Below are 57,671 nucleotides of genomic sequence, written 5' to 3'. Positions count from 1 at the left end.
CCATCATCGACAAGGTCGTTGCGGCGGTGACGCCGCCCGAAAGCGAAGAAGCGCGCGTGAAGGCGCGGCAGGATGCCGAGGCGGTCGCTCGTCCCGGCGACTGGCTGTCGCAGATCCTCGACCATCATCGACAGATCGAGGCGCTCTTCGCAGCGGTCAAAGCCGCCGCGACACCGTCGGCGCGGCGCGACGCGCAAAGGCGCCTTGCCCTTGGCCTCATCGGTCATTCCATTGCGGAAGAAGCGGCAATCTACCCGGCGCTCGCTGCCGACAAGCAGGTCGGCCATGCCGAACTGGCCTATCAGGAGCAATCCGCCGCGAAGATGGAAATGGGCCTGCTCGAACGGCTCGATCCGATGAGCCAGGACTATCTCGACAAGCTGGAGCATATTCGCGGCGCGGTTGCCCATCATGTCTATTCCGAGGAAGGCACATGGTTCCTGGAACTGGCGAAGGATGCTTCGCCCGAAGAACAGGCAATGATCACCGAGCGATACCGCGAGGAATTTGATCGATACGCCATGTCGCCGGCCTGACGGCTATAGCATAGCATGATAACCACGGGGCGGCCCAACCATGACGGTGGGCCGCCCCACATTTGGTTCTGAAAAATTGCAGCCCGCCCTGCCCCAAGCCTCCCCGCCGCTTGACCAAGTGAACGTTATCAAATAGGTGAACGTTCACAACAACGCACCAGATGCCGAGTCGCGGCACGGGGAGGGGATATATGCGCATTTCCAAAGCACATCGTGTGTCGGCTTTTGTCTGTGGCGCGTCGGCCATGGCCATGGCGTTCAGCAGCCAGTCGGCGCTGGCGCAGGACGCGGCGATGGACGACCAGCCCGCCGAAATCGTCGTCACCGGCATCCGCGCCAGCCTGTCCGCCGCGCGGGATATCAAACGCGACGCGCAGGGCGTGGTCGATGCAATTTCAGCCGAGGATATCGGCAAATTTCCGGACACCAACCTGGCGGAATCGCTTCAGCGCATTACCGGCGTGTCGATTGACCGCTCCAATGGCGAAGGGTCTACCGTCACCGTTCGCGGCTTCGGCCCGGAATTCAACCTGGTGCTGCTGAACGGCCGCCAGATGCCGACATCCAGCCTGGGCGACGGCGCCAGCGCGCCCGCCAGCCGCTCCTTCGACTTCGCCAATCTGGCGTCGGAAGGCGTCGCGGGCGTCGAAGTCTACAAGTCCGGCCGCGCAACGCTCCCGACCGGCGGCATCGGCTCGACCATCAATATCAAGACCCCCCGTCCGCTCGATCGTCCCGGCCTGCGCGGCAGTTTCGCGGTGAAGGGCGTCTATGACAGCTCGCGCAACAACAGCGACCCGATCACGCCTGAATTGTCCGGCATCATTTCCGATACCTTTGCCGATGGCCTGTTCGGCATCGCCGTCACGGGTTCGTGGCAAAAGCGCAAGGCTAGCGTGAACCAAGCCAATGTCGGCTGGCGCGACGGCTATCTGGGGTCTGAAAATAACTGGGGCTCGCTGCCGATGGAGGGCGATCCGCGCTTCGCCAATATCGAAAATCGTCCCGGCCCCAACGATGTCTATCAGGTCCAGCAAAATGCCAGCTATGACCTCAACGACATCAGCCGCGAGCGCCTGAACGGGCAGGTCGTGCTTCAGGTCCGCCCGGCGGAAAATCTGACCGCGACGATCGACTATACCTATTCGCGCAACACCGTTCAGGTGCGCAATTCCAACGTCGGCATCTGGTTCAACTTCAACGATGTGTCGAGCAGCTGGACCGACGGTCCGGTCGCCGGTCCCAATTTCTACACCGAGCGCTTCGGCGTCAATGAGGGCAAGGACCTGTCCTATTCGGGATCGCTGACCGAAAACCGGTCTGAAAACAAATCGCTGGGCGGCAATATCGCCTGGGACGGCCCCGGCGGCCTGCGCCTGGAACTGGACGCGCATCATTCGACCGCAGAGTCCGGCGCGAACAATCCCTATGGCACCAGCACCTCGGTCGGCACCGCCATTTTCGGCGTCGCCAGCCAGACGGTCGATTATACCAAGGATCTGCCTGTCATTTCCGTCACCATGCATGACGGTATCGACCCGCTGGACGCCAGCAATATCCAGGCGACCGGCAATGCGTTCCGCAACGCCTATTTCAAGGATCGCATCAACGAAGCGCAGCTGCGCGGCAGCTATGATTTCGATAACTCGATCCTCGACAGCCTCGATTTCGGCGTGACCTATATCGAGAACAAGGTGCGTTCGGCCTATGGCTATATCCAGAACGACACCTGGGCCGGTTCCACCACCAAGGAACAGATGCCCGATGACCTTTTCACGCTGACCAGCATCCCCGACAAGTTCAAGGGTGTGTCGGGTGCCGGCGACCCGGCGATGATCCAGCAATTCTACACCTTCAACTTCGAAAAAATGGTGTCGTTCCTCGACGATCTGAACGGCATCTGCGGCGGCGACGGCAATTGCCTCTCCACCTTCACCGTCGACCGCCGCATTCGCGAACGCACCGTCGCCCCCTATATTCAGGGCAATTTCGAATTCGACGTCGCCAATCGCCCGGCCCATTTCCGCGCCGGCCTGCGCTATGAAAAGACCAAGATCAAATCATCGGCGCTGGTGCCGGTGCCGACGGCAACCGAATGGGTTTCGATCAACGAATTCAATCTGGTCTTTGGCGGCGGCAGCGATTTCACCACCTTCCGGGGCGATTACGACAATTGGCTGCCCGCCTTCGACGTCGATTTCGAACCGATCGACAATGTGAAGCTGCGCGCCAGCTACAGCCATACCATCACCCGGCCCGACTATGCCTCGATGCAGGGCGGCCAGACGCTCGACCAGCTGTTCCGCATCGGCGGCGGCACCGGCGCGCGCGGCAATCCGGGCCTGCTGCCCTACAAGTCCAAGAATATCGACCTGTCGGCCGAATGGTATTATGCCCCGGCCAGCTATCTGTCGGTCGGCTTCTTCGACAAGCGGGTCAGCAACTTCATTTCCAGCACGCGGGTCGATACCGACGCCTTCGGCCTCACCAACCCGGCAGACGGTCCGCGCTATCAGGCGGCGGTCGCGGCGCTTGGCGCCGGCGCCAGCACGACGGCGATCCGCAACTATATCTTCGCCAACTATCCCTCGTCGGTGGAAATCCAGAGCTTCGACCCTGTCACCGGCAATTATACCGGCAAGATACTTGGCCTGCCCGAGGATAATCCGGTAAACTTCCAGGTCACGACCCCGATCAATTCGGATCAGACCGCCCATCTCTATGGCTTTGAATTCGCGATCCAGCATAATTTCTGGGACACGGGCTTTGGCACCATCCTCAACTATACCATCGTCCGGGGCGACGCGACCTACGACAACAGCCAGCCGTCCAGCGTCGCACAATTTGCGCTGACCGGTTTGTCCGACAGCGCCAACGCCGTCCTTTTCTATGACAAGAACGGCATTCAGGCGCGTGTCGCCTATAACTGGCGCGACGAGTTCCTGTCGGGCACGGGTCCCAACCCCTATTATGTCGAAGCCTATGGTCAGGTCGACGCCAGTGCGAGCTGGGAATTCAAGAAGGGCTACACCGCCTTTGTCGAGGCGATCAACCTTACCGGGTCCAGCCGCCGCGGCCATCTGCGCAGTGACCAGAATGTCTTCTTCGCCTCGCCGGGCTATGCCCGCTATGGCGCGGGCATTCGCGTCAATTTCTGACGCGGCTTGATCGCCGTCCCGCCTGATGGGACAAGACCGCGCCGGACATTGCGCCCGGCGCGGCCTTGCCATCGGGGCAGGCCCGAGCATTGGAGCGTCCCGTCCGTCATGAGCCAGCATCAGCTTCTCGACTCCCTCAACCATCGCGACCTGCGCGTGCGCACCGACAGCGCGACTGAGCTGGGGGATGCTGTCATGGCCTGCCTGCTGATGCCCGTCGAATTCCGGCAGGCGCAGGCGCATTTCCCCATCCTCTTCCGCCGCGATCAGGCGAGCGGCGCCTTCAGCGCCGTCGCGCTGTTCGGATTTGACAATGGCGAAAACCTCTTCCTTGAGGACGGCCACTGGGACGCGGGCTACAAGCCGCTGGCCCAGGCGGTGCAGCCCTTCCTGATCGGGCGGAGCGCGGATGGCCAGGCGGGCGGTCAGGTCCATGTCGACATGGCCAGTCCGCGCATTCTGCGCGGCGGCGAGGATGGCGAGGCGCTGTTTGACGCCGCCGGCAAGCCCAGCCCCTATCTGGACCTCATCGCCCAACGCCTGGGCGATCTTGACGCGGCCTATCGCGCCAGTGCGGACTTTTTTGCCGCGCTCGCGCGGCATGACCTGCTCGAACCCTTCACCATCGACGTGCCGCTGATCGACGGATCGAACAATAGCCTCGTTGGCTTTCACATCGTCAATGAAGACCGGCTTCAGGCGCTCGACGGCGATGCGCTCGCCGACCTGCATGGCGCGGGGCATCTGATGCCGCTGTTCATGGCGGTGGCGTCCGTCGCGCAGTTCAGCGAACTGGTCGCCCGCAAGAACCGCCGGATCGCCCATGGCTGAACCCGCCCCCGCCACCCTTCCCCCGGTGCGGGAGTTGATGGTGACGGACGCGGCGGCGTTCGACGCGCTGCTCGCCAGCGAAGAAACGCCCTTTATCGTGCGCGGGCTGGTTGCCGACTGGCCGCTGGTGCAGGCGGCGCGGAAGGGCGACCGGGCGGTGCGCGCCTATCTGGCGGACAAGGCCCGCCCGATCGACTTCACGGTGTCGATGGCCGGCCCCGACATTGGCGGGCGTCTGTTTTACGACGATGCGATGGGCGTCAATTTCCGCATGGGCAAGGGCCGCCTGCCCGACATTTTCGCTGGTTTCGACAAGGCTGAGGGGTTGGAGCCCGATCAGGTGCCGACTGTCTATCTGGGCTCGGTCGACGTCCATCAGTTTTTCGACGGCGTCGCGCAGGATAACCCGCTGGACCTTGGCGAACGCGCGCCCCTCCTGTCGCTGTGGATCGGCAATGCGACGCGCATTGCGGCGCATAACGACTTTCCCGACAATCTGGCCTGCGTGGTGGCGGGGCGGCGGCGTTTCACCCTGTTCCCTCCCGACCAGTTCGCCAATCTCTATCTCGGCCCGATTGACATCACCCCGGCCGGGCGGCCCATTTCCATGGTGGATTTCGCCGCGCCCGACTTCACCCGTCATCCCCGTTTTCGCGAGGCGCTCGGCCAGGCGCAGGTCGCCGAGCTGGAGCCTGGCGACGCGCTCTTCATCCCGTCACTCTGGTATCATCATGTCGAAGGGCTGGCGCGGTTCAACATATTGATGAACTATTGGTGGCGCGACACACCCCGCTATCTGGGCCAGCCCAATAATGCGCTGCACCATGCGATCATGACGATCCGCGACCTACCCGATCATGAACGCGCCATCTGGCGCGCCATGTTCGACCATTATGTCTTTTCCGGCGGCGCGGACGCGCGCGACCATGTTCTTGCGCAGGGTCAGGGCGTACTTGCCCCGCTCGACGCGCAGTCCGCCGCCCGCATGCACCAGTTTCTGTTGAGGAGCCTGTCGCAATGAAACAGCCGTCCCTCCCCCGCCGCATCATCGTCGCCGGTGGCGGCACCGCCGGCTGGATGACCGCCGCCGCGCTGGCCCGCACGCTGGGTCCGGTGGCGCAGGTTACGCTCATTGAAAGCGAACAGATCGGCACGATCGGCGTGGGCGAAAGCACCATTCCGCCGCTCGTCGCCTATAATCGCATATTGGGCATCGACGAAGCCGATTTCATGCGCGCGACCCAGGCGACCTTCAAGCTGGGCATCCAGTTCGAAAACTGGCGCGTGCCTGGCGAAAGCTATTTCCACAGCTTCGGCGGCACCGGCAAGGATCACTGGTCGGCGGGCTTCCAGCATTTCTGGATGCATGGCGCGGCGCAGGGCCATGACGCGCCCTATGACGATTATTGTTTGGAATTGAAGGCGGCGATGGCGGGGCGTTTCGCGCACCTGCCCGACGACCGGATGAACTACGCCTATCATCTCGACTCCGGCCTTTATGCCAAATTCCTGCGCGCCATGGCCGAAGGCGACGGCGCGACCCGGATCGAAGGACGCATCGTCGCGGTCGATCTGGATGGCGCAAGCGGCGATATCGCGGCGTTGCGGCTGGACGGCGACCGGCGGATCGAAGGCGACCTGTTCATTGACTGCACCGGATTTCGCGCGCTGCTGATCGAAGGGGCGCTTCATGCCGACTATGACGACTGGACCCATTGGCTGCCCTGCGACGGCGCGGTCGCGGTCCAGACCGCCAGCGTGCGCGCACCCGTACCCTATACCCGCGCGATCGCGCATGACGCGGGCTGGCAATGGCGCATCCCGCTCCAGCATCGCCAGGGCAATGGCATCGTTTATTGCAGCGCCTTCATGGAGCCGCAGGCGGCGCAGGACCAGCTGCTCGCCACGGTCGAGGGCGACCGTCTGGTGCAGCCCAACCCCATCCGCTTCCGCACTGGCGCACGGCGGCGGCAGTGGCATCGCAACTGCGTCGCGGTGGGCCTTTCGGGGGGCTTTATGGAACCGCTTGAATCCACCTCCATCCACCTCATTCAGCGTGCCGTGCTGCGCATCCTGCGCATGCTGCCCGCCGGCGCCATCAGCCCGCGCGACATTGCCGAATTCAACGATCAGCAAATGGCGGACATGGAGCAGATCCGCGACTTCCTGATCCTGCATTACAAGGCGACCGACCGCCGCGACACGCCCTTCTGGCGGCACTGCGCGTCCATGGCCGTGCCCGACAGCCTGACGCACAAGATGGAGCTGTTCCGCGAAACCGGCCGGGTCTTTCGCAAGAATGAGGAATTATTCGCGGAAAACAGCTGGGTGCAGGTGATGATGGGGCAGGGCATCAGGCCGCAAAGCTACCACCCAGTCGCCGCAAAGCTGCGCCCGCAGGAACTGGAGCATCTGCTCACCACGCTGCGCGATCAGGTGTCGCGCACCGTCGCCGCGCTCCCCGACCATGGCGCCTATGTCGCGCGCTATTGCGGCGCGCAGGATGTGGCGGCGGCATGATGAAGTGCGCGCTCTTCCTTCTGGCGGCCCTCGCATCCGCCCCCGCCGCCGCCGAACCGCCAAAGGACCCTGCCGGCTGGTCGCTCGTCTGGTCGGACGAATTTGACGGCGCGTCGCTCGACGCCGCCAAATGGAAACTTGCCGACAATTGTTGGGGCGGCGGCAATGAGGAACGGCAATGCTATACGCCCTCGCCCGCCAATCATCGCGTCGCAGATGGCTTGCTGTCGATCATCGCCCGGCGCGAAACGCATAGCGGCCCCGCCTTTCCGCCCGACCAGCGCACCACGCCGGAGAAACGGCAGGCGACCAACACAAAGCCTTTCACCTCCGCCCGCCTGTCCACCGATGGCAAGGCCGGCTGGCTTTATGGCAAGGTGCAGGTGCGCGCCAAATTGCCACAGGGTCAGGGCACATGGCCCGCCATCTGGATGCTGCCGGAAGGCTGGGACTATGGCGCGTGGGCGGCATCGGGCGAAATCGACATCATGGAGGCGGTCAATCTCGGCACGCCCTGCCCCACCTGTGCGGGCGGGACGGAAAACCGCGTGCTCGGCACCATCCATTTTGGCGGACAACCGCCGCGCAACCGCTATATCGGCGATGAAACCGCCATCCCCGGCGCGCTCGATGATTTTCACGTCTATGAAGTCGAATGGGATGCCGATGGCATGACCTGGCGCGTAGACGGCGTCGATTATGCCCGGCGCGCACCGCATGAATGGCACAGCCTTGGCTCCGATGCGCCCGGCGCGCCCTTTGACCGGCCGTTCCACCTGATCCTCAATCTTGCCATTGGCGGTCACTTGCCCGAAGGACGCAATGACGGGGGCGTCGACAGCGGCGGTTTTCCCAAGATGATGCAGGTCGACTGGGTACGCGTGTGGCAGAAAGACGCGCGCGCCAAGACGCCGGACGGGGGGCGATAGGGCATTATGGCGCGGCGGCGGCTGGCGGTCACCATCAAGCATGTTGCTGCCGACGCCCAGGTGTCGCTGCAGACGGTCAGCCGCGTCATCAACAATGAACCCAACGTCCGCCCCGAAATGCGGGAACGGGTGCAGGCGTCGATCGACCGGCTGGGCTATGTCCCCTCGATCGCCGCCCAGCGGATGAGCGGATCGCGATCCTATCTCATTCTGGCGCTCAACGATCGAGAACGCACCATCGCCGACTGGCGCGCGCGGCAGGGCACCGACTGGGTCGATCAGATGCTGCTGGGCGGCATGCTCGAATGCGCGGAGCATGGCTATCGCCTGATCTTCGAGCTGGTCGACACGCATGAGGATCATCTGGAGCGCGAACTGGGCGCCGCGCTCGCCGCGCTTCAGCCCGACGGCGCGATCCTGACGCCGCCCCATAGTGACAATCAGGAAATATTGCGCATCCTCGCCCGCCACCATGTCCCCTATGCCCGCATCGGCGCACTGGGGGAGGAGGATGGTCCCTGTCCCCCCGGCGTGCGGGTGTCGATGGATGACGAAGGCGCGGCGCGACTGGCGACGCGGCACCTGCTGGCGCTTGGGCATCGCCGCATCGGCTTTATCGCCGGGCCGGCGGAATATCGGCTGGCGGGATGGCGCGTCGATGGCTGGCGCGCGGAAATGACCGCAGCGGACCTCCCCTGCGACGGGCTGCTGGAAGCGGGGGATTTCAGCTATGCCTCGGGCGCGCGCGCGGCGCGCGCACTGCTGGGTCGCGAAGCACCGCCCACCGCCATCATCGCCAGCAATGACCAGATGGCGCTCGCCACCATCGAAGCGGCGCGCGACGCCGGGCTGGACATTCCGTACGACCTGTCGGTCGTCAGTTTCGACAATACCCCGCTCGTCCGCTTCACCACCCCGCCGCTCACCGCCGTGGACCAGCCGATCGCGCAAACCACCGCGACCGCAGTCCGCCTGCTCATCCAGGCCCAGCGCGATGGCGCGCCCCCCCCGCCGCCGGTCCTGCTGCCTATGTCCCTTGTCGAGCGCGGATCGACCGCCGCACCGCGTGACTGATCGCGCCCTGCGCGTCGGCGGCTGGGGCTTTCTGCCGCTTTACGCTCTGGCCTGGGCGGGCGCGGCGATCGCCTATACGCCTTTTCTCACCATCCTTTTGCCCGTCCGCATAGAAATGATCGCCGGCCCCGCCAGCGTCCATTGGCTTGCCGTCACGACATTCATCGGCGCGATTGCCGCCAGCATTGCCAACATCCTGTTCGGCTGGGCCAGCGACCGCAGCGGCACGCGGCGTCCCTGGGTATTGGCCGGGCTCTTGCTGTCGGGCGGGCTGCTGATGCTGGTGCCACATGCCACCACCTTGCCCGTCCTCACCGCGCTCATCATTGGATGGCAGGTGGCGCTCAACATGATGCTGGGGCCACTCGCCGCCTGGGCTGGCGATGTCGTGCCCGACCGGCACAAGGGACTGCTGGGCGGACTGCTCGCCTTTGCGCCGGCGTGCGGCGCGTTGACCGGCGCGCTGGTGACGATCCCCGGCCTTGCCGACCCGTCCGCGCGGCTGGCATGGGTCGCCGCCATCACCGCCGCCTGCATCGCGCCAATCATCCTCTTGGGCGCAGGCCGCGCGCCGGGACAGGAGACGCAAAGCCCGGCCCAGGCAGCGGCGCCCATTCCGATGCTGCGCGCAATGGCCACCCGCATGTGGTTCGCCCGGCTGCTCATCCAGATTTCCGAAGCCGCGCTCTTTGCCTATCTTTATGTCTGGCTGCGCGGCATTGACGCCGGGTTCGGCGACGCTGGCGTCGCCCGGCTGCTCGCGATCGTCCTGCTGCTCGCCGCGCCGGCGGCTCTTGCGGCCGGCTACGCCGCCGACGCCAGGCGCCGTCCGACGTTACCGCTGCAAATCTCCGCGGTGGTGGGCGCGGTCGGGCTGGCGCTGATGGCGCTCGCCACAACAGGCGGCACGGCCGCTGCGGGCTTCTTGATCTTTGGCATATCAAGCAACATCTTCCTCGCCCTGCACAGCGCACAGACACTGCGCGTTCTGCCAGATGCGCGTTATCGCGGGCGCGACCTTGGCCTTTTCAATCTAACCAACACGGTGCCCTCGCTCATCATGCCCTCGCTGACGCTGGGCCTCGTGCCGGTGCTGGGCTTCCCGGCGCTCTTTGCCGTCATGGCGCTGCTGGCGCTCGGCGCAGCCTGGATGCTGCGCGGCGTTTCCATCGGCGCAGCCGATCGGCAGGCTTGATTTTCCCGCGTCAAGGTGACAGGACGAAGTATTGAGAACGTTCACAAGATAAAGTCAGGAAGGATGTCCATGCGCTTCGCCGCCCTGTTCCTCACCAGCGCACTTGCGCTTACCGGCGCGGCATCCGCGCAGCAGGCGCCCGTGGTGGCCGCCGCCGCCCGCGCCAATCCGGCCGCTTGGCCAAAGGCGCACAGCCCCGCAGCCATCACCGACGCGGCCACCGAAAGGGCGATCGATGCGCTTCTCGCCCGCATGACCATCGAACAGAAGGTCGGGCAGGTTGTGCAGGGCGACATCAGTTCCGTCACGCCAGCCGACCTTGCGCGCTACCCGCTCGGCTCCATCCTCGCCGGCGGCAATAGCGGCCCCTATGGCGATGAACGGGCCGACGCCGCCACCTGGGCCAGGATGGTCGGCGACTATCGCGCCGCCTCGCTCAAGGCGGGCGCCGGCATCCCCATCCTCTTTGGCGTTGACGCCGTGCATGGCCACAGCAATGTGCCGGGCGCGACCATCTTTCCGCACAATATCGGCCTTGGCGCGACCCATGATCCCGACCTTATTCACCGCATCGGCCAGGCGACCGCCGCCGAAATCGCCGGGTCCGGGATCGAATGGACCTTCGCGCCCACGCTCGCTGTGCCGCAGGATCTGCGCTGGGGCCGCAGCTATGAAGGCTATGCCGCCGATCCCGCCCTCGTGAAATCCTATGCCACCGCCATGGTCGACGGGCTTCAGGGCAAGCTGATGCCAGGCAAACCGCTCGGGTCCCTGCGCGTCGCCGCCACCGCCAAGCATTTTCTTGCCGATGGCGGGACGAAGAATGGCAAGGATCAGGGCGACGCCCAGATTTCCGAATCCGACCTGATCCGCACCCACGCCCAGGGCTATCCCGCCGCCATCGACGCGGGCGCGCTGACCGTCATGGCCAGTTTCTCCAGCTGGAACGGCGTCAAGAACCATGGCAATCCGACCCTGCTGACCGATGTGCTGAAAGGCCGCATGGGGTTTGAAGGGCTGATCGTGGGCGACTGGAACGGCCATGGCCAGATTCCTGGCTGCACTGTCACCGATTGCGCCGCCGCGCTGAACGCGGGGCTGGACCTCTATATGGCGCCCGACAGCTGGAAGGGCCTGTTCGACAGCCTCGTGCGCGACGTGCGCGCGGGCAAGGTGTCGCAGGCGCGGCTCGACGATGCCGTCCGCCGCAACTTGCGCGTCAAATATAAGCTTGGCCTGATGGGCAAGACGCAGGTCGAACGCGGCGACCCGGCGCAGCTTGGCGCGCCCGACCACCTTGCCATCGCCCGTGAAGCCGTGGCCAAATCGCTGGTGCTGCTCAAGAATGAGGGGTCGGTGCTGCCGATCAAGCCCGGCGCGAAGGTTCTGGTGGCGGGCGCTGGCGCCGACAATATGGCGATGCAGGCGGGCGGCTGGACCATCACTTGGCAGGGGACCGACACCACCGCCGCCGATTTCCCGCGCGGCCAGACGATCGGCCGGGCGATCGTCGACGCCGTCACCGCCACTGGCGGCAGCGCGCACATCGACGCTGCGGGCGATGCGCAGGACAGGCCCGACGTCGCCATCATCGTCTTTGGCGAACAGCCCTATGCCGAATTTCAGGGGGACGCGGAAAATCTGCTGTTCAAAAATGGCGACAAGGAATTGGCCATGCTCAAAGCCATGAGGGCGCGCGGCATCCCGACCGTCGCCGTCTTCCTGTCGGGCCGCCCGTTGTTCATGGGGCCGCAGATCAACGCCGCCGACGCCTTCGTCGCCGCCTGGCTGCCCGGCACGCAGGGCCAGGGTGTCGCCGACGTGCTGGTCGCGGGCAAGGATGGCAAGAGCGCGCGCGACTTCACCGGCCGCCTGCCCTTCGCCTGGCCCGCGGACGCGCGCTCCCCCGTCGCCGCGCCGCTTTTCCCGATGGGCTATGGCCTCGACTATGCCCACCCCCATGCGCAAGGACCGGTCAACGAAGACCCGAAGGTCACGCAAGGCCCCGCCGCCAGCGACAGCCTGTTCCTGCGCACCGGCAAGGTGGTCGATCCCTGGCGGCTCGGCATCGACAGCAGCGTGTCGGCCCGCGCCGTCGACGTCTCCGCGCAGGAGGACGCGCGTCAGTTCGTCTGGACCGGCCCCGGCGCCATCGCGATCGACGGCCCGCCCGTCGACATGACGCGGCAGTTGAACGGCGCCTTCGCCCTGCGCATCGACTGGCGCGTCGACGCCGCTAAGGGCGCGCCGATCACGCTGAGCCTGGGCGGCGCGCGCCTCGACATCAGCGCCAAGGTGGCGGCGCTGCCGGTTGGCCAGCCATCCAGCCTGATCGTCCCCCTGCGCTGCTTTGCCGACGCCGGCGCGACCTTCGACGCGGTGGGCACGCCGCTGCGTCTGTCGGCGAACGCAGGCCTGTCGGTCAGCATCCGCTCGATCCTGACCGAAGGCGTCAGCGAAACCCCCGCCTGCCCGCCTGTCGTCAAATAGGCCCCAGCAAAGGTAACGACGGGATCGCCGGCAGCACGCGGTTCCGTCGCTCCGCCCCTTAGGAAGAGCCGCCAATGACGTTGCGATAGTTAGAAATTTGTCACTCGACAGGGCCACTGCACTTCGGCAGGTCATAGGCTGGGGATGGCGTTCGCATGGACGCCGAAGCGGGGGCATTTTCGATGGTTACAAATACTCTGGCGCGGTTTGGCGTGTCGCTGATCGCGCTGTCCGCTGCGAGCGCTGCGGGCGCGCAATGCGCGCCAAACTTTTCGGTCGAAACGTCCCCGGTCACCTGCACCGGCGCTGATACAGATGGGCTGACGATTACCACTAACGAGGTAGCGATCAGAGTTATGGAAGGTGCCTCCATAGCCCCGCGACCCGATGGGCTTGGCAGCATTGTCCTAAAGGCCAAGGACGATTTCCTGCAAGCGTATCTGTATAATGCTGGCTCAATCCGCTCCGACAAAGGCGCGGCAATAACGGCTGTCAACCGCCCCGGCCGCGAAGGCTTTGCGGTCTTGAGCAATCAGCATGGTGGAGAAATCATCGGGAGCAATGGCGCCATCGCGGTGATCGTCAATTCCCTGTATAATGATGGCTTGATCGACGGCGGCGCCGGCAGCGCCTACGGCTTCGGCTCCAGCGGCGGAACCTATTTCTTTCCTGCGTTCATTCGGAACAGCGGCACGATGCGCAATAACAGCGATATCGGCACGATCGATCTGGCGTTCGGCAGCCCCTATCTCTTGAATACAGGCCGCATCATAAATGCCGGCAACGGTCCAGTCTATGACAGCGGGACAGAAAGCCTGTCCGTAGCTAACGAGGCGGGCGCCATCATCAGCACGCAGGGCGCCGTGGCGCTGCGCAGCGCCTTCCAGCTTAATCTATATAACAAGGGCACGATCACCGGGTCGGTCATCGGCGGATCGGGCTTTTCCGACTATATCGATACGAGATCAGGCATGATCGACGGCGACGTTCGGCTGAACGACGGTGACGATATCCTTGTTGCCGCCTTCGGCGCGGGCGGCCGCGTCAGCAACATCAGCGGACAGATTGATGGCGGCGCGGGTAACGACATTCTGTCCTTGACCGTCAGCGGCGATCAGGTGGTCAATCGCGCAATCAAGGCCTCGGGCTTTGAACGGCTTCAATTTCATTTGACCGACAACGCCAGTCTCTCACTCGCGCAAGCCAAAGCCCCGCCGGGCGGTTATGAGGTGGGAGGCAATGGGACGCTCGTCATGGCGAGCGATATGGATCAGCTTGGGCCAATCGTGACCGGATCCTCTATTCAGTCCAACTATGGTGAGGGCGGACTGACCTTTGAGAATGATCACGCGCTGCGTGCCACCCTCGACGAAACATACGAGACAGCCGTTTCGTTGAGCCTCGTTGCGGGAACCAACACGGGTTTGATCAAGGCGATAGGCGGCGGCGGTGCCAGCTTTAGCATGAACCAGGAAGGTGTCTTTACCAATAGCGGCACGATAGAGGCCGATGGCGTGGCGCTGACAATCGCCGGCAGCCTCGTGAATGATGGCACTATCCGCTCCCTCAACGACATCGGTCTCGTCAATTATCTGGGCGGCGGAGGCGTGCGAACCCGAACCTCTATCAATAATGGCGTGATTGAAGGCCGGGGTCAGGGCGCATCTATTTCTTCGATCGTCTTCGTCAATACCGGCACCATCACCGCTAGCGAAGGCGCCGCCATCGGCATGGATGGCGCCCTGCTGGACAATCGCGCGGGCGGCATCATTCGCGGTCATGGCACCGCGATCAAAGGCTATTATGACGAACGCATCCTCAACGCCGGTCTGATCGACGGCGATGTCGATTTGAGCCGATCGACCTGGGACCCGGGCCTGTTTGTCGATAGGGGCGGCACCGTGACCGGCAATCTGCGTCTTGGGACGGCGGACGATTATTATTTCACGACCCTGGCGCGGGGAACATCCGGGGTCAGCGGCGTCATTGATCCCGGCGATGGTAATGACAGCCTGGTATTCCTAATCGGGGCCGACACCCAGACGGCGGTGCCGAACCTTGGCTCTTTTGAAAAGCTGGGCTTTGAACTCAGTGGCGGCGCAGCGCTCACCCTGACCGGCACCGTATCCGGCCTCCGTTTTTCCGGTGACGGCAGCGTCGATCTCTATGCAGATATTGTGAGCACGCGGCCCGACCTGATTCTCGTTGGCGCACCGACACTGGATCGCTTGCTCGACCCCACTGCAGCCACAACGGGCGATTTGTCCGTCGTCAGTCATGGCGCCATCCGCTTCACTCCCGCACCGGGAGAATATCTGTTCGAACCGATTGTCCGACTGACCGGTCCAAGCGGCTATCAATATTTCCCGGATGATCGAACCGTTTCGTTCGAAAATGCCGGCTCCATCTCGTCATCAGGCGCAACCGCGATCGGCGGCGTCGGCAATGTTCATAACAGCGGCCTGATAGAGGTTGACCAGGCCACCGCCATATCGGGAGCCTACGGACTGTCCTACTGGGACGAGTATCAGGCGATGAACAGCGGAACCATCCGCCAGTTGGCGGGCGGAAACCTGTCAGGCGGCATTTACGGTTTCCGACACGTCATCAACAGCGGTACGATCGATACCGATCGGTTCGCGGTCTGGCTGGGCGAATATAGCTCCACTTTGGTCAACTCGGGCTTGCTGCGCAGCGCCAGCGAAGCGGCCGTGATCGCGTCGGGCTACGCGCAGATCGACAATCAAGAGAGCGGCCATATTGAAGCGGGCGAAGGCGGCGTGGCGGTCGACCTTTCCCGCGGGTCGGGCATAGTGCGCAATGCCGGCGCCATTGTGGGTACCGTTAATTTTCGAAGCGACGATTACGGCTACTCGCCCAGCGCCTACATCGGCGGCGGGATGGTCACCGGCGATGTGCTCTTTGGTTCCGGTAATGACATCTTCGTTCAGGTCGGCGCCGACACCGGCGTCAGCGGACGAATTGATGGCGGCGGCGGCGAAAATATGTTCGCCCATCTGTATGAGACTGATAGCGTCATCGACCTTGGCCAGCATCTCATGCAGAGCTTCGCATATGACTATATAGGAGCAGCGACTGGCGTTACAGTGACCATCAATTCGGCCTCTGACGCGATGACGCGAGTTTTTGTGGGTGGTGAGGGAACGGTCGTCAACCGCACGACGATCAATGAGAATGTTACCTCAGACTACAGCTTCTATTTATACAGTCTGTTTTTGCCTGAATTGGCAAACCAGCTGAACATGTTTGTTAATGAAGGTACGCTGAATGAAGGCGTCTTTATCATCGGAAACACCGTCATAAATAACGGGATTGTGCGACGCGACGACCAATTTTACTCTGTCACCGTTAATCAATACTCTCAATCCGGTGAATTTAACTTCGTTAATTCAGGAGAGATTTTTTCTGGCTTATATGGTTACGCCGTTGATTTAAGTGGAATTAACGTGACTAATTTCCACGCCGAAAATAGCGGCACAATCGACGGGCGGATGAGTGTTACTGCATTGCTTGATCCGGCGATGGGTGGCGAAGCCGTCATCCAGAACAGCGGAGTGATCCGTAGTAGCTGGGCGACAGCACTCAGCCTCGGTAATATCTATTATCCAGATGCCGGAAGCGGCCATTATCGTGTGAACAACAGCGGGGTGATTGAATCGGGGGGGTTGGCTCCGCGTACCATCGACCTGGCATTCAGCTTCGGCAGCGCCGATGTGATGGTCGATTTGGTCAATAGCGGCTCGATCCGCGTAACCGGGTCCGGGACCAGAACGCATTATTTCGACTGGGACTATCAAACAATTCCAGTCAGCGAACCGGCTGCCGCCATTTCATTCTGGGGCACGGGCACGACACCGTTTAGCCTCACCAACGAAGCCGATGGCCTCATCGAATCGACCGGGACCCTGTCCACTGCAATCCTGGTGCAGGACGCGGCGCTGACGCTCGACAATGCCGGCACCATCATGGGCGGACCGGGCACCAAGCTGGCATCCAACGATTTTCTCTCGCTCCAGCTTGGAAATCCCTATCTTGCAGGTGCAGTCCAGACCGTGGGTGACGCCGCGGACAGCATCACGAACAGCGGCACCATCATGGGATCGATCGATCTGGCAGGCGGCAACGACAGCATTGTCAATCGCGGCACGATTATCGGCGACGTCTATCTGCGTGACGGCGACGACAGCTTCCTCCAGCTTGCCAGCGCGGTGATGCAGGGCATCGTCGATGGCGGCGCAGGCACGGACAGTTTCATCGTCGACGCAACCGGCGGCGGCACCATCAACGCCGACAACTTCGCCAATTTTGAACGCTTCACCCAAATCGGCAACGGCGACGTCACCTACACCGGCACCTTCTCTTTCGACACGATCGGGTTGGATGGTGGCACCATCGTCGTGAAGGCCGGGGAAACGCTCAGCACAGCCGGCGCCATCACCATTACAGGTGGCGCGGGCGACGACATGGTACGCAATGCAGGAACGATCGCCAGCGGCATTGATCTTGCAAGCGGCAATGACAGCATCTTCAATGCAGGCGTCATCGGCGGTGCGGTCTGGCTGGGCGCAGGGGATGACAATTTCACCGAAGAGTCCGGCAGCAAAGTCGCCGGAATGATCGACGGCGGCGCCGGCATTGATCTGTATCGCGTCATCCTGGCCGGTGATCGATCCGGCCTGGGCGCGCAGTCGGATTTTGAGCGGCTTGCGGTTGAAGGCGACGGGACGCTCGCCCTCGCGCTGGCGCAGGGCTATGACGATATTCAGCTTGTCGGCACCGGGTTGGATCTCACCACCAACGGCCATTTCGTCGGGCAGTTGAACGGCAGTGACGCAGCCGAGACGGCATGGGTCACCGGCGACGTGGCGCGCATATCGCTCGGGGCGGGCAATGACATGCTCGGCCTGTCCCTTATGCGCGCTGCCGGCCGCTACGACGGTGGCGCAGGCACCGATAGCTTGTCCTTCATCGCGGGAGGCCCCGTCACGCTTGCGGGCGTCGTAACGGGTTTTGAAACGATCAATCTCGTGGGCGGGACGATGGTCGTGACTGGACGACTGGGCGCGACGGACGATACCATCCACTTCGGCGACAACAGCGAAACCTTGGACATAGCAACCGGCGGCGGCTTGCTCGGCCATATCGACATGGGCGCCGGCGACGATAGCGTGAGTCTCGCGGATGGCGCCTTTTGGCAGGGTGTCCTGTCGGGTGGCGCGGGACGCGACAGCCTGACCCTGTCCGTCAAGGCGGATCAGACGCTTTCCGGCGATCGCATTGCCGATTTCGAAATCCTTTCGACTTCCGGCGGAGGCAGTCTGACGCTTGCGGGCACGTTCATGCTTGAAAAGATGGACAGCGGTGGCGACCTGACGATCGCGGCCGATGCGTCCCTCGTCGCCGACCGGCTCGATTTCGACCAGGGCGATGATGATTTCCGCATCGCCGGACGCTTTGCCGGCGCGGTGGATGGCGGTGGCGGTATCAACCGCATCGCGATCGATACGAGCAGCGCCGATCCGGCCGTACGTTTCACCTCTGTCAGCAATATTGCGTCGCTGGATGTCGCCAAGGGCACGGCCACCGTCGCAGGTGACGCATCCTTCGGCGCAGTCGATCTCCATGGCGGCCGGCTCGCGGGCCTTGCCGGCTCCACCATCCGCGCCAGCAGCATCGTCGTGCGGAACGAAGCGTCCTTCGGGTCGGTCGGCACGGTAGCGGCCGACATTCTGGTCGGCGGAACGCTCCGCTTGGGCGCTACGCCTGGCGTCATGACCATTACAGGTGATCTTGGCCTGGCCTCCGGATCGGTCACGCAGCTTCTGATCGGACAGGCGGCCTCGGACCAGATTCACATATCCGGGGCCTTGACCATCGCCGACGGGGCGACCCTTTCGCTCGAAACCATCGAACAAATCCGGCCCGGAACCACCATTGAACTGATAACCGCCGCAGGCGGCATTACGGGTCGCTACACGACAGTCGTCAAGCCCGACGATCTGTTCGGCTTCATCGTCCAGGATGATGAACGCATTCGTCTGCTTGGCCAGTTCATGAACGACGCGCGTTTCAACCCGCAGGTTCAGCGCGCAATCGACTATACCAACAGCGTGATCGGGACGGATGGGGCCAGCGACGCGCTGGTCGATGCCCTGCCCATCCTGGCGACGTCGACTGGAGCGTCCAACCCCCCCGCCTTCGCCCGCCTGACGGCCGAACCCTATGCGGCTGCCACGCAACTGGGCGTCGACAACGGTCTGGCGATCGTCGATGCCACCCGCTCGATCACGCAATTTTCATCCAGCGACACGCCGCGTCTCTATGGCATCGGCCAGTATCTGGGCGGTCTTGGCCGCATTGCGGCAGACGATCGAACCGGCACCGCCGCCACGCGATCCGACAGTCGAGGCCTGCTGGGCGGGTTGGGCATGGCGTCGGATCGATGGTCCGTCGCAGCCTATGGCGGCTATCTCGATTCCCGCCAGACGCTTTCGACTCTGGGATCACGCAATGATGGCGATGGCTGGTTTGCAGGTCTTGCCGCCAGCGCCACGCTCGGCCAGTTCCGCATCGACACGACGCTAGCCTATCACCGCATGGACATGGAGAGCGAGCGCGGGACGCCGTCCGGCGACCCTGCACATGGCCGGTTCCGGCTCAACAGCTGGATCGGCGCTCTCTCTTTTTCCTATGAAGCTCCCCTCGGCGACAGCTGGGTGGCAGCGCCAGATGTGGGGCTCACCTATATCGCGACAAAGCGCACCGCCGTAACGGAGGATCGTGCGAGTCCATGGGCGCTCGATGTCGCGAAGGACGATCATGACGCCCTCATTGCCTTGGGCGGCCTGCGCGTCAGCCATAGCCGCGCGTCAGACACCGCGGTCCGGCCTTTCGTCAGGCTGGGCGCGCAATATCAGATTCAGGGTCGCGGCGTTGATGCCTTGTCAGGTTTTGCCGGCATGGATCAAACATTGGTCACGCTCGGCGCCAGACGTGCGCGCCTTGTCGGGTCTGTCAGTGGCGGCGTGGAAGTGCGGGCAAGCGCCAATCTGTCGCTCTTTGCCAACGCATCCCAGACCTATAGCCAGGATGATCGCAGGGCATCGGCAAGCGTCGGCCTCAAATTCGCCTTCTGACGCTCTGCCCCCTATAAGCGCTCGCGCATCGCGTGGGCGACGGTGTCCAGCCAGTCGACCACCGCCCGCACGCGCGGCAGGCGTTGCAGGTCGGCGTGGATGACCAGCCAATAGCTGCGCCACACCTCCGCCTCGCCCGGCAGCAACCGGACGAGGCGGTCGTCGGCGTCAGCGGCAAACAGGTGCAGCACACCCAGGCCCAGTCCCGCCGCCACCGCCGATTGCTGCGCGGCGCTTGAACTGGCGCGAAAGGCAATCGGCGCGCCCGACACGATCTGGTCCAGCGCCATCATCTCTGGGAAGCCGGCCAGCTCCTCGATATAGGACACGAAGGCATGACGGCTAAGGTCCGCGCGGCTTTCGGGCAGGCCATGGCGGGCGACATAATCGCGCGAGGCATAGAGCCCCAGCCGATAGTCGGTCAGCTTGCGCGCCACCAGCCGCCCGCGCGGCGGCGGCTTCAGCATGACGGCGATGTCCGCCTCGCGCTTCGACAGGCTGGCGGCGCGGCTTTCCGACGCGAGCTCCAGCGTCAGCCGGCCATGCGCGTCGCGCAAAGAGCCGACATGGGGCGCGGCGAAATAGGCGGCGAAGGCTTCGGGTGTGGCCAGCCGCACCACACCTTCCACGTCGCGATCCCGGCCCGCCACGCTCGCGGCGGCGGCCAGCAATTCGCTTTCCACCCGCTCGGCATGGGGGACGAGCGCAAAGGCGGCGGGCGTGGGCGTGACCCCGCGCGGCGACCGGTCGAACAGGCGCGCCGCCAGCACGGTTTCCAAAGCGTTGATCCGCCGCGCCACCGTGCTGTGGTCGATTCCCGCCCGCCGCGCCGCCGCCAGCATGTTGCCTTCGCGCATCACCGCCAGGAACAGGCGCAGGTCATCGGAATTGAGCATGAGTATTTCCGCACAGCTGATGTGTTCCCATACCGGTATCGCTGCCAAACGGAAACGTCTATCATCCCCCTGAGAGACAAAGGAGAGGAACAGCCATGCGCTCCATCACCCATTTCATCCACGGTGCCGCCGCGTTGTCTACCGGCGGGCGCGCGTCCGACGTGCTCGATCCCTCGACCGGCGCGGTGCAGGCGCAGGTCCATCTGGGCGACGCCGCTTTGCTCGACCAGGCGATCGAGTCCGCGAAAAAGGCGCAGCCCGTCTGGGCCGCCGTCAATCCCCAGCGCCGCGCCCGCGTGCTGTTCCGCTACAAGGAACTGATCGAAGCGCATATGGACGAACTCGCCGCGCTCCTGTCGTCCGAACATGGCAAGGTGATCGCCGACGCCAAGGGCGATGTGCAGCGCGGGCTGGAGGTCGTGGAATTCGCCTGCGGCATCCCGCATCTGCTCAAGGGCGACTATACTCAAGGCGCAGGTCCGGGCATCGACGTTTATTCGATGCGCCAGCCGCTCGGTATCGTTGCGGGCATCACCCCGTTCAACTTCCCCGCCATGATCCCGCTGTGGATGGGCGCGATGGCGATTGCCTGCGGCAACGCCTTCATCCTCAAGCCCTCCGAACGCGATCCGTCGGTGCCGGTGCGCCTGGCGGAACTGGCGCTGGAAGCGGGCCTGCCCGAAGGCATTTTCAACGTCGTTCATGGTGACAAGGTCATGGTCGACGCGATCCTCGACCATCCCGATATCAAGGCGGTCAGCTTCGTCGGATCGTCCGACATCGCCAATTATGTCTATCAGCGCGCCGCCGCCAACGGCAAGCGCGCCCAGTGCATGGGCGGAGCCAAGAATCACGGCATCATCCTGCCCGACGCGGACATGGACCAGGCGGTGGCCGATATCGTCGGCGCGGCCTATGGCTCGGCGGGCGAACGCTGCATGGCGCTGCCGGTGGTGACGCCGGTCGGCGAAGCGACCGCGCAGGCGTTTCGCGACAAGCTGGTCGCCGCCATCGAAACGCTGCGTCCGGGCATCCCCAGCGACCCGCAGGCGCAATATGGCCCGCTCGTCACCGCCCAGCACAAGGCGCGCGTCGAAAGCTATATCCAGATGGCGGCAGATGAAGGCGCGGAAATCGTGGTCGACGGCCGCGGCTTCTCGCTTCAGGGCTATGAGGAAGGCTTCTACCTCGCCCCCACCCTGATCGACCGGGTAACGCCGCAGATGAAAAGCTATCAGGACGAAATCTTCGGTCCCGTGCTTCAGATCCTGCGCGCCGAAACCTTCGAGGAAGCGCTCAGCTATCCGACCAACCACCAATATGGCAATGGCGTCGCCATCTTCACCCGCAACGGCGATTATGCGCGCCGCTTCGCCGCCGATGTCGAAGTCGGCATGGTCGGCATCAACGTGCCGATCCCGGTGCCGGTCGCCTATCACAGCTTTGGCGGCTGGAAGCGGTCTGGCTTTGGCGATCTCGACCAATATGGCGAGGATGGCGTGCGGTTCTACACCCGCACAAAGAAAATCACGCAGCGCTGGCCCTCGGGCGGCGCGGTGATCGACCAGAGCTTCGTCATCCCGACGATGAAGTAAGGCGGCAAGGGGGGCGCGCGCCGATGGCCGCGCCCCCTTCGATTTGTTTGACGCGGGCGGCGACGCGCCGTAACGGCCATCGCATGATCGCGCTGCTCTCCCCCGCCAAGACGCTCGATTTCGAGCGCACCCTGCCCCCGATTGAACCGACCGAGCCCCATTTTGCCGACGAAGCGCAGGGACTCGCCCGTTCGGCGTCGCGATTGAGCCAGAAGCGTTTGGCCGAACTCATGCATATTTCGCCCAAGCTGGCCAAGCTCAACGCCGACCGCTTTCGCGACTTTCCCGATCTGCCGCAGCGCCTTGCCCTGTTCGCCTTTGCCGGCGACGTCTATACCGGGTTCGAAGTCGACACGCTGGAGGAAGCGGGCATCGCCTTCGCGCAGGATCATGTCCGCATCCTATCAGGCCTTTATGGCCTGCTGCGCCCGCTCGACGCGATCCGCCCCTATCGCCTGGAAATGGGCACGCGCTGGGCGCCCCGGCACAAGGCGCTGACCGACTGGTGGGATGATCGCATCGCCACCTATCTGCGCGAAGAAATCGCGGCGGAGGGGTCAGGGGTGGTCCTCAACCTCGCCAGCCAGGAATATTTCGCCGCCGTGAAGGGCCGCCTGCCCGATGTGCGCATCATCGGCGTCGATTTTCGCGAACCCGGCCCCGACGGCCCGCGCTTCGTCAGCTTCCACGCTAAGAAGGCGCGCGGCATGATGGCGCGCTGGATGTGCGAACATCATGTCACCGACATCGACGCAATGCGCGGCTTCGACAGCGATGGCTATCTCTTCGATGCCGCCGAAAGCAGCGCCGACCAATGGCGCTTCGTCCGGTCATGAGCGGCGCGGCGGTCATCATCGGCGCGTCCGGCGGCATTGGCGGCGCCTTCCGCACGCTCCTGGAGGAGGAAGGCGCCTTTGACCAGATCCATGGTTTTGCCCGCTCCTTCGACGGCGCAAACCATATCGACCTGCTCGACGAAGCCAGCATCGCCGCCGCAGCGGCGCAGATCGCCAACGGCCCCGCGCCCATGCTGGTGCTTGTCGCTACCGGCCTGCTGCATGAAGGGGATCATGGACCGGAAAAGGCGCTGCGGGATCTCGACCCGCAATGGCTGGCGCGTACCTATGCCGTCAACGCCATCGGCCCGATGCTGGTCGCCAAGCATGTCCTGCCGCTGATGCCGCGCACCGGGCGTACCGTCTTTGCCGCCCTGTCGGCGCGGGTAGGGTCGATCAGCGACAATCGGCTGGGCGGCTGGCATGGCTATCGCGCGTCCAAGGCTGCGCTTAACATGATGATGCGCAATCTAGCGATCGAGGAAAAGCGCCGCAATGACCGTTCGGTCGTCGTGACACTGCATCCCGGCACCGTCGATACCGCCCTGTCCCGTCCGTTTCAGGCCAATGTCCCGGACGGACGCCTGTTCGACCCCGAACGCGCCGCAATGCAGCTGCTCGACGTGATCGAAGCGCTGAAGCCCGCCGACAGTGGCAAGCTGTTCGACTATCAGGGTGAGGAAATCCCGTTCTGATACCTCCGCCCCACTGGACCGTTTGCACCAGCCGGGATAAACCATGAAACCGGCGTTGAAGGGCATGGCATGGAACAGGCGGAGTTGCTGCGGCGCATATGGGGACGGGTCGAACTTTGCCGCCGGCTCGCCATCACCACCACCGATCCGCACACCGCCGACGCGCTCATCGAAATGGCGAATGAGGGGGAGGCCGACATTCGCCGATTGATGGATGAACCGACCCACGCCGCGATAATGCCACGGCCCACCCGATAGCCTGTCTGGCTCAGCCGATCACGCGCATGGCGTCCCGCGCCTTTTCCGGCCTGATATAGATGGACGACAGTTGCGGCATGGCTGCCTTCAGGCGCGTTTCGATCGCTTCGATCAGCACCTCGCCATCGCCCATCGATACGTCATCGGCAAAGTCGGCGCTGATCGCGACGAAGACGGAATCGGGCGCGGTATGGATCGTACGGACATGATTGACGGACTGGATGGCGTCATAGGTTTCCAGAAGCGCGCGGACCTGTGCGATTATGGCCGGGTCGGCGCTTTCGCCGATCAGCAGACCCTTGGCCTCGCGCGCCAGCAACAGCGCGACCAGCGCCAATATGCCGCCGATCACGATCGACGCCACCCCATCGACGCGCGCATCGCCGACATAATGGCTGACCGATACACCGATGCCGGCAACGACCAGCCCCAACAGCGCGGCGCTGTCTTCGAACAGGACGATGAACCCTGCCGGGTCCTTCGAGCGCCGCACTGCCGTCCACCAGGGCATATCGCCCCGCTTGGCGTCAAATTCGCGCACCGCAATCGTCCAGGACGTGCCCTCCAGCAATAGCGCAACGCCCAGCACGACGTAATTGATGGTCGGATCGCGCAGCGGCTCGGGCTGGCGGATATGAACGACGCCTTCATAGATCGACACGCCCGCGCCCAGCGCAAAGATCAATATGGCGACAATGAAGGCCCAGAAATAGAGTTCGCGTCCATAGCCAAAGGGATGGGCGCGGTCCGGCGCCTTGGCGGCGCGCCGCTGGCCATAGAGCAGCAGCAACTGATTGCCGGAATCGACCAGCGAATGGACGCCCTCGGTCAGCATGGACGATGATCCACTGATTCCGGCCGCGACGAACTTCGCGATGGCAATGCCGACATTGGCCGCCAACGCGCCGTAGAGAACAATATTGTCGCGAATGCCGCCCCCCTTCGCCATGGATCAGCGCCTAGGGCCAAGAGCGGGCGGGAACGGAACCGGAGCCATCAAGATCATCATGGCGACGGCAATGATCCGCCATGGCAAAGGGTTCCGCCCGCCAACGTCCTAATCCTGGCGTACCACTCTTCGGTATCGGCTTGGGGCGCGCCGCAGCCGCTTAATCCTTGGATTTATGCTCGGGTTTGCCCTTGCGCTCGGTCGAGGCCATGTCCTCCAGTTCTTTTTCGCTCATCGACTCCACCATGGACCGGGATGCACCTTGAAGCTCGCTCTTGGGTGTGTCGCCCCGCTTGGCCGAAAGCGCTGCGCCGGCGGCTTTCTGTTGTGCGGCTGATTTCGCTGGCATGAACCATCTCCTGTGATCGCCCCTCTCCAACCGCATCAATGGACGAACCGCCACCTTGTTCATTGTGCCCTGACGAAACCCAACGCAATCACACAAAACCAGAGATAGTTAGTTAGCTAACTAAAAGTGACCGCAATTTTTCTTTTGTCGCTTTTGCTGTCTGCGTTCGTCAGCATGCCGTTATGGATCGAAAGCTCCCGCCTCTGGTTTGGCAATCGATGGACATCGCGATCAACCCGGAATGGCAGCGGCTTCTTCCCTATGCGCTGGGCGGGGCGGTCGTGCTGTTCCTCCTCTTCAACATCCCCTTCATCGGCCGCATCCTGCGCGCACTGCTTTCCATTGGCCTGCTCGCCATCGGCCTGCTCATCCTCGCCCAGCGCGCGCCGTTCGATCCCGCCCTGTCGCAGATCCAGTCGCGCCTGGGTCTGGCCGATCAGGAAACGCAGGGAAACACCGTGCGCATCCGGATGTCCCCGGACGGCCATTTCTGGGCTAGAGCCAGCATCAACGGTGTGCCCCGCCGCATGCTGATCGACAGCGGCGCCACCGTGACCGCGATTTCGCAAGGCACCGCCCGTGCCGCCTCCATCACCTCGCAAGACGGGATCGTCCCTGTCCTGATGCGCACCGCCAACGGCACCGTGCGCGTCGAAACGGGAACGATCGACCGGCTTGAAATCGGCGGTCTGGAAGCGCGCAATCTCAACGCCGTCATCTCGCCAGCCCTGGGTGACGTCGACATATTGGGCATGAACTTCCTCACCCAGCTTGCCTCCTGGCGGGTCGAGGGGCGCACATTGATCCTGGAGCCATCCGGCTCCGCCTCTGCCGCCGATTGAGGCGCCACGCCTCCCGGCGGCTTGCAAACATTGCGGAAGATCAAGCTATTTTAGATGCTGCTTTTCGCCCAAGGCTGATATGGGTGGGATATGACGACCGATGCCGCGCGCACCCCTGCTGCCTCCTCCTCCACCTGGAGCGAGGCGGAGCGTATCGCGGCGTTGAACAGCTATGCCATGATCGGCACGCCGGCCGAGCCGGATTTCGACGATCTGGTGCAACTGGCCGCCGACGCGTTCGCCGCGCCGATCGCCGTCATCACCCTGATCGCTGGCGACCGGCAATGGTTCAAGGCGCAGGTTGGTCTGGGCGTCCAGGACATGCCGCTGGATCTTTCCATTTGCACCCACGCCTTGTCGCACGACGATGTTCTGGTCATTCCGGATACGACATTGGATGATCGCGTCGCCGCCAACCCGCTGGTGACGGCCGACAATGGCCTGCGCTTCTATGCCGGAGCCTTGCTCCGCACGCCCAAGGGTATTCCGATCGGCACCCTGTGCGTGCTGGACCGCCAGCCCCGGCCCGATGGTATCACGCCGCAGCAGCGGCACCTGCTGACCGTGCTTGCGCGCCAGGTGATGACGCAGATGGAGTTGCGGCGCATCATCGCGCTTACTGATCGCCGCGCCGACGATTTGCGCAGTGTCGAGGAACGCTATCGCCTGGCCGGGCGCGCCACCAACGACGCTATCTGGGATTGGGACCTTCAGACTGATCAGGTTCAGTGGAACGAGGCGATCGAGCGCACCTATGGCTTTGACCTGGCCACGGTCGAACCGACCGGCGCATGGTGGATCGCGCACATTCATCCCGATGACCGGGATCGCATTTCCGCAGGCATCCACGACGCGACCGATAGCAACGCCATCCACTGGTCGGACGAATATCGCTTTGCCCGCGCCGACGGCGGCTATGCCCCTGTGCTCGATCGCGGCTTCATCATTCGGGATGCATCAGGCCGCGCTACCCGGATGGTGGGCGCGATGCTGGACCTTACCGAACGGCGCGATCGCGAGGTCGCGCTTCAGACCAGCAACGAACGGTTCGAGGCGGCGGTCGAGGCGATCGACGGCTATTTGTGGACCAATAGCGCGGAAGGGAAAATGCACGGGCCCCAGCCCGGCTGGGCCAAGCTCACCGGGCAAAGCCAGGAGGCCTATCAGGGCTATGGCTGGGCGGATGCGGTGCATCCACAAGACGCGCAACCCTCGATCGACGCCTGGGACGAAGCAGTCGCCGCACGCAAGATGTTCATTTTCGAGCATCGCGTCCTGTGCGCCGATGGCCAGTGGCGACGTTTCTCGATCCGCGCAGTGCCGATGTTCGATGCCGATGGCACCCTGCGCGAATGGGTCGGTATCCACACCGACGTCACCTTGCAGCGCGAACAGGAAGAAAGCCTGGCGGCCAACGAAATGCGGCTGCGGTTCCTGGATGATCTCAGCCGGGAAATCACCCTCGCCCATGACGCGGACGCGGTCATGGCCATCACCACCCGGATGGTCGCGACGCATCTGGGCGTATCGAATTGCGCCTATGCCGACATGGATGAGGATGGGGATGGTTTCACCATCCGCGGTGATTGGGCAGCCGCCGACTCCCCGTCGATTGTCGGCCATTACCGATTGCGGGATTTCGGCGCGATGGCACTGGAGCGGCTTCACGCCGGACTGCCGCTCATCATCAATGACAATGCGCGCGATCTGCCCGCACATGAAGCCCGGACATTCCAAGATATCGGGATTGCCGCGACAATCTGCCTGCCGCTGATCAAGGGCGGCCGGCTAACCGCATTGATGGCCATTCACGATTGCGTACCCCATGACTGGACCCCGTCGGAACTGCGGCTAATCGCATCGGTGGCGGAACGATCCTGGGCACATATCGAACGGGTGCGCACGACCGTCGCTCTGGCCGAACTCAACGCCAGCCTGGAAGAGCGGGTCGAGGAGCGGTCGCAACAATTACTCGCGGCCGAGGAAGCCTTGCGCCAAGCGCAGAAAATGGAAGCCGTCGGCCAGCTGACCGGCGGCATCGCGCATGATTTCAACAATATGCTGACGGGCGTCATCGGTTCTCTCGAACTGCTGCACCGGCATCTGGCCGCAGGCCGCGGCGATCGGGTCGCGCGCTATATCGACACGGCAATGACGTCGGCGCAGCGCGCCGCATCCTTGACGCAGCGCCTGCTCGCTTTTTCCCGCCGCCAGACGCTCGATGTCACGGCCGTTGCGGTCGGCGATCTCGTCACTGGCATGGAAGAGATGCTGCGGCGGACCATGGACGAAAATATCCGGCTGGAGGTCGATGTGGCGGGCGCGACCTGGCGCGCCAAGACCGATCATAATCAGCTGGAAAGCGCGTTGCTCAATCTCGCCATCAATGCGCGCGACGCCATGCCCCATGGCGGCACGCTAACGATCGCGGCGCGCAATGCGCCATTGAGCGAAGTCACCATGCCCGAAGCCGACGACATTGATGGCGGTGATTTCGTAGAGATCAGCGTTTCCGACACCGGCATGGGCATGAGCGAGGATGTGCTTGCCAAGGCGTTCGATCCGTTCTTCACCACCAAGCCGATCGGCGCGGGAACCGGCCTTGGCCTGTCGATGGTCTATGGTTTCGCGCGTCAGTCGGGCGGCCATGTTCGCATCTGCTCCGCCCCTGAACAGGGCACCACGATCCGCCTCCTCTTGCCCCGCCATGTTGGCGAAATAGAGCATAAAGACGATCAGGCCGTCGAAGTGCGTGTAGCCGAACCGGGCGAATGCGTGCTGCTGGTCGAAGATGATCCTTCGGTCCGGCTGCTGGTGTACGACGTGCTTGATGATCTGGGCTATGCCGTGTGGCAGGCGCCCGATGCTCAAACCGCCATCACACTTGCACAGACCATGCCGCGCATGGATCTGCTGATCAGCGATGTGGGGCTACCCGGCATGAATGGCCGTCAACTCGCGGATATCTTGCGGGGCGACCGCCCCGACCTGCGCATCCTGTTCATCACCGGCTATGCTGAACGGGCGACGGTGCGTAGCGAATTTCTGGGGCAGGGTATGGAGATGATCGCCAAGCCCTTCGCGATTGACGTCCTATCGGCCAAGATCCGCGAGATGATCGAGGCGCCCGCGCCTGCGGCCTGACCGCCGGTGAACCTATGGCCGCAGTTTCGGGTTTAAAGGGAATGCCCGGCCTTTCCTCCCCCGAACCCTATATCCTGTGGCTCACCGGTGCAGGCATTTTGATAACGCTCGTCGCATGGTTGCCGCTGGCCTTGAAGCGGCTTCCGCTGTCGCTGCCCATTATCTGCATGGGCGCTGGGGCCGCCATATTTCTTATCCCCCCCATCACCTTCCGGCCTTTGCCAACCATCCTGCCTGATATCGCGGAGCGGCTGACCGAGTTCGTGGTCATCATTGCCCTGATGGGGGCGGGGCTCAAGCTCGACCGGCTTTTCAGCTGGCGCAAATGGAATGTCACCTGGCGGCTACTGGGCATCACGATGCCGCTTTCGATCGCGGCGATTACCCTGATCGGCATCTACGGGCTTGGCATGTCCCTGGCCGTGGCCCTGCTGCTGGGCGCCTGTCTCGCGCCGACCGATCCCGTGCTGGCCGCCGACGTGCAGGTGGGGCCGCCCAAAAGCGGCGAAGAGGATGAGGTTCGGTTCGGGCTGACATCGGAAGCCGGATTGAATGATGGCTTGGCCTTTCCCTTCGTCAATCTCGCCATCGCGCTGGCCGCCGTCGCAGCCGGCTCCGACGAGCCTTGGCTCGGCAACTGGGTGCTGCATGACGTGCTTTGGGAAATCAGCGTCGGCCTGATCTCCGGCTGGATCATCGGACGCCTATTCGGCTGGCTGACATTCCATGTGCCCGCGAAAAATCGCTTGGCGCAAACAGGCGACGGGCTGATCGCACTGGCCGCGACGCTCCTGTCCTATGGCGCTGCCGAAATGGCGGACAGCTACGGATTTCTCGCGGTGTTCGTTACCGCCTTGACCCTGCGCCGTTCGCATCGGGATCATGATTTCCAGCGTGAGATGCATGCACTGACCGAACAGGTGGAACGGTTGGCGATGATGGTAGTGCTAATCCTCTTTGGTGGCGCGCTTGTCAGCGGACTGCTGGCGCCGCTTCAATGGATGGACCTGATGGCCGCGATCGCCATCATCCTTCTGGTGCGTCCTGCCGCGGGTCTCGTCGGCCTGATTGGCCTGCCCGCCCAAAGGAGCGAGAAGATGACGCTCGCCTTTTTCGGTATCAGGGGAGTGGGGTCTTTCTATTATCTCGCCTATGCGATCAATGCCGGCGGCTTTGGATCAGGGGAGCGTCTATGGGCGATCGTCAGCCTGGTCGTTCTGCTTTCCATCCTGCTGCATGGCCTCAGCGTCACGCCGATCATGCGGGCCATGGATCGGCAGCAAGGCCGCGATCCAGACGAACCATCGGTCTGAGGGGAAACTGTCTAACCTAGGTTTTATGGCGAATATCTCTCCGGAACGCAGCCTTGAGGCGGGGTGTTTATGAAAGTCAGGAGAGCAGCATGAAACTGGATTTCGATCCGTTCCTGGGAGCGTTCGCCGCCCCTTTCGCCGTGACGCGACCACCCTATGCTGTCTGGAGCGAAACCGATCGCCTGACCGACGTGCTGATGTGCCCGCCGCATTTCCTGGCGCCTGTTCCCTGCTGCGCCGTGACGCGCCGCAGTCTTTCACACGGGTTCGTCGCGAGCATCGACGAGGCGCAACGTCAGCATGCGGAGCTTGTTCGCGTGCTCCAAAGGTCTGGCGTGCGATGTCATATCCTAACGCCCGACCCCACCCTGCCGGATATGTGCTTCACACGGGACGTCGGCGTATCCACGCCCTGGGGAATGGTGGCGCTAAATCCGGCCATGCTTCACCGGCGGCCCGAAGTCGATCGGCTGATCCAGCATCTTGGCGCCTCCGATGCGCTTGTGCGAAACATTCGAGCGGGCACGATCGAGGGAGGTGATATTTGCGTCGCCCGCGAAGGACTCCTGCTGATCGGCATGTCGGGCGAACGCAGCACGGCCGCCGGGATAAATGACTTTTCCGCTCCATTTCGAGCTGCAGGCTGGGAGGTGCTCATTTGCCCCTTTCACGCCGACAATCTGCATTTAGACACCATATTCTGCATGGTCGACAGGGACGAGGCGATTGCCTGCGTCGATTTGCTGGACCCGGGCTTTCTGGCCGCTGTAAGGGCACGGGGCGTTTCCATCATAGCCGTGCCGGACAGCGCAGCTTCCACGCTGGATTGCAATATTCTTTCACTGGGGGACAGACATATTGTCGCGCGCACGGACGGCATCGTCGCGCCCATTCTGCGCGCCGCTGACTATGATGTGACCGAGGTCGATATTTCCCAGTTCGCAGCCTGCGGCGGCGGCATTCACTGTCTTACGCAGCCGCTGCGCCGAGCAACGTCATTAGAAAGGGAACGTTCAGGCTGAAGCGACGTTGTCGTCAGAACGAAGCAAGAACATTGGAACCGTAGCCGTGACCCAACCTCTCGACAATCCCAAACTCGACGAACATCCTGGCTCGAATGCAGAAAAGGATCCCGATGCCTGGGTGTCGGGCGATGACCCCATGACGGGCGCCCAGGCGTCCTATCTTACGACCCTGTGCGAAGAGGCGGGAGTCGAACCGCCCGCTGCCACGCTCAGCAAGGCGGAGGCCTCGAAACGGATCGACGCGTTGAAGGCGCAACTCGGCCGCGATTGACCCCCGCTAAGTTGGGGCCGGACCCGCATGCTGCCGCGGGGCGGCGCTGCGGCGTTCGATCCCCCTTCCGCGCATTGCGCGCTTCCGCCTCTATGCCTAGGGTCGGCGAATGATGTCATTCTGTTTGCCCGGTCGCATCGGAACGCGGACCCCCGCCTCTGGCTCGTCGACATTGGCGGGTTTTGTCAAAATGGACCAGAAGGGTCGCTGGTATGTCTGAGCGCGCTGTGCCGCCTTCTGACATACGACGCTATGGCGGGATAGAGCTTGGCGGCACCAAATGCATCTGCACGCTCGCATCAGGGCCAAACGAGATATTGGACCAGCGTACGATCCCCACTCGTTCGCCGGAAGAAACGCTGTCGGCAATAGTGATGGTGCTGCAGGATTGGCATGACGGCGAAGGGTTTGAAGCCTTGGGAATCGGGGCGTTCGGTCCGATCGATATCGACCCCGTTTCACCTAGCTATGGCCACGTTCTGTCGACACCGAAACCTGGATGGTCGGGCACTGACCTTGTTAGCGCGCTGACCAGGTCCTTCGACGTTCCCTGGGGATTCGATACGGACGTCAACGGCGCGGCCATGGCTGAGATTCGCTGGGGCAGCGGTCAGGGCCTGCGGGACTTTGCCTATGTCACCGTTGGGACGGGGATCGGCGTTGGCTTGGTCGTGCATGGTTTCCCGACGCGCGGCATCGGTCATAGCGAAGCGGGCCATATCCGCGTGCCGCTGATGGCTGGCGACGACTTTTCCAGTCTTTGTCCCTATCATGACGATTGCGTGGAAGGGCTCGCCTCTGGGCCCGCCCTCATCGCCCGGCTGCAAGGTCGATCCCTGGAACATATCGCGCGCGACGACCCTGTTTGGAATCCTATTATCGACAGTCTGGCCAAGATGCTTCATGCACTCGTCTACACCGCAGGACCGGTGCGCATCGCCATGGGCGGCGGCGTGCTGGCGCACCAGCCCCATCTCCTCGAAAGGATCGAGGGAGCGCTGCGCGGCAGCCTGAATGGCTATATGGCTCTTCCGATGGACGAGCCCTATATCGTCGCACCGGTACTGGGCAACCAGGCGGGGCCGTTGGGGACCATCGCCCTGGCCATAGCGGCTCAGGAAAAGGCTTTCACGTGACATCCCATCGACTGACCGCTCATATTGTCGAGAAGCCGTGGGGCAGGGAAGATATTCCCGAACTCTATGAAGCAGCTCCCGGACAGCGGATTGGCGAGGTCTGGTTTACCGGCCCGGACGATCGCCACCAGCCTCTGCTGATCAAATATCTGTTCACCAGCGAACGACTTTCGATCCAGGTTCATCCCGATGATGATCAAGCCCGCGCCCGAAACTTGCGCAGCGGAAAATCCGAATGCTGGTACGTGCTCGATACCCAGGGGGATGCCCAGCTGGGAATAGGCCTGGTCCGTCCTGTCAGCCATGATGGTTTACGGTCCGCTGCCCTGGACGGATCGATCGAGGAACTGATCGATTGGAGGCCGGTGCAGCCGGGCAGTTTCTACTATATCCCGGCGGGCACCATTCATGCGATCGGTGGCGGCATAGCCCTGGTTGAAATCCAGCAGAATAGCGACGTCACCTACCGCCTATATGATTATGGCCGTCCCAGAGGCCTACATCTGGAGGATGGCATTTCGGTGAGCCGGCCGGAACCCTATGCCTTAGAAGAACAACATGTACCGCCGGCGGCCGATCATGTCCTTCTCAAACCGCCTACCGCCCCATTCACGGTGGAGAGCAGGGTGGGGACGGCGGGCGATACCATCTGGTTCGAGCAGGCTGACACCTGGTTTACGCCAATTTCCGGATCCGGTACGATCGATGGCACGCCATGGCGTGCTGGCGAGTGTTGGTTGATCAATGGCCCGGCGCGGGTCAGGCTCGATACGGATATGCACGCCTTGGTCGCTAGACCCTGATATCAAGTATCAGCGGCGGCATAACGACTTTGCGTTCATTGAGGATGCGACACTCTGCTTATCCCGCGCGCTCGGGATAATCCTCCGGCCTGACTTTGCCGACCATCGGACGGTCCTCGACCTGTTCGGGCGGTTGGCCACCCGACGTGCGGGTGTCGGCCTGCTCATGCCCGGGCAGCGGATCTTTCAGGGGGCCTTCCGGCGTTTTTGCCATGTCCCCATTGTCGACTTTCTTGTTCGTCATCATGCCCTCTCCTACTCCTCGTCGGCGCTGCCCGGCTCTGCCATGCTCCGGTGCTGATCTGCGAGGATCGATGCGGGCGTCACATGCGCGGCGGCTGCCTGAACCTTGTTCTTCCATCCGGAAACAATATGCGCCTTGCCCGCCATCAACGCATCCCAACCATCCTGCGCGACTTTGGCCGGATCCGCTTTTTCGCGGGTACCCACCTCGGTATCGAGCATGCCGGCGCGGGCGAAGAATTGGGTATCGGTCGCGCCCGGCATCAGCGTCGTGATCGTCACGCCCTCTGCATCCTTGAGTTCGTCACGGATCGCATCGGCGAAATTGTTAATGAAGGACTTTGTGCTGTTATACACGGCGTTGAAACTGCCGGGGATAAAGCCGGCGATAGATCCGGTAATCAGGACTTTGCCCGCGTTTCGCTCGACCATTTGTCGCAGCGTCCTCTGCAACAGATAGACGGTGCCGGTGATATTAGTGTCGATCGAGCGTCGCCACTGGGCAACATCCTGTTCCAGAAAAGCATGTCCCGTGCCGGTTCCCGCATTGGCGCAGAGTAGATCCACCGAACGACCGCCCGCCGCCTGGATCAATTGGTCGACGCCTTGCAAAGTGGCAAGGTCGGCCTGAACCGATCGGACGTCGCCACCATGCTGCCGAAGCGCGTCGGCAGCCGCGTCGATCTGCGGTTCGTCTGCAACGACGAGCAGGTCATACCCCTCCCGCGCCGCGATTTTCGCCAGTTCCAACCCGATGCCGGTCGATGCGCCGGTGATGATCGCAAAGGGTTTCATGATTTGCGTCATGCTGTGGTCAGGCTGGCGAAATGGTCGATATGCTCCTGCACCACTTTGGCAACGGCGCTGGCAGTCTCCTTGAGTGCAGGGGTGTCGCCGTTACGGGCATAGCCCTGATGCAGCGCCAATGCGGCGTTATGAGCCATCCGTTGGTTTCGCACATAGACGCTGTCGAAGTTACCGGCGTCCGCGGTCTTGATCTCCTCAAGTATCTGCTGCTGGTCGGCCATCAGCGCGGGCGGCTGCACAGTGACGCCCGCCTTTTGAGCGGCGGCCTTGATGTCGGCGGTCGACTTTTGGTGCTGGTCGATCATCATCTGCGCGAAAGCGCGCACAGCCTTATTCTGGCTCTTTTCCAGCGCGATCTTCGAAGATTCGATTTCGAACAGGTCGGCAGCGCCCGCCTGGGCAACATAGCCGGCCGCGTCGGTAGGCGCGGCGACCGAGGCGTTCGGCATCATCACGCTGGCATTATTGCCGGCCATCATCATGGCGTCACCACCCGGCATTGCCGCATTGCCGGCAGCAGCGGTTTCGCCAGCGGGCTGCTGCTGACACGCAGCCAGCGCGAGGACTGGCAGCGTCAGGATCAGGGGTGTCATTTTCATTCTGCTTTTCCTCTCTTTCAAGCGGCCTGAGACAGGTCCATGCCGGGTTTCAACACGACCTTGGTCACTTCATTCTGCTTGTCATGAAACATGCGATAGCCCTCGGCCGCCTGTTCGAGCGGCATGCGGTGCGAAATGAGGAAGGTGGTGTCTATCTTGCCCTCCATGATCGCATTGAGGAGCCCGGGCAGATAATGCTGCACATGAGTCTGGCCAGTCTTCAGGGTCAGCCCCTTTTCCATGAATGCGCCAAGCGGAAATTTGTCCACAAAGCCACCATAGACGGCGGGCATGGACACCCGCCCGCCCTTGCGACAGGCCAGGATCGCCTGGCGGATCGAATGGGTTCGATCCGTACCCGTGAAGGTTGAGACCTTGATCTGGTCCCATACATTGTCGGCGAAGAAACCATGCGCTTCCAGCCCGACCGCGTCTATGCAGGCGTCGGGCCCGATGCCGCCGGTCATTTCCAGCAGCGCTTCATAAGTCTTTGTCTCTTCAAAATTGATCGTTTCGGCGCCGAAGCGCTTCGCCAGTTCAAGCCGATGGGGGAAATGGTCGATTGCAATCACGCGCTCCGCCCCCATCAAGAAGGCGGACTGGACGGCGAAAAGCCCGACCGGGCCGCAACCCCAGACAGCAACCGTATCGCCCGGTTCTATCTGCGCATATTCGGCAGCCTGCCATCCTGTCGGCAGGATATCCGACAGGAACAGGACCTTGTCGTCCTCCACTCCGTCCGGGATGACGATGGGCCCGACATCGGAAAAAGGCACACGGACATATTCAGCCTGCCCGCCGGCATAGCCGCCGGTCATGTGGCTGTAACCAAACAGGCCGGCCATCGGCTGTCCATAGGCGGCCTGGGCGATATCCTGATTGTCGGCGGGCAAACCATTATCGCAGGCGGAGTATTGGTGCTTCGAACAATGAAAGCACGACCCGCAAGAGATCGTGAAGGGCACGACGACGCGCTGCCCTTTGCGCAAGGTAGAGCCGGAACCGGTTTCCACCACTTCGCCCATGAACTCGTGACCCAATATATCTCCCGCCTTCATCGAGGGAATATAGCCGTCATAAAGGTGCAGGTCGGACCCGCAGATCGCCGTCGAGGTAATGCGGATGATCGCATCGCGCGGGTTCACGATTTCGGGATCGGGGACGCTATCGACGCGGACGTCATGCTTGCCATGCCATGTCAGTGCGCGCATCAGTTCATCTCCTCGGCCCGTTGCGCCTGAGTCCAAGCGCCGGTTGCCACCTCCCCCGTTTCCATCAATTGCTTGAACCGGCGAAGATCGCGGCGAACCTGGATCGCCGGCTCACGCTGAAACAGCTTCGCAATCACTTTACCCACGATGCCTGCAGGCGGATCGTAGAGAAGCGTCGCCGTAACCCAGGTGCCGCGGCCGCCCGGCGCATCGCGAAATTCGACGCGACCGCTGTTGGCGACGTCCGCATCTTCTTCCGAGGTCCAGGCGATAACTGCACCCGGCCTGTCCTCAGTGACGGCGGCAACCCATTCTACAGTGCGACCTGCCGGCGCTTTCACCGTCCAGCGGTAGCGATTGCCGCCCATCGGTTCGACCCGCTCCACATTTTCCATGAATTCAGGCAGTTGCGCCAGCGCGCGCCAATAGTCGTAAAGCTCTTGGCGCGGGCGGTTGATCGTGACGGTCTTGCCGACCAGGCTGTCACCCTTGGGCGCACGAATTTCTTCAGCGGCGGCCGCGGCCCGATCTGAATCTTTCGATGTGGTGACTGGTGCATCCCGATGCTGAATATCTGTGAGGTCCGTGCCCATGCTTCCGGCTCCTTGCTCAAAGCTATAGCGGTCAAGCGGCCGAAGGCGCCGGCCTGTTCCTTGCCGGCGCGCTAAAAGCTCAGAAAGCGGACCATCCTTAACATGCGTCAGTGGGCCAGGACGTCGGGCCGCGAACAGGATCGCCCAGACGTTCGTTTCAGGCGAAGCAGCGCGTCATGATCTGAACCAAAGACGGCGCGCGGTGGATGATTTGGAGGTAGGTATCGAGCATGGGTGATCATCCCAATTCCCGTGACGGTAAGGCTAAAACGCTGTCACCCCTTTTGCCTGAAGACGTCGAAAGGAATGCGGCAGCCCTGCTCGAAGCCTGTTGCAAGGCGGGGCTGACACTGGCGACGGCCGAAAGCTGCACCGGCGGCCTAATCGCTTCCCTCCTAACCGATGTGGAGGGTGCCAGCCATGCTTTCGACCGGGCCTTTGTCACCTATAACAAGGAGGCCAAGTGCGCGATGCTGGGCGTCCGTCAGGAACAATTGGCGGAACATGGTGCTGTGAGCGAACAAATCGCCGAAGCGATGGTGCGCGGCGCACTCGACTATTCAAACGCCGATGTGGCGCTTGCCGTCACGGGCTATGCCGGAGCGGCGCCGGACGGTCAGGAGGACGGCCTTGTCTACTTCGCTTGCATGCGGCGGGGCGGACTTCTCCGCCGCCATGTATCGCATTTCGGCGCTATTGGTCGTGTTCCTGTGAGGATAGGATCCGTGCGCGTCGCGCTGCAAATGATGAGGGAAGCCGTTGACCAGCCTTGAAAGATTTTTGCGCTTGCGCAGCCATGATATGGTTCGTCTTGCCGCGGCCACGCCCAAGGGGTCAGTAGGTGACGTCGCCGCCAATGCCGATCAGATCCTGATGCTGGCCCGCAGGGCGGCGGATCAGACGGCGGACCTAGTCCTTTTTCCTGAGCTCAGCCTTTCATCCTACGCGATTGATGACTTGCATCTGCAAGATGCGCTGCTGCAACGTGTCGAACAGGAAATTGGCCGAATCGTTGGGGAAAGCGAAGCGCTGCCCGCCATGGTGATCGGCGCGCCTGTCCGTCGCGGCGGGCAGATTTATAACTGCGCGCTGATGATCGCCGGGGGCAAATTGCTTGGCGTGGTGCCAAAAAGCTTTCTCCCCAACTATCGAGAATATTACGAAAAGCGGTGGTTTGCGCCAGGCGCCGGGATTATCGGGCAGGAAATTGATGTGGCTGGTGCGTGCGTCCCGTTCGGCACGGACCTGCTGTTCGTCGCGCAGGGACTGCGCGATTTCATCGTCCATGTCGAAATCTGCGAAGATTATTGGGCACCGCTTCCGCCTTCCACCATGGGCGCGCTCGCGGGGGCGCTGGTCCTGTGCAATCTATCAGCGTCCAACATCACGATTGGCAAGGCGCGCGACAGGGAATTGTTGTCGGCATCGCAGTCGGCGCGGTGTATCGCCGCCTACGCCTATTCGGCGGCCGGCGCAGGAGAGAGCACCACCGACCTCGCCTGGGACGGGCAAGCAATGGTGCACGAAATGGGCGAACTGGTCGCACAGTCCACGCGCTTCGACGATACGCCCGAATTGCTCTATGCCGACGTCGACCTGCAGCGCTTGCGGCTGGAGCGAATGCGCAACGGGACGTTCAACGACAGCCGGATGGCGGCAAGCCACCCGGATCAACGCTTCCGCCGCATTGGTTTTCCTCTCAACGCTTATGACGACGAGCGTGGATTGCATCGCGCCCTTCGTCGCTTCCCTTTCGTTCCGGCCGATCCGCGACAGCTCGATGCCGATTGTTACGAGGCCTTCAATATCCAGGTTGAGGGTCTGGTTACGCGTTATCGTGCCACGGCAGGTCGACATCTGGTCATCGGCATTTCGGGAGGGTTGGATTCCACCCATGCGCTCATCGTCGCGGCCAAGGCTTGCGACCGGATGGCGCTGCCTCGATCGACGATCCTGGGTTACACCATGCCCGGATTTGCAACGAGTGAGCGGACCAAAGACAATGCCTGGTCGCTCATGCGGGCTCTTGGCATCACGGCCGAAGAGATCGATATCCGGCCGGCGGCGCGACAGATGCTGACAGATATGCAGCATCCCTTTGCACATGGCGAACCCGTTTACGATGTGACCTTTGAAAATGTGCAGGCGGGGCTGCGGACCGACTATCTGTTTCGACTGGCAAACCAGCATGGCGGCTTTGTCGTGGGTACAGGCGACCTGAGCGAAATGGCTTTGGGCTGGTGCACTTACGGCGTCGGCGATCAAATGAGTCATTATGCCGTCAATAGCGGCGTACCCAAGACGCTGATCCAGTTTCTCATACGCTGGTGCATCGCGACCAACCAGTTCGACGAAGCCGCCGCGGTGATATTGGACGATATATTGAATACCGAAATTTCGCCAGAGCTGGTCCCAGCCGATGCGCAGGGTGGCATGCAAAGCACAGAAGACCGGGTTGGGCCCTATGCGCTCAACGATTTTTTCCTGCACCATATTGTTCGTGAGGGATTGCCGCCGTCCAAGGTCGCATTCCTAGCGTGGCACGCCTGGCGCGACAAACGCAAGGGAAGCTGGCCCCCCGCCTATCCCGAAGCGGCAAAGGTGAGCTATGACCTGGCGACAATACGCCGTTGGCTCGATAACTTCCTCTATCGCTTCTTCACGATCAGCCAATTCAAACGTTCCGCCATGCCCAATGGACCCAAAATATCCGCGGCAGGCGCGCTATCTCCACGCGGCGACTGGCGCGCGCCATCGGACGGCAATGCTCGCGTTTGGCTGGACGAACTAGCAGACGCTCTGGGTCCTGCTACGAGACGATCAACTTAAGGCAGGAAACGATCATCGACCATACGGCTGGCCCAGGGCGCCGGACGAAATTCTGCGATCCGGGTGAGGGCGCGCCAGTCGGGGATGTAAATATTGCGGCGGTGCCGACGGATGATCCCTTGCGCCTGCATTGCCCGGAGCGTGCGATTGACGTGAACCGTGGTTATGCCGGTGGCGTCGGCTATCTCCACCTGCGACATTGGGAGGGTAATCGAACAGCCATCCGCGCCCCCGCCAGGATGGCTGCGCATCACCAGCTCACATAACAAATAAGCTATCCGCGCCCGTGCTTCCCGCCGCCCAACGTTGGAAATCCACGCCCTGTAAATAGATATATCAGCAGCTATTTCACCGCAGATAGCCCGAAAGATGCCGATACGCCCCTGGCTAAGCGCCAGAACATCCTCCGTCTGCACGACCGCCACGCGAACGCGCGTAAGCGCCTGAACGAAATCCTCCGACGTCGCGGGCGGGGTTACAGGCAGGTTCAGAAAGTCCCCGGGCCCATGCATGCCGACTATATGGCGCATCCCATCAGCCGAGATGCGATGGCGATGTGCAACCCCCGACAACTGGACATGCCAGCCTATCATCACTTCACCTTCCTCGACGACATAGCCGCCGGGACCGACCAGCCGTTCCTGATGGGGTAGCGCCAGCAAGGCCTTCCGATCGTCCACGGAAAGCGGCGCGCGTCCTCCCAGCCGCTCGACGAGCGGCGCGAGCGCCTGATTATCCGCCATCATGCAGTAGCGGTTGCGCAGTGGCGGAGCGTAGCAAAAGATATATGATCGGCTTCGCAAATGCCCGCCCCGCCGATCGTGCGGTAGCGCCGGGCCGCGCCCGACCATCTATGCTGAGGCCATCCCCTTGGCCCCTCGTGGCATCCATTCCCTGTTATTGTCATGCCCTGTCATCTTGGTCGCGCTGTTCACTGATGCCTCTGCCGGCCGGGATCAAGGTTCCGGCGACAATCGGCACGTCACCTTGCGTCAGGCCAGGCCGTACCGACGCTAACATAAGCTAAATCACTGTAAATATTTACGTCCGCGCGTTTACACCTGATCATGAGGTCCCAGCGCCGCAAGGTCACGCAGCGCACCCAAGTCGGGAATGCGAAGCCATTTGGAATGGAATTCCAAGACACCTTTGGCGCGCATGGATTGAAGCGTGCGGTTGACGTGAACCGCCGTCAGACCCGTGGCATCGGCAATGTCCGTCTGCGTCAGCGGAAGCGCGCATTGCTGCCCATAGGCCAGCCCTGCCCGGCGCATGCGCTCGAACAATTCCAGCAGAAGATGCGCGAGCCTTTCGACCGCGGTCTTGCGACCCAAGCTTACCAGCCAGCCCGACTGTCTCTCAATACTTTCCGCTAACTGCGCTCCCATGCCCTTGGGCCGATCTAGGGTATGTATGTCGCCCAGTGGCCGTCGCACGGCGCGAACATTCGTGAGGGTAACCACAGCATCACGACAAACATCCGACAGCGGCCATATCGCGTCGCAATGGTCCCCGGGCAGATAAAGCGCAGTAATCTGGCGGCGTCCATCGGAAAGCAGGCGATGGCGACAAGCCCAGCCTTCCAAGATTTCGTACAAAGCCTCAGGTCGCTCATTCTCCCGCGCTAAAAACTGATGCGGACGGAAGAAGACCAGATCATCGCTCGGCGCTATTTGGCTCAACATGGGCTTCTCCTGGAAAAGCCCCCCGAACCGTCAATCTAGCGAACAACGCACCAACTCGGATTCACATATGTTTTCAAACGTCAAAAATGCGTCCGGTCGTGCCTCAGGTTGCTTGAACCGGCGTTCAAGGGCTGTGAAATGATGCTCGGCTTCCACCCAGGTTAATTATGGATGGAACAGGGCAAGCCTTTAAGTTGCTTATCCCGTCAGGAGGTGCGGCATGCACGATGACGAGAAATCTAGGGGTCATTATACCCATCTGCAGCGCGATCAGGATGCCGACGAGGTTCAGGACGCAGCCGAGGACATCGATCAATTGGCGCCGCTGGTCAATGTCGAGCCGGGAAGCTGAACCATGACGTTCAAGACATCAGAAGACAAGGCGCAGCCGCCCTTCTTGCCGCGAGATATGAAGCATGTCTGGTGTGAGCGCGCGGTCGATACCCAATATTGGACGCAATATTTGGGGACCAGCAGGGCGGCGCTGGAAGAAGCGATCGAACGGGTGGGACACAACATAGGTGCGGTCAAGGCGTATCTCGACAGGCACCGGGGCCGACCTGCCTGATCGGTCCAGAACCGACTAAAACATCGGATATTGTGGATAGCCATGACCGTCTATCACCTTCATCTCTTTAATGACGATGATGTCTTGGATGAAGAGGGGCAGGAATTTGCTGACCTGGATATGGCGGAGCGAGAAGCGATCAGAAATGCGCGCGACGTTATCGCCGAACATGTCCGACATGGCCACCCGATCAACCTTAATCATCGCGTAGAGATTACCGACGCGGATGGAACCATATTGAAAGTCGTGCAATTTGGCGATTGTGTCTGTTTCGCACGCTAACGCCGCTATGTCGGTCGCGTTTGCAGTGATGTAGCCCCTGCGGTAAAAGCAGCTTTCGGAGCCACATCTATGTCTGCCCATCAATCGCTTAATTTGTTCGTCCGAAAACTGTCCGAACGGTCGTGCCTTAACGAGGAAGAACGGCGCGCGGTGTTGGAGTTGGAAGGACAGGAAGTTGAATATGCTCCTCATCGCGACATTGTGCGGCCAGGGGAACTGACGGATTTCTGCTGCTTGATCATATCAGGTATGGCGGCGCGATTTGGCCAACTGCCCGACGGTACGCGGCAGATCACGGCCGTGTACATCCCAGGCGATATGTGCGATCTATATTCGTTGATGCTTCCCAAGGTCGAATGGGCGTTGCAGGCCTTGTCCAGCCGCCTGGTTTTGCTGAAGGTGCCCCATCACAAGATGTTGCACATTGTTCATGCCTATCCAGCGGTCGCCGAAGCCTTTTGGCGCGACTGCGTTGCGGACGCATCCATCCTGTCGCAATGGGTGGTGAACATCGGGCGGCGCGACGCCCTGATGCGCACGGCGCACCTGTTCTGCGAATTGGGGTTGCGGATCGAAATCGCCGGGCTGGGACACCGCACGGCGTTCCAACTGCCTGTTATTCAGTCCCAGATGGCCGACGCCCTGGGCATCACGCCGGTGCACATGAACCGCGTCATCCGCGCGCTACGTCAGCAAGGCTTGTTATTGGTTCAAGGCCGCGACGTCCAGGTGCCCGACTGGAATGCGCTTGCCCAGGCAGGGGGTTTTGAGAGTGGTTACTTGGCGATCGACCAGCGGTGGCGCAGGCTTGATTAACGCTGTTCCCGACAACGAAGGGGACAGAAGCGCGTAATTAATCCAGACCCGCGCGAGCCAGCAGCCTGCGTGCCTGCAGAAGATGCGGCGCATCGATCATGCGGCCGTCTAATAACAGAACCCCCGCATCGGGGGATTGGGCAAAAGCATCAATGACCGCACGAGCATGTTTTACTTGCTCTGCGGACGGCGTGAAGGCGGCATTGATGATCGGCACCTGCACGGGATGGAGCGCCATCATGCCGGTGAATCCGTCATATGCGCCGCGCGCAGCGTAAGCCTCCAGCCCTACGTCGTCCCGGATAGAGGGATAGACGGTTTCGATCGCGGCAACCCCGGCCGCATGCGCACCGAACAGGGTAAGATTGCGCGCCATTTGATAGGGGTTGGTATAGCGACCATCATCACGGCGACTACTGACCGCACCAATCGCGGCCGGCAGATCCTCTGCGCCCCAGGTGAGACCGCAAAGGCGATCGGATACCTCGCCATAGCTGGCAAGACCGAACACGGCGCGCGGCGTTTCCGTGGCGATCGGCAGGATTTTGACATCCGGAGCCAGGCGCGCGGCGAGCGCGCCGACCGTTTTGGCACTCTCGCTTTTGGGCAGCATGACGCCGTCACAGCCTGTCAGACATGCCAGGTCGTCAGTCAACATCCCGCTATCCAGGGGATTGATACGGACCAACCGAAGAATTGGGGATGGCGTCGCCAGATAGTCAGCTACCGCCGTTCGCGCCTTGTCCTTGGCCTTGGGCGCGACGCTATCTTCCAGATCGAGGATGATGGCGTCCGCGCCGCTGTCTCCTGCTTTGGCAAAACGCTCCGGGCGGTCCCCCGGAACGAACAACAAAGAGCGCATTCTCATGCCGGCCGCCGGTGGAGAAGCGCAGTGCGCAGGCATTGGCAAACGACGTCGTCCCGCTGATTGAGCAGTTTGTGACGGAACGTCACCAGCCCTGCATCAGGCCGGGATTTGCTATCGCGCAGTTCGACGATTTCGCTTGTGGCGCGCATCGTGTCGCCGATGAATACGGGTTTGGGCATGACGAGCTTATCATAGCCCAAATTGGCCACCAACGTGCCGAGCGTTGTCTCGCCGACCGACAAGCCGATCATTAGCGAGAAGGTGAAGGTGCCGTTGACGAGAATCTGACCAAATTCGCTCGCTCGCGCTGCCTCTGCATCGATGTGCAGCGGCTGCGGGTTATGGGTCATGGTCGAGAATAGCAGATTGTCGGTTTCCGTCACGGTGCGACGGATGGGATGATCGATCCGATCGCCCACCTGCCACTCATCGAAATAGCGCCCGCTCATGCTGTATTCTCCTTGGGCATTATACGCACCAGCAAGGTGCCCTCCTGCACCTGCGCGCCTTCCTCATGCGGTAGGTCGTCGACCGTGCCTTCAAAAGGAGCGGTCAGGCCATGCTCCATTTTCATCGCTTCCAATGTCACCAGTTTCTGGCCCTTCGCCACAACGTCGCCACGCGCTACATCAACGGCGATGATACGGCCGGGCATGGGGGCCAGAATCGCACCGTCGCCCGCCGCGGCCGCGCCCGCGCCGACAGCGCGCCATGGCGTGATCTGCCAGCTGCGTCCCTGTTCGGTAACGAGCAGGCGGGCGAGCGGCGTCCGGGTTGGCGTCGTTCCTGATGCCCGTACCTCCGCGTCCACGCTATGTCCGTCGACGAGAATGCGGGCGGTGCTGTGCGCAGGGGCATTGAGGCGAAAACCTGCAAGCGTGCCCGCGCCACCCACGGATGCAGCGGCGCGCGCCAGGGCAGCAGTGCCAGGCAAGGTCGCGGGCATCAGCCCTTCGCCTTCCCGCGCGATCAGCCCGGTGTCGACCTCCCCTGCGGCGAAGTCCGGGTTGTGCAATGCCTTGACTAAGAAGCCCGCATTGGTGCGGAGCGGCCAGACCACAGACCGGTCGAGCGCATCGGCCAAGGCGATGCGCGCGGCGTTACGGGTGTCGCCATGCGCGATCATCTTGGCGATCATGGGATCGTAGAAGGGGGATATGGTGGCGCCCTGAACCACGCCGGTGTCTACACGGACGCTGTCGCCCAAATCGAAAGCGTCGAGGCGACCGATCGAAGGCAGGAAGCCCTTGGCGGGGTCTTCGGCATAAAGGCGCGCTTCCATCGCCCAGCCGGATATGGACAGTTGATCCTGCGAGCGCGGCAGCGGCTCGCCCGACGCCACGCGCAATTGCCATTCGACCAGATCCTGGCCGGTAATGGCTTCGGTCACAGGATGTTCGACCTGAAGACGGGTGTTCATTTCCATGAACCAGATACGGTCCGCCCGCAGTCCTGCGGACGCGTCGGCGATGAACTCGATGGTGCCAGCACCGACATAATCGACTGCTTTGGCCGCGCGAACGGCCGCGGCACACAAGGCTTCCCGCGTGTCCGGGTCCATGCCGGGCGCGGGTGCTTCCTCGATCACCTTCTGGTGGCGGCGCTGAAGCGAGCAATCGCGTTCGAACAGATGGACGATATTGCCGTGGCGATCGCCGAATATCTGCACCTCTATATGACGGGGGCGCTGAATATATTTTTCAATGAGAACATGGTCATTGCCGAACGAAGACGCCGCCTCGCGCTGGCAGGACAGCAGCGCGTCTGCAAACTCCTCGGCCCGGTCGACCAGCCGCATCCCCTTGCCCCCGCCGCCGGCCACCGCCTTGATCAGCACGGGGTACCCGATCTGCGCGGCTTCCTTCGCCAGATGCGCAGGATCCTGATCCTCCCCCAGATATCCTGGCGTCACGGGCACACCAGCATCGGCCATCAACGCCTTGGCCGCGTCCTTGAGGCCCATGGCGGTGATGCTGGACGGGTCGGGGCCGACCCAGACAAGGCCTGCGTCCATCACGGCCTGCGCGAAGGCCGCATTTTCCGACAGGAAGCCATAACCCGGATGGATCGCATCCGCGCCAGCGTCACGCGCGACCGCGATGATGCGATCACCCAGCAAATAGCTTTCCCGTACCGGCGCGGGACCGATGCGAATGGCTTGGTCCGCCGTTGCAACATGGAGCGCCTGGGCGTCCGCGTCGGAATAGACGGCGATGGTGCGAATGCCGAGCCGACGCGCGGTGCGGATGATGCGGCAGGCGATCTCGCCGCGATTGGCGATAAGAAGAGTGCGGATCATGGCCATTACATCCGGAAAACGCCGAACGAAGGGCGTTCGGCCATGGGAGCGTTGAGCGTGGCGGCAAAGGCAAGGCCAAGGACATCGCGGGTCTGGGCGGGATCGATGATTCCGTCATCCCACAGCCGCGCTGTGGCATACCAAGGATTGCCTTCATCCTCATATTTGCGCCGGACCGGGTCCTTGAAGGCTTCGGCTTCTTGCGGCGTCCATCGCCCCGCATCGCGGTGAACGGTGGCCAGCACCGATGCCGCCTGCTCCCCACCCATCACGGAAATCCGGCTATTGGGCCAGGTGAAGAGGAAGCGTGGCCCATAGGCGCGGCCGCACATGCCGTAATTGCCCGCGCCGAAACTGCCGCCGATCAACACGGTGATCTTCGGAACGCTTGCTGTGGCGACAGCGGTGACGAGCTTGGCGCCATGTTTGGCAATCCCTTCGGCTTCGTAGCGACCGCCGACCATGAAGCCCGAGATATTCTGGAGGAACAGCAGCGGAATACGGCGCTGACAGGCCAGTTCGATGAAATGCGCGCCCTTGACCGCGCTTTCGCTGAACAGCACGCCATTATTGGCGAGAATCGCGACCGGCATGCCCCAGATATGGGCAAAGCCGCAGACCAGGGTGGTTCCGTACAGCGCCTTGAACTCGTGAAATTCGCTGCCGTCGACGATGCGGGCGATGACTTCGCGCACATCATAAGGTGCGCGCACATCCTGTGGCACGATGCCGTATAGCTCGGCGGGATCGTGGAGCGGCGGCACCGGATCGCGCAGGTTGACCCCCGGCGTCGGCTGCGGAGCCAGGGTCGATACGATGTCGCGCACGATGCTGAGTGCATGATCGTCATCGTCGGCGACATGATCGACGACGCCGGACTTGCGACCATGGAGGTCGCCGCCGCCCAGATCCTCGGCACTGATGACTTCACCGGTCGCCGCCTGCACAAGCGGCGGGCCAGCCAGAAAGATCGTGCCCTGGTTGCGGACGATGACGCTTTCGTCGCACATGGCCGGTACATAGGCGCCGCCGGCGGTGCAACTGCCCATGACGCAGGCAATCTGCGGGATGCCGCGCGCCGACATTTGCGCCTGATTATAGAAGATGCGGCCGAAATGATCGCGGTCGGGAAACACGTCCGCCTGGTGCGGCAGGTTCGCGCCACCGCTGTCGACCAGATAGATACAGGGAAGATTGTTTTCGAGCGCAATTTCCTGCGCGCGCAAATGCTTCTTCACCGTCATCGGGAAATAGGTGCCACCCTTCACCGTCGCATCATTGGCGGCGATCATCACCTGCCGGCCATGGACCCGGCCGATACCCGCGACGATGCCGGCCCCGGCAACGTCGCCACCATAAAGACCATTGGCGGCAAGCTGGCCGATTTCGAGAAAGGGACTGCCCGCATCGAGGAGATTTTCCACCCGGTCGCGGGGCAGAAGCTTGCCCCGGCCGACATGCTTGTCCCGCGCCGCCCGGCCCCCGCCCATCGCCGCTGCGGCCACATCCACACGCAACTGATCGGCAAGCGCGCGGTTGTGCGCAGCATTGTCGGCAAAGCCAGCGCTATCGGGCGATAGCGCGGTTTCGATGACGGGGCCGCTCATTGGCCGTTGCCGATCAGTTCGCGACCGATCAGCATGCGGCGCACTTCATTGGTGCCAGCGCCGATGTCCAGCAGCTTTGCGTCGCGCATATAGCGTTCGACCGGCCAGTCTTTCGTATAGCCCGCGCCGCCCAGCGCCTGCACCGCTTCGAGCGAGACCCGAACCGCATTTTCGCTCGCCAGCAGGATCGCGCCCGCTGCGTCAAAGCGCGTGGTCTTGCCAGCGTCACAGCTCCCGGCGACGGCATAGACATAGGCGCGAGCGGAATTGAGCGCGACATACATGTCCGCGACCTTTGCCTGCATCAGCTGGAAGCCGCCGATCGGCTGCCCGAACTGCTTGCGTTCGCGGACATAGGGGATGACCGTGTCGAGACAGGCCTGCATGAGGCCAAGCTGAATACCCGCCAGCACCGCGCGCTCATAGTCAAGGCCGCTCATCAGCACGCCTACGCCACCGTTGAGCGGACCCATGATATTGTCGTGGGGCACTTCACAGCCGTCGAACACCAGTTCGGCTGTCGGCGAGCCGCGCATGCCGACCTTGTCGATCTTCTGCCCGATCGAAAAGCCGGGCATGCCCTTTTCGATCAGGAAGGCAGTGATGCCGCGGCTGCCTTCGCCGGTCTTGGCATAGACGACTAGCGTATCGGCGTAGGGGGCATTGGTGATCCAATATTTTGTGCCGTCCAGAACATAGCCGCTGTCGGTTTCGCGCGCCTTGAGCTTCATGGAGACGACGTCTGACCCGGCGCCGGCCTCCGACATGGCGAGGCTGCCGACATGCTCGCCAGAGATCAACTTCGGCAGATATTTGGCCTTTTGATCGTCATTGCCCCAGCGGCGGATCTGGTTGACGCATAGGTTGGAATGCGCGCCATAGCTAAGGCCGATGGAGGCCGATGCGCGGCTCACTTCCTCGCAGGCGATGACATGCTCCAGATAGCCAAGGCCAAGGCCACCCCACTCTTCCTCGACCGTGATGCCATGCAGGCCCAGTTCCCCCATGGCGGGCCAGAGTTCATCGCGGGGAAACCAATCTGCCGCGTCGATGCGCGCGGCGAGCGGAGCAATCTTGTCAGCGGCGAAACGTGCCGTGGTGTCGCGGATCATGTCGGCATTGTCGCCAAGCGCAAAATCGAAATCGGGCGTCACGGGCCTCTCCTTGGTATCTGCTTTGAACGCCGACATAGCATCTGGCGATCCCGCTGAGAAATTGACGCCGCCATATGCACAGCATAGATGACGTCTATGATCGAACGCTATCTGATCCACTATTTTCTGGCGGTGATGGATCATGGTAATTTCTCGCGCGCGGCCCAGCAATGCCGCGTGTCGCAGCCGACCTTGTCGGTGGGGATCGCCAAGCTGGAAGCACTGGTCGGCCATGTCCTGTTTCACCGGACAAACCGCCGCGTCGAACTGACCAGCGCGGGCGCCGCCTTTGCGGTTCATGCAAGACGCATCGAGGCCGAATTTTCCCGCGCAACGCAGGCGATGGCGATGGAACAGCCCGGCAAGCTGGTGCGGATCGGTCTGGTATCGACCCTGCCGGGGCCTTGGGTGGAGGCGGCGACCCGTGCCGCCTGTTCCGTTGATGGCGAACGCATCGAAATCGTCGAAGGGCGGATGCGCGACCTGATGCCCCGGCTCGAACGCGGGCGGATCGACGTTGCGCTGGGCGTTCTCGATAGCACGGCGGACGACGCCGACATGCTGTTTGAGGAAGGCTACGCGCTTGCAATGGCAGCCGACCACCCACTAGCCGGTCAAGCGACATTGAACGCTGAGCAGGTCGCCGCCGCAGAAATGATCGTAAGGCGCAACTGCGAGGCGTTGCCCCATGTCAGCCGATTCTTCACTCGGCGGGGCGTGCGCCCCTTCTTTGCGGCGCGCACCGCCGACGATGCGCGCGCGGTCGCCTTCGTCAAGGCAGGGCTCGGCATCACCGTCATGCCGCGCTGCTTCGCACAGGCAGGCATAGCGATGCCGGCGCTCGCGGGTTTCGACCAGCGGCGGCGCGTCGGCCTGATCGCCGATCCGGCCGTACGCGGAAGAATCAAGGATAGCGAAGGGTTGCGCCGTTTTACCGAAACGATCCGGGAATTAGCGGACCAGATGGTGGCCCCTTCGCGCTGACGGGTCAGTCGCTGGGCTATCCTGTCACTCCAATGGTTCACCATCCCAGGTTTCCGTGTCGATCTGTGCCTGGGGGCCCTTGGCGTAGCGAGGACCCGAAACAGCTTCGAACGTGAACAGTGCATCGACCGCCGCCAGCGCGTCGGTGGGGATATCCAGCGTCAGCGTCGCCAGGTCCTCATCAAGATGCGCGGTGCTGGTCGTGCCGGGGATCGCCACGATGTTCGGGCGGCGGGACAGGACCCAGGCCAGGCTGAGTTGCGCCATGGTGCATCCCGCCGCTTGCGCGATTGTGCGAAACCGGGCTGCCAGGCCCAGATTATGGTCGAGGTGCGGGGGTTGGAAGCGGGGCATGGCGTGCCGGATATCCGCTTCATCCACGCCACCGGGACCGACGCCCCCAGCAAGCACGCCGCGCGCCAAAGGGGAAAAGGCCACGAACCCGACGCCGAGTGCGACGCAGGCATCGAGCACGGCGACTTCGGCATTACGGGTCCAGGGAGAATATTCCGTCTGCATTGCGGCAATGGGATGGACCGCATGAGCGCGCCGCAAGGTCGCAGCCGACATTTCGGACAGGCCGATCGCGCCGATCTTGCCGGCGTCGACCGCTCGAGCCAGCGCACCGACCGACTCCTCGATCGGCACATTTGGATCAAGCCGGTGCAAATAATAGAGATCGATATAGTCGACGCACAGGCGGCGCAGCGAATCTTCCAGCGTTGCCGCGATGGCATCGGGTGATCCATCCAGGCCGCGCTGCCCACCCTTGCCGCCCAATACACATTTGCTGGCCAGCACGAAGTCGCCGCGCCGATCCATCAGCGTGCGCCCCAGCAATTCCTCATTGGCGCCGAAACCGTAAAGCGCGGCGGTGTCGAAAAAGTCGACGCCTTTGTCGAGCGCATACCGCAACAGCCGTTCAGCGTCGCGCGGATCGGGGCGGGGCAGATAGGCGTGGCTCAGATTCATACAGCCAAGGCCGATCGCCGAAACGGTGAAGGGGCCAATGGAGCGGGGCGATGGCGCGATGGTCATAGGCGATGCGGATCCTGTGTCGATTGGGGGACATGGCCGCCAATAGGCCCGTGCATCGGCCGGTGCCAGCTTGAGACGCACTACCCGGCACGATTTTGCTTGGGTCAGGCCTGATCATGACCCACAAAGGACCAAATCGCGGGCACCAGGGAGGATGACATGACGGAATTTGACGGGAAGGTCGCCAAGCAGGCCAAGGACTTTCCGCGCAAGGTGCTGGACCTGTTCGACGCCTATGTTCATGGGTCGCTGGACCGTCGAGGCTTTCTTACTCAATGCGCGACCCATGTCGGTGGCATGGTGTCGGCCACAGCGGTGCTGGCGGCGCTCAGCCCCGACTTCGCGCGCGGGCAGGTTATTGCGGCGGACGATCCGCACGTTGACACACGCTGGATAGAGGTGGAATCTCCGCAGGGCTACGGCAGAATCCGCGCCTATGTCGCCCGACCGGCTGACAAGGCAGACGCGGCGCTTCCGGTTGTCGTCGTGGCCCATGAGAATCGCGGACTGAACCCGCATATCGAGGATATTGCGCGGCGGCTTGCGCTGGAAGGCTTCATGGCTGTCGCCCCTGACGCGCTGACGACACTGGGCGGCTATCCGGGGGACGAGGACAAGGCGCGGGAGATGTTTGCGACATTGGATCGCACCAAGATTGGCGAGGACTTCGTCGCGGCCGCCAATCACACGCAAGGAATGGCGGGCGGCAATGGCCAACTGGCGGCGATCGGATTCTGTTTTGGCGGCGGCATCGCCAATCTGCTCGCAACCCGCCTGCCCGGCCTCAAAGCGGCGATCCCATTTTATGGCAGCCCGCCGCCGCTGGAGGATGTACCGAACATCAAGGCGGAATTACTGATCCATCATGCCGGCAATGACGCGCGCATCAACGCGACATGGCCCGATTACAAAGCGGCGCTCGGCAAGGCCGGGGTTCGCTATCAGGCCTTTGTCTATGATGGCGTCGAACATGGGTTCAACAATGATACCACGCCGCGCTTCGACAAGGCCGCCGCCGACCTGGCCTGGGCTCGGACGCTCGAATTGCTGCGCCGAACTCTGGGCTGAAAGCGCTGTCGCATCGGCCCCTTGAACATCGCAACATGACGGGGCAGGAACCCGAAGGCGCAGCCGATGATTGTAGGTGCGTCACGACAGAGGGGTTTCAGGTGCACGACGAACGGACAGATGAAAATGGGTCGCAGGCTTCCGGCGAGCCTGCAGGCGATCTGCCCGATCCGACATCTTTCAGCCCCACAGGCAACAGGCCGACCCATCATTGGAAGCGGTCCACAATAGCCGAACCGGGCCTGGAACAACGGGGTACGGTCTTCTTCGCAGCGTTGCAAATGACGCGCATGCCGATGATCCTCACCGATCCACGGCAGGACGACAATCCGATCGTGTTCGCCAACAAGGCCTTTCTGGACCTGACGGGTTATGAAGAAAGCGAAATCGTCGGCCGCAACTGCCGGTTCCTGCAAGGGGCCGACACGGACCGTGGGGCGGTATCGGACCTGCGCGAAGCGGTGAAGCACCGTGAGGCGATTTCACTCGAAATCCTGAACTATAAGCGCGATGGCACCGCCTTCTGGAACGCCGTCTTCATTGCACCCGTATTCGACGATCATGGCGACCTCATTTATTTCTTCGCCAGTCAGCTGGACGTCACGCGACGACGGTCATCCGAACAATCCTTCCGTCAGGCGCAGAAGATGGAGGCCATCGGCCAGCTAACCGCCGGTCTGGCCCATGATTTCAACAATTTGCTCCAGATCGTCACGGGCAATATCGAGCTTGTCCTGACAGGAGATCTGGACGACCGGCAGCGCCGGTTGCTGACCAACGCCGCGCGGGCCACCGACCGCGGCACAAAGCTGACGCGGCAGTTGCTCGCCTTTGCGCGCAAGACGCGGCTCGAACCCAAGCGGATCAACCTTAATGACCTGATCCATGAATTTGGCGATCTCATAGACAACACCGTCGGCGCGCAGATCCGGCTGGTCACGGCGCTGGAGCGACGGCTGCCCGACGTGCAGATCGACCCTTCCCATCTGGAAATGGCGTTGCTCAACGTGCTGCTCAATGCCCGCGACGCCATGCCCGATGGCGGCACCGTCACCATCGCGACGGAATTATGGAAGCTAAACGGCAATGCAGCGGCGCACCAATTGCCCGAGGGCGATTATGTAATGCTGAGCATCAGCGACGAAGGCACCGGCATGAGTGAAGATGTCCGCCGCCGCGCCACTGAGCCTTTCTTCACGACCAAGGGGCAGGATCGCGGCACCGGCCTTGGCCTGGCGATGGTGCATGGCTTCGTGCAGCAATCTCTCGGTCGGCTGGAGCTGGACTCGGTGGCGGGCGAGGGGACGACCATCCGGATGCTGTTCCCGGTGGCGATCGGCGAGGCCGACCGTTTCTCTCCCCCTGCCCTCCCAAGCGCGATGCGGCGCGCGTCAGCTCAAGGCACCGAGACCATCCTGCTGGTCGAGGACAGCGATGATGTCCGCGCGCTGGCCGCTGAACAGCTGAGCGCACTGGGCTATAAGCTCGTGTTGGCGAGCAGCGGCGAAGAGGCACTGGAGCTGTGGGACAAGCAGAAGATCGACCTCTTGTTCACCGACATCGTCATGCCGGGCGGGATGAGCGGTCTGGAACTGGTCGAGAAATTTGTTGAGTTGGCCCCGGACATCCCGGTTCTCATGACCACCGGCTATAATGAAGATCTGGTTGCCGATATTCCCCGCGGCACGTCGCTGGACGTCATCGGCAAACCCTACCGCCGGGAGGAACTGGCGGATCGCGTTCGCATGGCGCTGGACCGGCGTTTGGAAGGCCCGCGCACACAGGCGCGGGATTTCCCTCACAAAGAAGGATAGAACGCCAGTGCGTAGCTGAGATAGTGTTTCGCCCAAATTCGCATTTCGATTTTGTTAGATTATGTTGCAGCGCAGCGTTGGACCTTGCGCGGATCATTTGTCAGTTTAAGACCTGCCGCCAAGGATTTTCGAAAGGGTGCATTTGGCTGGGGAGCGTCTTGGCCTGCGGCAAGCGGCCGCGTGGCTTACGGAAATAGTCGGGCCTGACAAGGGCTATGTGAATGTCGGGATCGTCTATACATTGGCGATCACGCTCCTGTCGCTCGCCACCCCTATTTCCGTCCAGCTGCTGATCAATTCGGTAGCGCGCACGGCATTGGTTGCGCCCCTATGGATCCTGTCCGGCGTCCTGCTGGTGCTCTTGCTGCTGGTGGCTGGGTTAAGCGCTTTGCGCGTCTATTTGCTCGCCATGTTCGAACGGCGCATTTTCGCGCGGGTCGTTGCGGAGGTAACGGTGCGCGCTGTCCATGCGCAAAACCCCTTCTTCGCCGACGAAAGCCGGGGCAGCCTGTTCAATCGCTATTTCGACATGGTCGTAGTGCAAAAAGCGGTGCCGAGCCTGGTGATCGGTGCCTTCACGATCATCCTGCAAGGTGCCGTCGGTCTGATCGTCACGAGCTTCTATCACCCCTTTTTCCTGGCGTTCAACATCATCCTGGTGGGTGTGTGTCTGCTGATCTGGCTGGTCTGGCGCCACGGCGCGATCACCGGCGCGGTCGGCGTGTCCCACGCCAAGCATGAGGCCGCGCATTGGCTCGAAAGCGTCGGCGCATCGAACGGCTTTTACAAGTCGGCACGGCATCTCGACTTCGCGATGGATCGGTCGGAAGCAGTCACAGCCAATTATGTCCGGGCGCATCGTCATTATTTCCGGTACAGTTTCGCGCAAGCGCTGGGCTATTTCCTGGTCTATGCCTTTGCCGCCGCCGCGCTGCTGGCGTTGGGCGGCAATCTGATCCTGGCGGGCCAGCTGTCGATCGGCCAGCTGGTGGCGGCGGAGTTGATCCTGTCGGGTGTCTTCTACGGCATTTCGCAACTTGGGTGGTATCTCGACACCTTCTACGATCTGGTCGCCAGTTCAGAAGAATTGTCCCAGATTTTCGCCATTCCCCAGGAACCGGCGGGATTAAGCGGCCAAGCGCCGCCGGACGGATCCGTCCGCTTTCGCGACGTAGTGCTTGATCGATCGCATTTCGACTTTGCGATCGGCAGCGGCGAACAGGCCGTCATCGTGGCAGAACCCGGCGTCGAAAGCCAGATTGCGCTGCTGCTCAAGCGTCATGCCAACCCGGACCGGGGCCTGGTGTCGATCGGCGGCAGCGAATTGGGCAGTTTCGACATGTATCTGCTCCGTTCCGCGGTCGTCGTGCTCAATCGGCCGACGATCGTCGACGTGACGATCCGCGAATATCTCCATCTGGCGACGGGCGGCATTGCGGAAGGATCGCGGATCATGCGCACGCTGGAGCTGGTCGGCTTGGCCGCACGCATTTCCAGCCTGCCGGACGGACTGGATACGCAGTTGGCCAGTTCAGGCTCTCCCTTGAGCATCGTTGAGGTCATGCAGCTGAAACTGGCGATGGCGATGCTGAGCGCCCCCAAGGTGCTGCTGCTGTCGCAACTATACGACATGATGCCCGCCGAACCGCTACGCGCGACGTTGCAGACGCTGCGCCAACACGGAACCACCATCCTGTTGTTCACCGAACGGCCCGAAGCGATGAATCTGGATTGCTGCTATTGGCTGGGCGCCAAGGCGCAGCAACGCTTCGCGGATCAGGCCGCGCTGTCTGACTTCCTGGCCGGGCGGGAGCCGAGGCCATGACCATTCAGCCAGCGCAACTGACGCATTTCCGTTCGCTCGCGGCATTGAAACCGCCGCGTGCAGCCGTCGTCATTGCCCGGCTGATTTTGCTGGGCATCCTGCTGGCGGTCGCGATCCTGTTCGTGCCATGGCAACAAACCGCGCAGGGCGTCGGGCAAGTGACGTCGCTCGACCCCGATGACCGGCCACGCCAGGTATCCTCCCTGGTCGACGGGCGGGTCGACCGTTTCTTCGTCCGTGACGGCCAACTGGTGCAGGCAGGCGACCCGATCGTCCAGGTGGTCGATGTCGATCCCAATTTCCTGGAGCGGCTGGCGGCAGAGAAGGCCGAGGTGGAAGCGCAGATCGCCGCCATTGAACAATCACGCGCGGTCGCGTCCATCGACGTCGGGCGCACAGGCCAGCTTTTTGCCGAAGGGCTGGCGGCGCGGCGGGACTATGAGCAGACCCAGATCAAGGTCGCCGAAGCCAATGCCAAGCTGGCCGAAGCAAGGGCCAAGCTGAAGCAGATCGAGGTGCGCCAACAGCGCCAATCCGCCCAGATCGTCACCGCGCCGCGCGACGGACGGGTTCAGAACCTGAACGCGGCTGCAGGCGGCGCGCTCATTTCAGCGGGCACTGTGCTGGCGATGATCGCACCGGAAAAAATAGAGCGGGCGGTCGAACTCTATGTCGATGGGCGGGACATTCCTCTGGTCAATCAGGGTCGCCCGGTCCGCTTGGAGTTTGAGGGCTTCCCGGCCTTCCAGTTCAGCGGCTGGCCCGCCTTTGCCGTCGGCATCTATGACGGGCAGGTTCGCTCTGTCGATCCGACGCCCCGCGCCGACGGACTGTTTCGTATCCTTGTCGAACCCCGGCCGGGCAAGACGCCATGGCCCGAACAGCGCTTTGTTCGCCAGGGCGGCAAGGTGCTGGGCTGGGTGCAGGGCGATGTCGTCACGGTAGGCTATGAACTGTGGCGCCAGCTCAACGACTTCCCCCTCAATTTCGGCCAGGATCAGGTCGCGCAGAAGGAGGAGGCAAAGGCCGAGAAAAGCTCGATCGAGAAGAAAAAGAAATGAAGATGGGGCAGAGCGTCGGCCTGATTGCGGTGCTGCTTGCAGCCACTAGCCCTGCGGCTTTGGCTCAGGATATGAGCAGTGCGGCGACCGCAGCGCCACGGACCACTGGCCCACTGACGCTCGAAGAAGTGCTGCAATCGTCGGCGCGCTCCGCCCCCGACATCATCGCCGCCTTGGCCCGCAACCGGCAGGCCGAAGCGCGCGCGCTGACGGCGCAGGGCGCCTTCGACACCGTATTCGCGGTGGACGGACGCAGCCGCGTTGAGGGCTATTATGACGGGACCGAATTTGCCGGGAAGGCAGAACAGCCGCTGACCG

At 62.5% G+C, this 57,671-nt stretch carries 49 protein-coding genes (2 of these 49 cut by a window edge); 33 read left to right on the top strand and 16 right to left on the bottom strand.

Annotated features, from left to right (window positions below):
• From SAB01S_RS09430 to SAB01S_RS09385, 10 genes are all read left to right on the top strand, one after another.
• On the top strand, positions 1–536 hold the 3' portion of the coding sequence (locus SAB01S_RS09430) for a hemerythrin domain-containing protein (RefSeq protein ID WP_062732781.1). The gene continues 4 nt to the left of window position 1, outside the view; only the last 536 of its 540 coding nucleotides appear in the window; its start codon lies off the left edge, out of view; its stop codon occupies positions 534–536.
• A gap of 191 nt (positions 537–727) precedes the next feature.
• Positions 728–3,694 carry a TonB-dependent receptor gene (locus SAB01S_RS09425; RefSeq protein ID WP_062732780.1) on the top strand — a complete coding sequence of 989 codons (2,967 nt, stop codon included), beginning with the start codon at positions 728–730 and terminating at the stop codon, positions 3,692–3,694.
• Between the two features lie 108 nt (positions 3,695–3,802).
• Positions 3,803–4,525, top strand: a complete 723-nt coding sequence (locus tag SAB01S_RS09420; protein ID WP_062732779.1) for a SapC family protein — start codon at positions 3,803–3,805, stop codon at positions 4,523–4,525.
• Complete coding sequence (locus tag SAB01S_RS09415) at positions 4,518–5,546, top strand: cupin-like domain-containing protein (protein WP_062732778.1); 1,029 nt, start codon at positions 4,518–4,520, stop codon at positions 5,544–5,546. Before SAB01S_RS09420 ends, SAB01S_RS09415 begins: the two co-directional genes overlap by 8 nt.
• A complete protein-coding gene (locus SAB01S_RS09410) occupies positions 5,543–7,045 on the top strand; it encodes a tryptophan halogenase family protein (RefSeq protein WP_062732777.1) in 1,503 nt (500 codons plus the stop codon). Before SAB01S_RS09415 ends, SAB01S_RS09410 begins: the two co-directional genes overlap by 4 nt.
• Positions 7,042–7,974, top strand: a complete 933-nt coding sequence (locus SAB01S_RS09405; protein WP_062732776.1) for a glycoside hydrolase family 16 protein — start codon at positions 7,042–7,044, stop codon at positions 7,972–7,974. The genes SAB01S_RS09410 and SAB01S_RS09405 overlap by 4 nt, the downstream gene beginning before the upstream one ends.
• Positions 7,975–7,980: 6 nt before the next feature.
• Positions 7,981–9,048: a LacI family DNA-binding transcriptional regulator gene (locus SAB01S_RS09400; protein WP_062732775.1), complete on the top strand. Its 1,068-nt coding sequence runs from the start codon at positions 7,981–7,983 to the stop codon at positions 9,046–9,048.
• Positions 9,041–10,243, top strand: coding sequence for an MFS transporter (locus SAB01S_RS09395; RefSeq protein ID WP_062732774.1), 1,203 nt, complete (start codon positions 9,041–9,043; stop codon positions 10,241–10,243). The genes SAB01S_RS09400 and SAB01S_RS09395 overlap by 8 nt, the downstream gene beginning before the upstream one ends.
• A 63-nt stretch (positions 10,244–10,306) precedes the next feature.
• Positions 10,307–12,733 (top strand): glycoside hydrolase family 3 protein, encoded by a 2,427-nt coding sequence (locus SAB01S_RS09390; protein ID WP_062732773.1) that lies wholly within the window; start codon positions 10,307–10,309, stop codon positions 12,731–12,733.
• Between the two features lie 182 nt (positions 12,734–12,915).
• Positions 12,916–19,890 carry an autotransporter domain-containing protein gene (locus tag SAB01S_RS09385; RefSeq protein ID WP_169802557.1) on the top strand — a complete coding sequence of 2,325 codons (6,975 nt, stop codon included), beginning with the start codon at positions 12,916–12,918 and terminating at the stop codon, positions 19,888–19,890.
• A gap of 11 nt (positions 19,891–19,901) precedes the next feature.
• Here SAB01S_RS09385 and SAB01S_RS09380 read toward each other — a convergent pair whose 3' ends face one another.
• Complete coding sequence (locus SAB01S_RS09380; RefSeq protein ID WP_021227234.1) at positions 19,902–20,786, bottom strand: LysR family transcriptional regulator; 885 nt, start codon at positions 20,784–20,786, stop codon at positions 19,902–19,904.
• Between the two features lie 95 nt (positions 20,787–20,881).
• Here SAB01S_RS09380 and SAB01S_RS09375 point away from each other — a divergent pair, with 95 nt between their 5' ends.
• The 4 genes from SAB01S_RS09375 (at position 20,882) to SAB01S_RS09360 (ending at position 24,170) form a co-directional block, all read left to right on the top strand.
• A complete protein-coding gene (locus SAB01S_RS09375; protein ID WP_062732771.1) occupies positions 20,882–22,381 on the top strand; it encodes a CoA-acylating methylmalonate-semialdehyde dehydrogenase in 1,500 nt (499 codons plus the stop codon).
• 83 nt (positions 22,382–22,464) lie between these two features.
• Positions 22,465–23,217 (top strand): peroxide stress protein YaaA, encoded by a 753-nt coding sequence (gene yaaA, locus SAB01S_RS09370; protein WP_062732770.1) that lies wholly within the window; start codon positions 22,465–22,467, stop codon positions 23,215–23,217.
• On the top strand, positions 23,196–23,912 hold the full coding sequence (locus SAB01S_RS09365; RefSeq protein WP_439646665.1) for an SDR family NAD(P)-dependent oxidoreductase: 717 nt from the start codon (positions 23,196–23,198) through the stop codon (positions 23,910–23,912). Before yaaA ends, SAB01S_RS09365 begins: the two co-directional genes overlap by 22 nt.
• A 69-nt stretch (positions 23,913–23,981) precedes the next feature.
• Complete coding sequence (locus SAB01S_RS09360) at positions 23,982–24,170, top strand: hypothetical protein (RefSeq protein WP_062732769.1); 189 nt, start codon at positions 23,982–23,984, stop codon at positions 24,168–24,170.
• 10 nt (positions 24,171–24,180) lie between these two features.
• Here the strand turns inward: SAB01S_RS09360 and SAB01S_RS09355 are convergent, their stop codons facing one another.
• Both SAB01S_RS09355 and SAB01S_RS09350 read right to left on the bottom strand, forming a co-directional pair.
• The gene (locus tag SAB01S_RS09355; protein WP_062732768.1) at positions 24,181–25,119 is read right to left on the bottom strand and encodes a cation diffusion facilitator family transporter; all 939 of its coding nucleotides are present in this window, start codon (positions 25,117–25,119) and stop codon (positions 24,181–24,183) included.
• A gap of 160 nt (positions 25,120–25,279) precedes the next feature.
• A complete protein-coding gene (locus tag SAB01S_RS09350) occupies positions 25,280–25,468 on the bottom strand; it encodes a DUF3008 family protein (protein ID WP_062732859.1) in 189 nt (62 codons plus the stop codon).
• A gap of 218 nt (positions 25,469–25,686) precedes the next feature.
• Between SAB01S_RS09350 and SAB01S_RS09345 the strand changes: the two genes are divergently transcribed.
• The 7 genes from SAB01S_RS09345 to SAB01S_RS09315 all read left to right on the top strand — a co-directional run bounded on the left by SAB01S_RS09345 (position 25,687) and on the right by SAB01S_RS09315 (position 34,002).
• Complete coding sequence (locus SAB01S_RS09345) at positions 25,687–26,310, top strand: retropepsin-like aspartic protease family protein (protein ID WP_062732858.1); 624 nt, start codon at positions 25,687–25,689, stop codon at positions 26,308–26,310.
• Between the two features lie 90 nt (positions 26,311–26,400).
• Complete coding sequence (locus tag SAB01S_RS18820; RefSeq protein WP_062732767.1) at positions 26,401–29,454, top strand: PAS domain-containing protein; 3,054 nt, start codon at positions 26,401–26,403, stop codon at positions 29,452–29,454.
• A 41-nt stretch (positions 29,455–29,495) separates the two neighbouring features.
• Positions 29,496–30,767, top strand: coding sequence for a cation:proton antiporter (locus SAB01S_RS09335; RefSeq protein WP_062732766.1), 1,272 nt, complete (start codon positions 29,496–29,498; stop codon positions 30,765–30,767).
• 89 nt (positions 30,768–30,856) lie between these two features.
• Positions 30,857–31,789, top strand: a complete 933-nt coding sequence (locus tag SAB01S_RS09330) for a dimethylarginine dimethylaminohydrolase family protein (protein WP_062732765.1) — start codon at positions 30,857–30,859, stop codon at positions 31,787–31,789.
• Between the two features lie 46 nt (positions 31,790–31,835).
• The gene (locus SAB01S_RS09325; RefSeq protein ID WP_062732764.1) at positions 31,836–32,063 is read left to right on the top strand and encodes a DUF3072 domain-containing protein; all 228 of its coding nucleotides are present in this window, start codon (positions 31,836–31,838) and stop codon (positions 32,061–32,063) included.
• A 212-nt stretch (positions 32,064–32,275) separates the two neighbouring features.
• A complete protein-coding gene (locus SAB01S_RS09320) occupies positions 32,276–33,199 on the top strand; it encodes an ROK family protein (protein WP_062732763.1) in 924 nt (307 codons plus the stop codon).
• Entirely contained in the window at positions 33,196–34,002 is an 807-nt protein-coding gene (locus SAB01S_RS09315; protein ID WP_062732762.1) for a class I mannose-6-phosphate isomerase, read from the top strand. The genes SAB01S_RS09320 and SAB01S_RS09315 overlap by 4 nt, the downstream gene beginning before the upstream one ends.
• A gap of 58 nt (positions 34,003–34,060) precedes the next feature.
• Here the strand turns inward: SAB01S_RS09315 and SAB01S_RS09310 are convergent, their stop codons facing one another.
• The 5 genes from SAB01S_RS09310 to SAB01S_RS09290 are packed head-to-tail and all read right to left on the bottom strand — an operon-like array spanning position 34,061 to position 37,455.
• Positions 34,061–34,249 carry a hypothetical protein gene (locus SAB01S_RS09310; RefSeq protein WP_083951262.1) on the bottom strand — a complete coding sequence of 63 codons (189 nt, stop codon included), beginning with the start codon at positions 34,247–34,249 and terminating at the stop codon, positions 34,061–34,063.
• Positions 34,250–34,257: 8 nt separating this feature from the next.
• The gene (locus SAB01S_RS09305) at positions 34,258–35,040 is read right to left on the bottom strand and encodes an SDR family NAD(P)-dependent oxidoreductase (RefSeq protein WP_062732856.1); all 783 of its coding nucleotides are present in this window, start codon (positions 35,038–35,040) and stop codon (positions 34,258–34,260) included.
• A gap of 8 nt (positions 35,041–35,048) precedes the next feature.
• Entirely contained in the window at positions 35,049–35,651 is a 603-nt protein-coding gene (locus tag SAB01S_RS09300) for a DUF4142 domain-containing protein (RefSeq protein WP_062732761.1), read from the bottom strand.
• Positions 35,652–35,668: 17 nt separating this feature from the next.
• The gene (locus tag SAB01S_RS09295) at positions 35,669–36,862 is read right to left on the bottom strand and encodes a zinc-dependent alcohol dehydrogenase (RefSeq protein WP_062732760.1); all 1,194 of its coding nucleotides are present in this window, start codon (positions 36,860–36,862) and stop codon (positions 35,669–35,671) included.
• Positions 36,862–37,455, bottom strand: a complete 594-nt coding sequence (locus tag SAB01S_RS09290; protein WP_062732759.1) for an SRPBCC family protein — start codon at positions 37,453–37,455, stop codon at positions 36,862–36,864. The genes SAB01S_RS09295 and SAB01S_RS09290 overlap by 1 nt, the downstream gene beginning before the upstream one ends.
• Before the next feature lie 230 nt (positions 37,456–37,685).
• Between SAB01S_RS09290 and SAB01S_RS09285 the strand changes: the two genes are divergently transcribed.
• Entirely contained in the window at positions 37,686–38,228 is a 543-nt protein-coding gene (locus SAB01S_RS09285; protein WP_062732758.1) for a CinA family protein, read from the top strand.
• A 13-nt stretch (positions 38,229–38,241) separates the two neighbouring features.
• Complete coding sequence (locus tag SAB01S_RS09280) at positions 38,242–40,284, top strand: NAD(+) synthase (RefSeq protein ID WP_439646664.1); 2,043 nt, start codon at positions 38,242–38,244, stop codon at positions 40,282–40,284.
• Here SAB01S_RS09280 and SAB01S_RS09275 read toward each other — a convergent pair.
• Together SAB01S_RS09275 and SAB01S_RS09270 are read right to left on the bottom strand one after the other, a co-directional pair.
• Complete coding sequence (locus SAB01S_RS09275; RefSeq protein ID WP_062732756.1) at positions 40,281–41,030, bottom strand: Crp/Fnr family transcriptional regulator; 750 nt, start codon at positions 41,028–41,030, stop codon at positions 40,281–40,283. The genes SAB01S_RS09280 and SAB01S_RS09275 overlap by 4 nt on opposite strands.
• 309 nt (positions 41,031–41,339) lie before the next feature.
• Positions 41,340–41,969 (bottom strand): Crp/Fnr family transcriptional regulator, encoded by a 630-nt coding sequence (locus SAB01S_RS09270; protein WP_062732755.1) that lies wholly within the window; start codon positions 41,967–41,969, stop codon positions 41,340–41,342.
• A gap of 220 nt (positions 41,970–42,189) precedes the next feature.
• On the opposite strand from SAB01S_RS09270, the gene SAB01S_RS18975 reads away from it, so the two are divergent.
• The 4 genes from SAB01S_RS18975 to SAB01S_RS09255 all read left to right on the top strand — a co-directional run bounded on the left by SAB01S_RS18975 (position 42,190) and on the right by SAB01S_RS09255 (position 43,635).
• Positions 42,190–42,321 (top strand): hypothetical protein, encoded by a 132-nt coding sequence (locus tag SAB01S_RS18975; RefSeq protein ID WP_281179042.1) that lies wholly within the window; start codon positions 42,190–42,192, stop codon positions 42,319–42,321.
• 3 nt (positions 42,322–42,324) lie between these two features.
• Positions 42,325–42,537, top strand: a complete 213-nt coding sequence (locus SAB01S_RS09265; protein ID WP_062732754.1) for a DUF3606 domain-containing protein — start codon at positions 42,325–42,327, stop codon at positions 42,535–42,537.
• A gap of 42 nt (positions 42,538–42,579) precedes the next feature.
• Positions 42,580–42,819, top strand: a complete 240-nt coding sequence (locus SAB01S_RS18085) for a DUF6894 family protein (RefSeq protein ID WP_083951256.1) — start codon at positions 42,580–42,582, stop codon at positions 42,817–42,819.
• A 69-nt stretch (positions 42,820–42,888) separates the two neighbouring features.
• Positions 42,889–43,635, top strand: a complete 747-nt coding sequence (locus SAB01S_RS09255; protein WP_062732752.1) for a Crp/Fnr family transcriptional regulator — start codon at positions 42,889–42,891, stop codon at positions 43,633–43,635.
• A gap of 37 nt (positions 43,636–43,672) precedes the next feature.
• Here the strand turns inward: SAB01S_RS09255 and SAB01S_RS09250 are convergent, their stop codons facing one another.
• The 5 genes from SAB01S_RS09250 to SAB01S_RS09230 are packed head-to-tail and all read right to left on the bottom strand — an operon-like array spanning position 43,673 to position 49,599.
• Positions 43,673–44,503, bottom strand: a complete 831-nt coding sequence (locus tag SAB01S_RS09250; protein ID WP_062732751.1) for an HpcH/HpaI aldolase/citrate lyase family protein — start codon at positions 44,501–44,503, stop codon at positions 43,673–43,675.
• Entirely contained in the window at positions 44,500–44,952 is a 453-nt protein-coding gene (locus SAB01S_RS09245) for a MaoC family dehydratase (RefSeq protein ID WP_062732750.1), read from the bottom strand. Before SAB01S_RS09245 ends, SAB01S_RS09250 begins: the two co-directional genes overlap by 4 nt.
• On the bottom strand, positions 44,949–46,802 hold the full coding sequence (locus SAB01S_RS09240; protein WP_062732855.1) for an acetyl/propionyl/methylcrotonyl-CoA carboxylase subunit alpha: 1,854 nt from the start codon (positions 46,800–46,802) through the stop codon (positions 44,949–44,951). The genes SAB01S_RS09245 and SAB01S_RS09240 overlap by 4 nt, the downstream gene beginning before the upstream one ends.
• A gap of 5 nt (positions 46,803–46,807) precedes the next feature.
• Entirely contained in the window at positions 46,808–48,409 is a 1,602-nt protein-coding gene (locus SAB01S_RS09235) for a carboxyl transferase domain-containing protein (RefSeq protein ID WP_062732749.1), read from the bottom strand.
• Positions 48,406–49,599, bottom strand: coding sequence for an acyl-CoA dehydrogenase family protein (locus SAB01S_RS09230; protein ID WP_062732748.1), 1,194 nt, complete (start codon positions 49,597–49,599; stop codon positions 48,406–48,408). The genes SAB01S_RS09235 and SAB01S_RS09230 overlap by 4 nt, the downstream gene beginning before the upstream one ends.
• A gap of 60 nt (positions 49,600–49,659) precedes the next feature.
• Between SAB01S_RS09230 and SAB01S_RS09225 the strand changes: the two genes are divergently transcribed.
• Entirely contained in the window at positions 49,660–50,547 is an 888-nt protein-coding gene (locus SAB01S_RS09225) for a LysR family transcriptional regulator (RefSeq protein ID WP_062732747.1), read from the top strand.
• A gap of 24 nt (positions 50,548–50,571) precedes the next feature.
• Here SAB01S_RS09225 and SAB01S_RS09220 read toward each other — a convergent pair whose 3' ends face one another.
• The gene (locus SAB01S_RS09220) at positions 50,572–51,585 is read right to left on the bottom strand and encodes an aldo/keto reductase (protein WP_062732746.1); all 1,014 of its coding nucleotides are present in this window, start codon (positions 51,583–51,585) and stop codon (positions 50,572–50,574) included.
• Between the two features lie 159 nt (positions 51,586–51,744).
• Here SAB01S_RS09220 and SAB01S_RS09215 point away from each other — a divergent pair, with 159 nt between their 5' ends.
• The 5 genes from SAB01S_RS09215 to SAB01S_RS09195 all read left to right on the top strand — a co-directional run.
• A complete protein-coding gene (locus tag SAB01S_RS09215) occupies positions 51,745–52,653 on the top strand; it encodes a dienelactone hydrolase family protein (protein ID WP_062732745.1) in 909 nt (302 codons plus the stop codon).
• A gap of 35 nt (positions 52,654–52,688) precedes the next feature.
• On the top strand, positions 52,689–54,467 hold the full coding sequence (locus tag SAB01S_RS09210) for a histidine kinase famiy protein (RefSeq protein WP_245646436.1): 1,779 nt from the start codon (positions 52,689–52,691) through the stop codon (positions 54,465–54,467).
• 142 nt (positions 54,468–54,609) lie between these two features.
• Positions 54,610–56,292 (top strand): ATP-binding cassette domain-containing protein, encoded by a 1,683-nt coding sequence (locus tag SAB01S_RS09205; protein ID WP_062732853.1) that lies wholly within the window; start codon positions 54,610–54,612, stop codon positions 56,290–56,292.
• Entirely contained in the window at positions 56,289–57,353 is a 1,065-nt protein-coding gene (locus SAB01S_RS09200) for an efflux RND transporter periplasmic adaptor subunit (RefSeq protein WP_062732744.1), read from the top strand. The genes SAB01S_RS09205 and SAB01S_RS09200 overlap by 4 nt, the downstream gene beginning before the upstream one ends.
• Positions 57,350–57,671 carry the start of a TolC family protein gene (locus SAB01S_RS09195; RefSeq protein WP_439646663.1) on the top strand. 1,142 nt of this gene lie beyond the right edge of the window, so 322 of the gene's 1,464 nt are visible here — the first part of the coding sequence; it begins with the start codon at positions 57,350–57,352; the stop codon falls past the right edge of the window. The genes SAB01S_RS09200 and SAB01S_RS09195 overlap by 4 nt, the downstream gene beginning before the upstream one ends.

Origin of the sequence: Sphingobium abikonense NBRC 16140, from assembly GCF_001598335.1 — a bacterium.
GTDB classification, from domain to species: Bacteria; Pseudomonadota; Alphaproteobacteria; order Sphingomonadales; family Sphingomonadaceae; genus Sphingobium; species Sphingobium abikonense.
This window is presented reverse-complemented; position numbering and strand designations above follow the sequence as displayed.

Coding starts and splice junctions, on each gene's coding strand:
- SAB01S_RS09425 (WP_062732780.1), top strand. CDS start 728: ATGCGCATTTCCAAAGCACATCGTGTGTCGGCTTTTGTCTGTGGCGCG.
- SAB01S_RS09420 (WP_062732779.1), top strand. CDS start 3,803: ATGAGCCAGCATCAGCTTCTCGACTCCCTCAACCATCGCGACCTGCGC.
- SAB01S_RS09415 (WP_062732778.1), top strand. CDS start 4,518: ATGGCTGAACCCGCCCCCGCCACCCTTCCCCCGGTGCGGGAGTTGATG.
- SAB01S_RS09410 (WP_062732777.1), top strand. CDS start 5,543: ATGAAACAGCCGTCCCTCCCCCGCCGCATCATCGTCGCCGGTGGCGGC.
- SAB01S_RS09405 (WP_062732776.1), top strand. CDS start 7,042: ATGATGAAGTGCGCGCTCTTCCTTCTGGCGGCCCTCGCATCCGCCCCC.
- SAB01S_RS09400 (WP_062732775.1), top strand. CDS start 7,981: ATGGCGCGGCGGCGGCTGGCGGTCACCATCAAGCATGTTGCTGCCGAC.
- SAB01S_RS09390 (WP_062732773.1), top strand. CDS start 10,307: ATGTCCATGCGCTTCGCCGCCCTGTTCCTCACCAGCGCACTTGCGCTT.
- SAB01S_RS09385 (WP_169802557.1), top strand. CDS start 12,916: ATGGTTACAAATACTCTGGCGCGGTTTGGCGTGTCGCTGATCGCGCTG.
- SAB01S_RS09380 (WP_021227234.1), bottom strand. CDS start 20,786: ATGCTCAATTCCGATGACCTGCGCCTGTTCCTGGCGGTGATGCGCGAA.
- SAB01S_RS09375 (WP_062732771.1), top strand. CDS start 20,882: ATGCGCTCCATCACCCATTTCATCCACGGTGCCGCCGCGTTGTCTACC.
- yaaA (WP_062732770.1), top strand. CDS start 22,465: ATGATCGCGCTGCTCTCCCCCGCCAAGACGCTCGATTTCGAGCGCACC.
- SAB01S_RS09365 (WP_439646665.1), top strand. CDS start 23,196: ATGGCGCTTCGTCCGGTCATGAGCGGCGCGGCGGTCATCATCGGCGCG.
- SAB01S_RS09360 (WP_062732769.1), top strand. CDS start 23,982: ATGGAACAGGCGGAGTTGCTGCGGCGCATATGGGGACGGGTCGAACTT.
- SAB01S_RS09355 (WP_062732768.1), bottom strand. CDS start 25,119: ATGGCGAAGGGGGGCGGCATTCGCGACAATATTGTTCTCTACGGCGCG.
- SAB01S_RS09350 (WP_062732859.1), bottom strand. CDS start 25,468: ATGCCAGCGAAATCAGCCGCACAACAGAAAGCCGCCGGCGCAGCGCTT.
- SAB01S_RS09345 (WP_062732858.1), top strand. CDS start 25,687: ATGGACATCGCGATCAACCCGGAATGGCAGCGGCTTCTTCCCTATGCG.
- SAB01S_RS18820 (WP_062732767.1), top strand. CDS start 26,401: ATGACGACCGATGCCGCGCGCACCCCTGCTGCCTCCTCCTCCACCTGG.
- SAB01S_RS09335 (WP_062732766.1), top strand. CDS start 29,496: ATGCCCGGCCTTTCCTCCCCCGAACCCTATATCCTGTGGCTCACCGGT.
- SAB01S_RS09330 (WP_062732765.1), top strand. CDS start 30,857: ATGAAACTGGATTTCGATCCGTTCCTGGGAGCGTTCGCCGCCCCTTTC.
- SAB01S_RS09320 (WP_062732763.1), top strand. CDS start 32,276: ATGTCTGAGCGCGCTGTGCCGCCTTCTGACATACGACGCTATGGCGGG.
- SAB01S_RS09310 (WP_083951262.1), bottom strand. CDS start 34,249: ATGATGACGAACAAGAAAGTCGACAATGGGGACATGGCAAAAACGCCG.
- SAB01S_RS09305 (WP_062732856.1), bottom strand. CDS start 35,040: ATGAAACCCTTTGCGATCATCACCGGCGCATCGACCGGCATCGGGTTG.
- SAB01S_RS09300 (WP_062732761.1), bottom strand. CDS start 35,651: ATGAAAATGACACCCCTGATCCTGACGCTGCCAGTCCTCGCGCTGGCT.
- SAB01S_RS09295 (WP_062732760.1), bottom strand. CDS start 36,862: ATGCGCGCACTGACATGGCATGGCAAGCATGACGTCCGCGTCGATAGC.
- SAB01S_RS09290 (WP_062732759.1), bottom strand. CDS start 37,455: ATGGGCACGGACCTCACAGATATTCAGCATCGGGATGCACCAGTCACC.
- SAB01S_RS09285 (WP_062732758.1), top strand. CDS start 37,686: ATGGGTGATCATCCCAATTCCCGTGACGGTAAGGCTAAAACGCTGTCA.
- SAB01S_RS09275 (WP_062732756.1), bottom strand. CDS start 41,030: ATGATGGCGGATAATCAGGCGCTCGCGCCGCTCGTCGAGCGGCTGGGA.
- SAB01S_RS09270 (WP_062732755.1), bottom strand. CDS start 41,969: ATGTTGAGCCAAATAGCGCCGAGCGATGATCTGGTCTTCTTCCGTCCG.
- SAB01S_RS18975 (WP_281179042.1), top strand. CDS start 42,190: ATGCACGATGACGAGAAATCTAGGGGTCATTATACCCATCTGCAGCGC.
- SAB01S_RS09265 (WP_062732754.1), top strand. CDS start 42,325: ATGACGTTCAAGACATCAGAAGACAAGGCGCAGCCGCCCTTCTTGCCG.
- SAB01S_RS18085 (WP_083951256.1), top strand. CDS start 42,580: ATGACCGTCTATCACCTTCATCTCTTTAATGACGATGATGTCTTGGAT.
- SAB01S_RS09255 (WP_062732752.1), top strand. CDS start 42,889: ATGTCTGCCCATCAATCGCTTAATTTGTTCGTCCGAAAACTGTCCGAA.
- SAB01S_RS09250 (WP_062732751.1), bottom strand. CDS start 44,503: ATGAGAATGCGCTCTTTGTTGTTCGTTCCGGGGGACCGCCCGGAGCGT.
- SAB01S_RS09245 (WP_062732750.1), bottom strand. CDS start 44,952: ATGAGCGGGCGCTATTTCGATGAGTGGCAGGTGGGCGATCGGATCGAT.
- SAB01S_RS09240 (WP_062732855.1), bottom strand. CDS start 46,802: ATGATCCGCACTCTTCTTATCGCCAATCGCGGCGAGATCGCCTGCCGC.
- SAB01S_RS09235 (WP_062732749.1), bottom strand. CDS start 48,409: ATGAGCGGCCCCGTCATCGAAACCGCGCTATCGCCCGATAGCGCTGGC.
- SAB01S_RS09230 (WP_062732748.1), bottom strand. CDS start 49,599: ATGTCGGCGTTCAAAGCAGATACCAAGGAGAGGCCCGTGACGCCCGAT.
- SAB01S_RS09225 (WP_062732747.1), top strand. CDS start 49,660: ATGATCGAACGCTATCTGATCCACTATTTTCTGGCGGTGATGGATCAT.
- SAB01S_RS09220 (WP_062732746.1), bottom strand. CDS start 51,585: ATGACCATCGCGCCATCGCCCCGCTCCATTGGCCCCTTCACCGTTTCG.
- SAB01S_RS09215 (WP_062732745.1), top strand. CDS start 51,745: ATGACGGAATTTGACGGGAAGGTCGCCAAGCAGGCCAAGGACTTTCCG.
- SAB01S_RS09210 (WP_245646436.1), top strand. CDS start 52,689: ATGACGGGGCAGGAACCCGAAGGCGCAGCCGATGATTGTAGGTGCGTC.
- SAB01S_RS09200 (WP_062732744.1), top strand. CDS start 56,289: ATGACCATTCAGCCAGCGCAACTGACGCATTTCCGTTCGCTCGCGGCA.